The sequence below is a fragment of the Mesorhizobium sp. M0626 genome, assembly GCF_040320665.1.
Taxonomy (GTDB): Bacteria; Pseudomonadota; Alphaproteobacteria; order Rhizobiales; family Rhizobiaceae; genus Mesorhizobium.
On record NZ_JAMYQD010000004.1, the window covers coordinates 165651 to 220997 of the forward strand.

At 62.6% G+C, this 55347-nt stretch carries 59 protein-coding genes, 1 tRNA gene and 2 pseudogenes (2 of these 62 running past the window's edge); 20 read left to right on the plus strand and 42 right to left on the minus strand.

Annotated elements, in window-relative coordinates:
• The 9 genes from NKI37_RS06380 to cysS all read right to left on the minus strand — a co-directional run.
• Positions 1 to 428: the 5' portion of a glutathione S-transferase family protein gene (locus tag NKI37_RS06380; RefSeq protein WP_023673578.1), read on the minus strand. The gene continues 259 nt to the left of window position 1, outside the view; the window shows 428 of its 687 coding nt (coding positions 1-428); it begins with the start codon at positions 426 to 428; its stop codon lies beyond the left edge, outside the window.
• An 11-nt stretch (positions 429 to 439) separates the two neighbouring features.
• On the minus strand, positions 440 to 1369 hold the full coding sequence (gene rarD / locus NKI37_RS06385) for an EamA family transporter RarD (RefSeq protein WP_023824155.1): 930 nt from the start codon (positions 1367 to 1369) through the stop codon (positions 440 to 442).
• Positions 1370 to 1507: 138 nt separating this feature from the next.
• Positions 1508 to 3124, minus strand: a complete 1617-nt coding sequence (gene cimA, locus NKI37_RS06390) for a citramalate synthase (protein WP_023709768.1) — start codon at positions 3122 to 3124, stop codon at positions 1508 to 1510.
• Positions 3125 to 3311: 187 nt separating this feature from the next.
• Positions 3312 to 4268, minus strand: coding sequence for a prolyl aminopeptidase (pip, locus tag NKI37_RS06395; RefSeq protein WP_023824156.1), 957 nt, complete (start codon positions 4266 to 4268; stop codon positions 3312 to 3314).
• An 8-nt stretch (positions 4269 to 4276) separates the two neighbouring features.
• Positions 4277 to 4753 (minus strand): GFA family protein, encoded by a 477-nt coding sequence (locus tag NKI37_RS06400; protein WP_023684470.1) that lies wholly within the window; start codon positions 4751 to 4753, stop codon positions 4277 to 4279.
• A complete protein-coding gene (locus NKI37_RS06405; RefSeq protein ID WP_023705379.1) occupies positions 4750 to 5256 on the minus strand; it encodes a GFA family protein in 507 nt (168 codons plus the stop codon). The genes NKI37_RS06400 and NKI37_RS06405 overlap by 4 nt, the downstream gene beginning before the upstream one ends.
• Before the next feature lie 22 nt (positions 5257 to 5278).
• Positions 5279 to 5665 carry a VOC family protein gene (locus NKI37_RS06410; protein ID WP_023684472.1) on the minus strand — a complete coding sequence of 129 codons (387 nt, stop codon included), beginning with the start codon at positions 5663 to 5665 and terminating at the stop codon, positions 5279 to 5281.
• Positions 5662 to 6066 carry an endonuclease domain-containing protein gene (locus NKI37_RS06415; protein WP_352788173.1) on the minus strand — a complete coding sequence of 135 codons (405 nt, stop codon included), beginning with the start codon at positions 6064 to 6066 and terminating at the stop codon, positions 5662 to 5664. The genes NKI37_RS06410 and NKI37_RS06415 overlap by 4 nt, the downstream gene beginning before the upstream one ends.
• A gap of 283 nt (positions 6067 to 6349) precedes the next feature.
• Positions 6350 to 7783, minus strand: coding sequence for a cysteine--tRNA ligase (cysS, locus tag NKI37_RS06420; protein WP_352788170.1), 1434 nt, complete (start codon positions 7781 to 7783; stop codon positions 6350 to 6352).
• A gap of 390 nt (positions 7784 to 8173) precedes the next feature.
• Between cysS and NKI37_RS06425 the strand changes: the two genes are divergently transcribed.
• Complete coding sequence (locus NKI37_RS06425) at positions 8174 to 8329, plus strand: hypothetical protein (protein WP_023673568.1); 156 nt, start codon at positions 8174 to 8176, stop codon at positions 8327 to 8329.
• A gap of 134 nt (positions 8330 to 8463) precedes the next feature.
• Here the strand turns inward: NKI37_RS06425 and NKI37_RS06430 are convergent, their stop codons facing one another.
• Positions 8464 to 9222: an SOS response-associated peptidase gene (locus tag NKI37_RS06430; protein WP_023754766.1), complete on the minus strand. Its 759-nt coding sequence runs from the start codon at positions 9220 to 9222 to the stop codon at positions 8464 to 8466.
• Between the two features lie 124 nt (positions 9223 to 9346).
• Between NKI37_RS06430 and NKI37_RS06435 the strand changes: the two genes are divergently transcribed.
• From NKI37_RS06435 to NKI37_RS06450, 4 genes are all read left to right on the plus strand, one after another.
• Positions 9347 to 9754 (plus strand): NUDIX hydrolase, encoded by a 408-nt coding sequence (locus NKI37_RS06435; protein WP_023827490.1) that lies wholly within the window; start codon positions 9347 to 9349, stop codon positions 9752 to 9754.
• 67 nt (positions 9755 to 9821) lie between these two features.
• Positions 9822 to 10199 (plus strand): TIGR02301 family protein, encoded by a 378-nt coding sequence (locus tag NKI37_RS06440; RefSeq protein ID WP_023754767.1) that lies wholly within the window; start codon positions 9822 to 9824, stop codon positions 10197 to 10199.
• Positions 10200 to 10526: 327 nt separating this feature from the next.
• Complete coding sequence (locus NKI37_RS06445; RefSeq protein WP_023673564.1) at positions 10527 to 10784, plus strand: hypothetical protein; 258 nt, start codon at positions 10527 to 10529, stop codon at positions 10782 to 10784.
• A gap of 106 nt (positions 10785 to 10890) precedes the next feature.
• Entirely contained in the window at positions 10891 to 11694 is an 804-nt protein-coding gene (locus tag NKI37_RS06450; RefSeq protein WP_023705384.1) for a hypothetical protein, read from the plus strand.
• 21 nt (positions 11695 to 11715) lie between these two features.
• Here the strand turns inward: NKI37_RS06450 and NKI37_RS06455 are convergent, their stop codons facing one another.
• From NKI37_RS06455 to NKI37_RS06465, 3 genes are all read right to left on the minus strand, one after another.
• Entirely contained in the window at positions 11716 to 12444 is a 729-nt protein-coding gene (locus NKI37_RS06455) for a nucleotidyl transferase AbiEii/AbiGii toxin family protein (protein WP_023684480.1), read from the minus strand.
• 62 nt (positions 12445 to 12506) lie between these two features.
• On the minus strand, positions 12507 to 12734 hold the full coding sequence (locus NKI37_RS06460) for a hypothetical protein (protein WP_027049982.1): 228 nt from the start codon (positions 12732 to 12734) through the stop codon (positions 12507 to 12509).
• Between the two features lie 54 nt (positions 12735 to 12788).
• Positions 12789 to 14120: a dihydroorotase gene (locus tag NKI37_RS06465; protein WP_023698668.1), complete on the minus strand. Its 1332-nt coding sequence runs from the start codon at positions 14118 to 14120 to the stop codon at positions 12789 to 12791.
• 82 nt (positions 14121 to 14202) lie between these two features.
• Between NKI37_RS06465 and ygfZ the strand changes: the two genes are divergently transcribed.
• The 3 genes from ygfZ (at position 14203) to NKI37_RS06480 (ending at position 17901) form a co-directional block, all read left to right on the plus strand.
• A complete protein-coding gene (gene ygfZ, locus NKI37_RS06470; RefSeq protein WP_352788166.1) occupies positions 14203 to 15063 on the plus strand; it encodes a CAF17-like 4Fe-4S cluster assembly/insertion protein YgfZ in 861 nt (286 codons plus the stop codon).
• Entirely contained in the window at positions 15063 to 15701 is a 639-nt protein-coding gene (locus NKI37_RS06475; RefSeq protein WP_023670260.1) for an HD domain-containing protein, read from the plus strand. The genes ygfZ and NKI37_RS06475 overlap by 1 nt, the downstream gene beginning before the upstream one ends.
• A gap of 67 nt (positions 15702 to 15768) precedes the next feature.
• Positions 15769 to 17901, plus strand: coding sequence for a putative bifunctional diguanylate cyclase/phosphodiesterase (locus NKI37_RS06480; RefSeq protein WP_023735507.1), 2133 nt, complete (start codon positions 15769 to 15771; stop codon positions 17899 to 17901).
• Here NKI37_RS06480 and NKI37_RS06485 read toward each other — a convergent pair.
• The gene (locus NKI37_RS06485; protein ID WP_031194164.1) at positions 17870 to 18718 is read right to left on the minus strand and encodes an AraC family transcriptional regulator; all 849 of its coding nucleotides are present in this window, start codon (positions 18716 to 18718) and stop codon (positions 17870 to 17872) included. The genes NKI37_RS06480 and NKI37_RS06485 overlap by 32 nt on opposite strands.
• A 91-nt stretch (positions 18719 to 18809) precedes the next feature.
• Here NKI37_RS06485 and NKI37_RS06490 point away from each other — a divergent pair, with 91 nt between their 5' ends.
• Positions 18810 to 19976: an amidohydrolase gene (locus tag NKI37_RS06490; RefSeq protein WP_023687295.1), complete on the plus strand. Its 1167-nt coding sequence runs from the start codon at positions 18810 to 18812 to the stop codon at positions 19974 to 19976.
• Positions 19977 to 19988: 12 nt separating this feature from the next.
• On the opposite strand, the gene NKI37_RS06495 is transcribed toward NKI37_RS06490, so the two are convergent.
• Positions 19989 to 20906 (minus strand): fatty acid desaturase family protein, encoded by a 918-nt coding sequence (locus tag NKI37_RS06495; RefSeq protein ID WP_031195761.1) that lies wholly within the window; start codon positions 20904 to 20906, stop codon positions 19989 to 19991.
• An 87-nt stretch (positions 20907 to 20993) separates the two neighbouring features.
• Here NKI37_RS06495 and NKI37_RS06500 point away from each other — a divergent pair, with 87 nt between their 5' ends.
• Positions 20994 to 21893 (plus strand): LysR substrate-binding domain-containing protein, encoded by a 900-nt coding sequence (locus NKI37_RS06500; RefSeq protein ID WP_023749698.1) that lies wholly within the window; start codon positions 20994 to 20996, stop codon positions 21891 to 21893.
• Between the two features lie 13 nt (positions 21894 to 21906).
• Here the strand turns inward: NKI37_RS06500 and NKI37_RS06505 are convergent, their stop codons facing one another.
• The 8 genes from NKI37_RS06505 to NKI37_RS06540 form a co-directional block, all read right to left on the minus strand.
• On the minus strand, positions 21907 to 22179 hold the full coding sequence (locus NKI37_RS06505; protein ID WP_023670254.1) for a DUF3303 domain-containing protein: 273 nt from the start codon (positions 22177 to 22179) through the stop codon (positions 21907 to 21909).
• A gap of 38 nt (positions 22180 to 22217) precedes the next feature.
• Entirely contained in the window at positions 22218 to 23681 is a 1464-nt protein-coding gene (locus tag NKI37_RS06510) for a RimK family ATP-grasp domain-containing protein (RefSeq protein ID WP_023684488.1), read from the minus strand.
• A 5-nt stretch (positions 23682 to 23686) separates the two neighbouring features.
• Positions 23687 to 24784 carry a peptidase C39 family protein gene (locus NKI37_RS06515; protein ID WP_023670253.1) on the minus strand — a complete coding sequence of 366 codons (1098 nt, stop codon included), beginning with the start codon at positions 24782 to 24784 and terminating at the stop codon, positions 23687 to 23689.
• A 159-nt stretch (positions 24785 to 24943) separates the two neighbouring features.
• Complete coding sequence (locus tag NKI37_RS06520) at positions 24944 to 25735, minus strand: anti-sigma factor family protein (protein WP_023670251.1); 792 nt, start codon at positions 25733 to 25735, stop codon at positions 24944 to 24946.
• Entirely contained in the window at positions 25732 to 26250 is a 519-nt protein-coding gene (locus NKI37_RS06525; protein ID WP_023670250.1) for an RNA polymerase sigma factor, read from the minus strand. The genes NKI37_RS06520 and NKI37_RS06525 overlap by 4 nt, the downstream gene beginning before the upstream one ends.
• A 162-nt stretch (positions 26251 to 26412) precedes the next feature.
• A complete protein-coding gene (locus NKI37_RS06530; RefSeq protein WP_023670249.1) occupies positions 26413 to 26829 on the minus strand; it encodes a type II toxin-antitoxin system VapC family toxin in 417 nt (138 codons plus the stop codon).
• Positions 26829 to 27071, minus strand: a complete 243-nt coding sequence (locus tag NKI37_RS06535) for a type II toxin-antitoxin system VapB family antitoxin (protein WP_023670248.1) — start codon at positions 27069 to 27071, stop codon at positions 26829 to 26831. Before NKI37_RS06535 ends, NKI37_RS06530 begins: the two co-directional genes overlap by 1 nt.
• A gap of 47 nt (positions 27072 to 27118) precedes the next feature.
• Positions 27119 to 29917, minus strand: a complete 2799-nt coding sequence (locus NKI37_RS06540) for a DUF2339 domain-containing protein (protein WP_352788160.1) — start codon at positions 29915 to 29917, stop codon at positions 27119 to 27121.
• 247 nt (positions 29918 to 30164) lie between these two features.
• Between NKI37_RS06540 and NKI37_RS06545 the strand changes: the two genes are divergently transcribed.
• Positions 30165 to 30629 carry an NUDIX hydrolase gene (locus NKI37_RS06545; RefSeq protein ID WP_023670246.1) on the plus strand — a complete coding sequence of 155 codons (465 nt, stop codon included), beginning with the start codon at positions 30165 to 30167 and terminating at the stop codon, positions 30627 to 30629.
• A gap of 100 nt (positions 30630 to 30729) precedes the next feature.
• On the opposite strand, the gene recO is transcribed toward NKI37_RS06545, so the two are convergent.
• The 11 genes from recO to rpoZ form a co-directional block, all read right to left on the minus strand.
• Complete coding sequence (gene recO / locus NKI37_RS06550; protein WP_352788158.1) at positions 30730 to 31521, minus strand: DNA repair protein RecO; 792 nt, start codon at positions 31519 to 31521, stop codon at positions 30730 to 30732.
• 102 nt (positions 31522 to 31623) lie between these two features.
• Positions 31624 to 32517, minus strand: a complete 894-nt coding sequence (locus NKI37_RS06555) for an aminoglycoside phosphotransferase family protein (RefSeq protein WP_352597673.1) — start codon at positions 32515 to 32517, stop codon at positions 31624 to 31626.
• Between the two features lie 44 nt (positions 32518 to 32561).
• Complete coding sequence (era, locus tag NKI37_RS06560) at positions 32562 to 33488, minus strand: GTPase Era (protein ID WP_352597672.1); 927 nt, start codon at positions 33486 to 33488, stop codon at positions 32562 to 32564.
• Complete coding sequence (rnc, locus tag NKI37_RS06565; RefSeq protein ID WP_023692856.1) at positions 33485 to 34201, minus strand: ribonuclease III; 717 nt, start codon at positions 34199 to 34201, stop codon at positions 33485 to 33487. Before rnc ends, era begins: the two co-directional genes overlap by 4 nt.
• Positions 34201 to 34950, minus strand: coding sequence for a signal peptidase I (gene lepB, locus NKI37_RS06570; protein WP_023670241.1), 750 nt, complete (start codon positions 34948 to 34950; stop codon positions 34201 to 34203). Before lepB ends, rnc begins: the two co-directional genes overlap by 1 nt.
• Positions 34951 to 35040: 90 nt before the next feature.
• Entirely contained in the window at positions 35041 to 35454 is a 414-nt protein-coding gene (gene acpS, locus NKI37_RS06575) for a holo-ACP synthase (protein WP_023670240.1), read from the minus strand.
• Complete coding sequence (locus NKI37_RS06580; protein WP_023754777.1) at positions 35451 to 36035, minus strand: DUF2062 domain-containing protein; 585 nt, start codon at positions 36033 to 36035, stop codon at positions 35451 to 35453. Before NKI37_RS06580 ends, acpS begins: the two co-directional genes overlap by 4 nt.
• 274 nt (positions 36036 to 36309) lie before the next feature.
• A complete protein-coding gene (locus tag NKI37_RS06585) occupies positions 36310 to 36690 on the minus strand; it encodes a VOC family protein (RefSeq protein WP_023747464.1) in 381 nt (126 codons plus the stop codon).
• A gap of 11 nt (positions 36691 to 36701) precedes the next feature.
• Complete coding sequence (pyrE, locus tag NKI37_RS06590; protein WP_023754778.1) at positions 36702 to 37280, minus strand: orotate phosphoribosyltransferase; 579 nt, start codon at positions 37278 to 37280, stop codon at positions 36702 to 36704.
• A gap of 102 nt (positions 37281 to 37382) precedes the next feature.
• Positions 37383 to 39614 carry a RelA/SpoT family protein gene (locus NKI37_RS06595; RefSeq protein WP_352788154.1) on the minus strand — a complete coding sequence of 744 codons (2232 nt, stop codon included), beginning with the start codon at positions 39612 to 39614 and terminating at the stop codon, positions 37383 to 37385.
• A 127-nt stretch (positions 39615 to 39741) separates the two neighbouring features.
• Positions 39742 to 40143 carry a DNA-directed RNA polymerase subunit omega gene (gene rpoZ, locus NKI37_RS06600; protein WP_023670235.1) on the minus strand — a complete coding sequence of 134 codons (402 nt, stop codon included), beginning with the start codon at positions 40141 to 40143 and terminating at the stop codon, positions 39742 to 39744.
• Between the two features lie 330 nt (positions 40144 to 40473).
• On the opposite strand from rpoZ, the gene NKI37_RS06605 reads away from it, so the two are divergent.
• Together NKI37_RS06605 and NKI37_RS06610 are read left to right on the plus strand one after the other, a co-directional pair.
• The gene (locus NKI37_RS06605; RefSeq protein WP_023670234.1) at positions 40474 to 41055 is read left to right on the plus strand and encodes a LabA-like NYN domain-containing protein; all 582 of its coding nucleotides are present in this window, start codon (positions 40474 to 40476) and stop codon (positions 41053 to 41055) included.
• Complete coding sequence (locus NKI37_RS06610) at positions 41052 to 41717, plus strand: uracil-DNA glycosylase (RefSeq protein ID WP_023743762.1); 666 nt, start codon at positions 41052 to 41054, stop codon at positions 41715 to 41717. Before NKI37_RS06605 ends, NKI37_RS06610 begins: the two co-directional genes overlap by 4 nt.
• 12 nt (positions 41718 to 41729) lie before the next feature.
• Here the strand turns inward: NKI37_RS06610 and NKI37_RS06615 are convergent.
• Positions 41730 to 42190 (minus strand): annotated as a pseudogene (locus tag NKI37_RS06615) (zinc-binding dehydrogenase); the annotation flags it as partial.
• A gap of 8 nt (positions 42191 to 42198) precedes the next feature.
• Here NKI37_RS06615 and NKI37_RS06620 point away from each other — a divergent pair.
• Positions 42199 to 42354: pseudogene (locus NKI37_RS06620) on the plus strand (winged helix-turn-helix transcriptional regulator); the annotation flags it as partial.
• Between the two features lie 40 nt (positions 42355 to 42394).
• Here NKI37_RS06620 and NKI37_RS06625 read toward each other — a convergent pair.
• Positions 42395 to 42868, minus strand: coding sequence for an Lrp/AsnC family transcriptional regulator (locus NKI37_RS06625; protein ID WP_023705402.1), 474 nt, complete (start codon positions 42866 to 42868; stop codon positions 42395 to 42397).
• Positions 42869 to 43020: 152 nt separating this feature from the next.
• Between NKI37_RS06625 and NKI37_RS06630 the strand changes: the two genes are divergently transcribed.
• Positions 43021 to 43920, plus strand: coding sequence for a DMT family transporter (locus tag NKI37_RS06630; RefSeq protein WP_245274224.1), 900 nt, complete (start codon positions 43021 to 43023; stop codon positions 43918 to 43920).
• 36 nt (positions 43921 to 43956) lie between these two features.
• Here NKI37_RS06630 and NKI37_RS06635 read toward each other — a convergent pair whose 3' ends face one another.
• The 3 genes from NKI37_RS06635 to dapA form a co-directional block, all read right to left on the minus strand.
• Entirely contained in the window at positions 43957 to 44697 is a 741-nt protein-coding gene (locus NKI37_RS06635) for a glycoside hydrolase family 25 protein (protein ID WP_502896324.1), read from the minus strand.
• An 82-nt stretch (positions 44698 to 44779) separates the two neighbouring features.
• Positions 44780 to 45259, minus strand: coding sequence for an SsrA-binding protein SmpB (gene smpB / locus NKI37_RS06640; RefSeq protein WP_023687280.1), 480 nt, complete (start codon positions 45257 to 45259; stop codon positions 44780 to 44782).
• A 25-nt stretch (positions 45260 to 45284) separates the two neighbouring features.
• Complete coding sequence (dapA, locus tag NKI37_RS06645; RefSeq protein ID WP_023727558.1) at positions 45285 to 46166, minus strand: 4-hydroxy-tetrahydrodipicolinate synthase; 882 nt, start codon at positions 46164 to 46166, stop codon at positions 45285 to 45287.
• Between the two features lie 277 nt (positions 46167 to 46443).
• Between dapA and NKI37_RS06650 the strand changes: the two genes are divergently transcribed.
• The gene (locus NKI37_RS06650; protein WP_352788149.1) at positions 46444 to 48477 is read left to right on the plus strand and encodes a lytic transglycosylase domain-containing protein; all 2034 of its coding nucleotides are present in this window, start codon (positions 46444 to 46446) and stop codon (positions 48475 to 48477) included.
• Between the two features lie 276 nt (positions 48478 to 48753).
• A complete protein-coding gene (locus tag NKI37_RS06655; RefSeq protein WP_023747468.1) occupies positions 48754 to 49656 on the plus strand; it encodes an alpha/beta fold hydrolase in 903 nt (300 codons plus the stop codon).
• 59 nt (positions 49657 to 49715) lie between these two features.
• On the opposite strand, the gene NKI37_RS06660 is transcribed toward NKI37_RS06655, so the two are convergent.
• Together NKI37_RS06660 and NKI37_RS06665 are read right to left on the minus strand one after the other, a co-directional pair.
• On the minus strand, positions 49716 to 50792 hold the full coding sequence (locus NKI37_RS06660) for a tyrosine-type recombinase/integrase (protein WP_352788146.1): 1077 nt from the start codon (positions 50790 to 50792) through the stop codon (positions 49716 to 49718).
• Between the two features lie 240 nt (positions 50793 to 51032).
• Positions 51033 to 52196, minus strand: a complete 1164-nt coding sequence (locus NKI37_RS06665) for a porin (RefSeq protein ID WP_027050001.1) — start codon at positions 52194 to 52196, stop codon at positions 51033 to 51035.
• A 463-nt stretch (positions 52197 to 52659) separates the two neighbouring features.
• Here NKI37_RS06665 and NKI37_RS06670 point away from each other — a divergent pair.
• The 3 genes from NKI37_RS06670 (at position 52660) to NKI37_RS06680 (ending at position 54561) form a co-directional block, all read left to right on the plus strand.
• Positions 52660 to 52750 (plus strand) — tRNA-Ser (locus NKI37_RS06670).
• A gap of 266 nt (positions 52751 to 53016) precedes the next feature.
• Positions 53017 to 53259, plus strand: coding sequence for a GIY-YIG nuclease family protein (locus NKI37_RS06675; protein WP_023670218.1), 243 nt, complete (start codon positions 53017 to 53019; stop codon positions 53257 to 53259).
• 123 nt (positions 53260 to 53382) lie between these two features.
• Positions 53383 to 54561 (plus strand): porin, encoded by a 1179-nt coding sequence (locus NKI37_RS06680; RefSeq protein ID WP_027050004.1) that lies wholly within the window; start codon positions 53383 to 53385, stop codon positions 54559 to 54561.
• Positions 54562 to 54721: 160 nt separating this feature from the next.
• Here NKI37_RS06680 and NKI37_RS06685 read toward each other — a convergent pair whose 3' ends face one another.
• Positions 54722 to 55347: the final stretch of a tetratricopeptide repeat-containing sulfotransferase family protein gene (locus tag NKI37_RS06685; protein WP_027050005.1), read on the minus strand. Its footprint extends 1030 nt past the window's final position; the window shows 626 of its 1656 coding nt (coding positions 1031-1656); the start codon falls outside the window, past its right edge; it ends in the stop codon at positions 54722 to 54724.

Consider the following 55347-nt stretch of genomic DNA (forward strand, 5'->3'; position numbering starts at 1 on the left):
GCAAGGCCATCGTTCCAGAGATCGCCCAAACGGAACAGATCCTGCTTCAGCGCGTCCGACATCGGCAACGGTTTCACCCGCAAGCCGCAATTCATCGGGCATGCGCCGCGCAAGGCCGTGAAACCAGAATGCATTTCGGCGGCGGCCGAGCGCGCCCAGGCTCGCGCCTTGGCCTCGGCAGGCCACACACCATGGTGGCGCTCGGCGAGATACTCGGCAATAGCCAGCGAATCCCAGACAGCCCAGCCGTCATCCACCAGGCAAGGCACGCGCCCGCTGGGCGAGAACGCCCGGTAAAGATCGAAACTGGGCCCGGTCGGAAACGGCGTCAATTGCTCCTCGAACGGAATGTCGAGGGTGCGCATCAGCACCCATGGCCGCAGCGACCATGACGAATAGTTCTTGTTGGCGATATGCAGCACGTACATCGAAAGGCTCCCTACTTCGGGGCCAACGCCACCGGGCTGATTTCACGGCCACGAAACATCGACCAGGAATACATCGCCAATGCCGCCCAGATCAGCGCGAAGGCAATTGCTTGCGTGGTGCCGAACGGCTCGTCGAAAATCAGCACGGCGATCAGGAACACCATGGTCGGTGCGATGTACTGCATGATGCCGATGGTGGAGAGGCGCAGAAGCTTGGCGCCGAAGGCGAACAGAAGCAGCGGCACCGAGGTGACTGGGCCGCAGCCGATGAGCAAAGCCATATCGGTGCCGTTGCTGGAGATGAAATGGTCCTGGCCGTTGACGACCAGGAAGACGATGTAGGCAAGCGCCGGCACCGACAGCAAAAGCACTTCGAGCAGAAAGCCCTGGCTCGGGCCGATCGGCAGCGTCTTGCGGAAGAACCCATAGGCAGCGAAGGAAAACGCCAGCGCCAACGACACCCAAGGCAATTTGCCGGCATCGACGGTCAGAACGGCAACTGCGACCGCCGCCAGCAACACGGCCGCGATCTGCAGCCGGTCGAGCTTCTCGCCGAGCAACAACGCGCCGACGACGATGCTAACTAATGGGTTGATGTAGTATCCGAGCGCGGTCTCGACGGTGCGGTCGACCGAGATCGCCCAGACATAGATGGCCCAGTTGACGGAGATCAGGGTCGCCGTCAGCGCCGCCATGGCGATGCTGCGCGGCGAGCGGATCGCCGCCTTGAAATCGGCTGTGCGGCCGGCCCAGACCAGCACTGCAGCAGCAATCGGCACCGACCAGACGATGCGGTGGGCGATCACCTCGATCAGCGGCAGATGCGCAACCGCCTTCATGTAGAAGGGCAACAGCCCCCATAGCAGATAAGCGCCGAGCGCGAGGAGAAAGCCGCTACGGGCTTTGGAGTCGGCGTCGGGCTGGATCGTGTTGCTGGCCATGGCAAACGCTATGGCCCAGTGGGCCATCCAAAACCATCGCAAAATTATGATGGATCAATGGACTTCCGCTGATGGTTCAAGGGGCGCCGCCAGTTCCTCGCCCCACTTCGAGGGGCGAGGAACCCAAGTCCTGCAAGCTTACTCCGCCGCCACCAATCCCGCCATGTCGCGGTTCTTCATCAGCTTGTAGACGATCGAATCCATCAGCGCCTGGAAGGAGGCGTCGATGATGTTTTCCGAGACGCCGACCGTCCACCAGCGGGCGCCGGTGCCGTCATGCGATTCGATCAGGACGCGGGTGATCGCCTCGGTGCCGCCATTGAGGATACGCACCTTGAAATCGGCGAGCTCCATGTCGGCGATCTCGCTCTGGAATTTGCCGAGGTCCTTGCGCAACGCGATGTCGAGCGCGTTGACCGGGCCGTGGCCTTCGGCCACCGACATCTTCTCCTCGCCCTCGACCATCACCTTGACGATGGCTTCGGAGACCGTCTTCAACTGGCCGTTGGCATCGAAGCGGCGCTCGACCATGCAGCGGAACGAAGTGACGTTGAAGAACTCCGGCAGGCCGTGCAGCATTTTGCGCGCCAACAGCTCGAAGGAGGCATCGGCGCCCTCATAGGCGTAGCCCTCGGCCTCGCGCTCCTTGACCACCGAGATCAGCGCATCGAGACGATGGTCGTCTCTGGGCACATCGATGCCGCGCCGCTTCAGCTCGGCGAGGAAATTGGCCTTGCCGCCCTGGTCCGAAACCATAACGCGGCGGCGGTTGCCTACCGCCTCGGGCGGCACATGTTCATAGGTCGCCGGCTCCTTGGCCAGTGCGGAGGCATGGATGCCGGCCTTGGTGGCGAAGGCCGAGGCGCCGACATAGGGCGCCTGCGCTTCCGGAGCGCGGTTCAGCAATTCGTCGAAGGCGCGGGAAAGCCGGGATATCCCGGTCAGCGCCTCGGCCGAGATGCCGGTTTCAAACCGATCGGCGAAGGCCGGCTTCAGCGCCAGCGTCGGTACGATCGAGACCAGATTGGCGTTGCCGCAGCGCTCGCCGATGCCGTTCAGCGTGCCTTGGATCTGGCGCACGCCGGCCTCGACGGCGGCGAGCGAATTGGCCACCGCCTGGCCGGTGTCGTCATGGGCATGGATGCCGAGATGGCCGCCCGGAATACCTGAAACAATGACCTTGTCGACGATGGCGCGCACTTCCGAGGGCTGCGTGCCGCCATTGGTGTCGCACAACACCACCCAGCGCGCGCCGGCTTCATAGGCAGTCCTGGCGCAGGCCAGTGCGTAGTCCGGATTGGCCTTGAAGCCGTCGAAGAAATGCTCGCAATCGACCATCGCTTCCTTGCCCGCGGCGATTGCTGCTTCGACCGAAGCCTTGATGGAGTCGAGGTTTTCCTCATTGGTGCAGCCGAGCGCGACGCGGACATGATAGTCCCAGCTCTTGGCGACGAAGCAGATGGCGTCGGACTTGGACTGCACGAGCGCTGCCAGGCCCGGGTCGTTGGATGCCGACACGCCTGCCCGCTTGGTCATGCCGAAGGCGACGAACTTTGCCTTCGCCGTGCGCTTCTGCTGGAAGAAGGCGGTGTCGGTCGGATTGGCGCCGGGATAGCCGCCTTCGACATAGTCCATGCCGAACTCATCGAGCAGCTTGGCAATCGCGATCTTGTCCTCGACGGAAAAGTCGATGCCCGGCGTCTGCTGGCCATCGCGGAGGGTTGTGTCGAAGAGATAGAGGCGTTGTTTGGTCATTGTTCTGTTGGCGCGCGAGCACCCCCCTCTGGCCTGCCGGCCATCTCCCCCTCAAGGGGGAAGATCGGCAGCTTTAGCGTCGGATCGTTTCCTGCAGCGATGAAGATTTGCGAAAGCGCCGATGACAGCCAATCTCCCCCCTTGAGGGGGAGATGTCCGGCAGGACAGAGGGGGGTGCCACGCGCTGTCATTTCCTCGCAAACCCATCCGTCGCGCGTATCAGCCGATCCAGAATCCCCGGCTCCGAATAGGAATGGCCGGCGCCTTCAATGAGGTGGAAATCCGCCTTCGGCCAGGCCTTGTGCAGGGCCCAGGCATAGCGCGCCGGGCACGGCATGTCGTAGCGGCCGTGGACGATTGTGCCGGGAATATCCGCGAGCTTATGGGCATCGCGCAGAAGCTGCCCCTCCTCCAGCCAGCCGGCGTGGACGAAATAGTGGTTCTCGATGCGGGCAAAGGCGATGGCGAAGTGGTCCTCGCCGAACTTGTCGCTGGTCTCCGGCTCCGGTAGCAGCGTGATCGTCTCACCTTCCCACAGGCTCCAGGCAAGGGCGGCTTCCAGCTGCGCCTTGCCATCGGCGCCGACCAACCGCCTGCGGTAAGCGGCCATCATGTCGCCGCGCTCGGCTTCAGGAATTGGCGCCAGGAAACGCTCCCATTTGTCGGGGAACATCTCGGAGACGCCGAACTGATAGTACCATTCGAGCTCGGCGCGGGTCAGCGTGTAGATGCCGCGCACGACAAGCTCGCTGACGCGATTAGGATGCGTCTCGGCATAGGCCAGCGCCAGCGTCGAGCCCCACGAGCCGCCGAACACCAGCCATTTTTCGAAGCCGCACATCTCACGCAGCCGCTCGATGTCGGCAACCAGGTGCCAGGTGGTGTTGGCCTCGAGCGAGGCGTTGGGTGTCGATTTCCCGCAGCCGCGCTGGTCGAACAGGATGACGTCGTAAAGCTTCGGGTCGAACAATTGCCGATGTTTTGGCGAGAAGCCGCCGCCAGGACCGCCATGCAGGAACACGGCCGGCTTGGCGCCCCTGGTGCCGGAGCGCTCCCAATAGATATGATGGCCGTCGCCGACATCGAGCATGCCGGACTCGAAGGCCTCGATCTCGGGATAAAGAGTACGAAGTTCACTGTTCATTTCATTGCTCATATCTTCAGGCCGTGCGCGGGCCAGTCCGTGGTTTCGTGGTCGGGATGCTGGAACGAGATGATCTGCTCCTGGCGGGAGTAGAAATCCGGATCCTGATGCACGGGCTGGTCAAAGATCGTTTCCACCCAAGGCAATCGGACCGCGTAGTTGACCTGGATTTGCGGCGCCAGATCGGAGCGGTCGTCGAAGGCGCCGATGGCGATCTCCAGTGCGCCAGGTTGGCGATAGGTCAGCGGTGTACCGCAGCGGGCACAGAAGCCGCGATCGATGTTGACCGACGACTGGAAGTAGGTCGGCTCCTCGCGCACCCATTCGACGCCATCCTTGGGCACTGTCACCAGGGCGCCGAAAAACGACCCGAACTGTTTCTGGCACATGCGGCAATGGCAGATGGACGCCCGGCCGAGCTTGCCCTTGATGCGGAAACGCACGGCGCCGCACTGGCAGCCGCCGGTTCGAACTTCATCCGTCATGATTTTCCCTCTGGCGGCCGGTGTTCGGTGTCCCATTGGTCGGTGTCATGGTCGGGATGCTGGTAGGAGACGAGCTCGGCGAGATAAGGCGCCGACGACATGTCGGCCATAGTGTCCTCGGCCGGCAATTGCGGGATGGTATCGACATAGGGAAGTTTTGCCTCCGTGCCCCACTGGATCAGCGGCACGATATCAGCCGGATTGTCGAAGGCGCCAATGGCGAGGCCGATGCCGTCGGGCGCGGTAAAGGTCAGCGGCGTGCCGCAATTGGCGCAAAAGCCACGATCGACATGGCTGGACGAGGCGAAATATTTCGGTTCGCCGCGCGTCCAGTCGAGTTTGGCGCCACGCACCGAGACCAGGGGCGCGTAAAATGAGCCGAACGCCTTCTGGCACATGCGGCAATGGCAGATCGAGGCGTCACCCAGCGCACCCTCGACGCGAAAGCGCACCGCGCCGCACTGGCAGCCGCCGGTGTAGATCGGCCGGTTGTCGAGGCTCATGGCGTTTCACTCCGTTTCATAGTCATTCGGGCGCATGGCAGACGGCCTCGACATTGTTGCCGTCGGGATCCAAGACGAAGGCGCCGTAATAGTCCGGGTGATAATGCGGGCGCAGCCCCGGCCCGCCATTGTCCTTGCCGCCGGCGGCGAGCGCCGCGGCATGGAAGGCGTCGACCTCGGCGCGGCTGCGCGCGGTGAAGGCGACGTGCTGATGGGTCCTCGGCTTGTCATCGCTGGCCTGCAGCCAGAACACCGGCCGGTCGCGGCCATAACCGCCGACCTTGGCGCCGCCGGTATATTCCAGTGGCACCATGTAGATCAGCGAGGCGCCAAGCGGCGCCATCGCCTGGTCATAAAAGGCTTTCGACGCGCCGAAATCGGCGACATTGATGCCGAGATGGTCGATCATGAAACAAGTTCCTCCCTTGCTGGCGCCGGCACGTCGGCGCCGGCCAAGCCACTCTCGATCACGATGTGCTGGCAGACATTGTCGATATCGCGGATGACGTCGTCGTTCCAGAAGCGCAGGATGGTCCAGCCACTGGCACTCAATTGAGCGCTGCGTGCCTTGTCGCGTTCTGCATCTTCTACGTCGGCATGCTGACTGCCATCAACCTCGACTACGAGGTGGTGGGCCGAACAGGCGAAGTCGACAATGTAGGGCCTAATCGGTACCTGTCGGCGAAAGCTCATCCCCATCAGCCGGTGAGCCCGCAACTCATTCCACAGTTTCAGCTCGGCATCGGTCATGACGCGACGCATGGACTTTGCATTCTTGCGCTGACGCGATGGAACGAGGTCGTGACCCATGCTCAGGCCACTCCGCGCTGGCGATTAGCGAAAACCGAGGCGAGGGCTGATCTCCCCCCTTGCGGGGGAGATGTCCGGCAGGACAGAGGGGAGTGCTGTCCCGCCAGCGTCTCAACCGGCAGCCATTGCGTTCTCAGAAAGTGACCGAAATGAAAGTGGGCAAGAAGGAACGCTGGCGTTCCTTCACACCCCCCTCTGTCCTGCCGGACATCTCCCCCGCAAGGGGGGAGATTGGCTGTCGCTCCGGCCTTCGCCAATCTTACAACGGTGTCTCGCGCCACCCTCACCGCTTTACCTCCCACGTCGTCACGCGTTCGCCAGTGATAGGATCCTTGCCGTCTTTCAGCTGCACGCCCTGCGCCAGAAGCTCATCGCGGATGCGATCGGCTTCGGCCCAGTTTTTCGCTGCGATCAGTTCCAAGCGCTTGGCGATCGCCTTGGCGACCGCAACCTCGTCGACCTTGGCCGCGCCGATATCGAAGCCGAGGAACAACAGCGATGCCTTCAGCGATGCGGCCGCTTCGTTGCCCTCCGCGGCCTCACCGGCAAGCTGCGTGAGTTGCTGGAAGGCGGCGTAGGTGGCGAGGTCGTCCGACAGTGCAGCCACAATCTCCGCCGGGACTTGCCCTGCCGACGGCGCCAGGTCAGCCGCGCGTTTCCATTTGCGCAGCGTGTTCTCGGCTTCCTCCAGCTTGCGCACGGAGAAATCGATCGGCTCGCGGTAATGCGTCATCAGCATCGCCAGACGCAGCACCTCGCCCGGCCATTTGCGGCCGCCGAAGGTCTCGGTCTCCAGCAGTTCGGCGATCGCGTAGAAATTGCCGACGCTCTTCGACATTTTCTGGCCCTCGACCTGCAGGAAGCCGTTGTGCATCCAGACATTGGCCATGACGTCGGTGCCGTGGGCGCAACGCGACTGGGCGATCTCGTTCTCATGGTGCGGGAAGATCAAATCGAGGCCGCCGCCATGGATGTCGAAGACATCGCCGAGATAGGCGGCCGACATGGCCGAGCATTCGATGTGCCAGCCCGGCCGGCCCCTGCCCCATGGGCTGGCCCAGCCCGGCTCTTCCGGTGACGACAATTTCCACAGCACGAAATCGCCCGGGTTCTTCTTGTGAGCGTCGACGGCAATTCGCGCACCGGCCTGCTGTTCGTCGAGATTGCGCTTCGACAGCTCGCCATAATCCGGCATCGAGGCGGTGTCGAACAGCACTTCGCCGGCGGCGACATAGGCGTGGCCGCGTTCGATCAAACGTTCGATGAGGGTGATCATGTCAACCTTGCCGTCGGCGCGGCGCGCGACGAACTCGGTGGCGCGCGGCTCGACCGTCGGCGGCAAGCAGCCGAGTGCGGCGACATCCTTGTGGTACTGGTCGGCGGTTTTTTCGGTAACGCGGCGGATCGCCTCGTTGAGCGTCAGGCTTCCCGACGCGATCTCGGCGCCGAAATCGCGCAGCGCACGGGCGTTTATCTTGTCGTCGACATCTGTGATGTTGCGCACATACGTGACACCAGCCTCGCCGTAGAGGTGACGCAGCAAACGGAACAGCACGTCGAAGACGATCGCCGGACGCGCATTGCCGATATGGGCAAAGTCGTAGACGGTTGGGCCGCAGACATACATGCGCACATTCGACGGGTCGATCGGGACGAACACGTCCTTCGTCCGCGTTAGCGTGTTGTAGAGGCTGAGACCCTTCGATGCGTCAGACATGCGTGCCCTTCCGGTCCGTTAAGTTCTGGAGAGAGCCTTACCTGTGCCAAGGCACAAATCGGGCTCCAGCCTGCTGGCCGGGGCGTTTGTCCACTCTGGGGAAAGATGAGGCGAAAACGTCCGGACCAGCGCGAAGCTAGCCAATAATGCAAATGCCACAAATGGCGAAAAACGTTTTCATCGGCGGCTTTATCGCCTTGGCCGGTGTTGCCGTCAAGTCGCAACTTCCGGCAAAAGCATCGCTGGTTCATAGGTCAGGAGCCGCTGAAACATTTTATTAAACATGTCGGCACAGTCATGAAACATTCGCCGGCTAGTTCACCATAGGTCACGATTCGGTCAGATTCGGCCGGCAAACGCAGACACGGAAATGTTACAGGGAAGAGATCGATGTCACGAACCAAGCAGGAATCGAGCCGCGCCAAGCAACCGGCCCTCGCCAACCACTACCGTGCGATCGGCCCGGCCGCGATCGTCGCCGCCCTTCTCCATACCGCGAAGAATAAAAAGCCGGCGCCGAAAATCACTTCGCCCCGCGCTGCCTGAACAGGCATCGTGCCGCCGCCGACAAGGCGTGCGCCGGAACGGAAGGCTGAGGCCCCATAGCGCGCCTGAAACAACAGCTCTTCCTATTGAGCAGGTTCTTCCCGAAGGCCGGACTGGCTTCTTGGGAACGCGCTCTAAAACAGCGTCATCTGACTGCCGTCCGCGCCGGGCTTCTGGCGCCTGACCTTGTCGGGCTCGACGATGCCCATGTCCTGTATCTCCGGCCCGGTGTTGGCGACCTTGCTGACGAGGTCGGAGACCGGAATTGCCTCGAAGAAATCGGGCAGCGCGGGTTTGAGCAGGTCGGCCACGTCGCGCGGTTCGAGCGTGCGGCAGTCCAGCCAGCGGTCAAAATCTTCAGGCGCGATCACCACCGGCATCCGGTCATGGATATGGGCGATGCTGGCATTGGCGTTGACGGTAAGAATGGCGCCGGTGTCCATTTCCGAACCGCCCGGCTCGGAATAGGTTTCAATCAGCCCGGCAAAGGCGATCAACCCGCCACGCCTCGGCCGTATCCAGTAGGGCTGGCCCTTCTTGCCGCTGCCGGATTGCTGCCACTCATAGAAGCCGGAGGCCGGCACCAAGGCACGGCGATGGCGCATGGCGGCTTTGAACGAGGCTTTTTCAATAGCGCCTTCCGAACGCGCGTTGATGAGCAGCGGAAATTTCCTGGTGTCCTTGACCCAGGTGGGGACCAGCCCCCAGCGCACCAGCATCGCCTGGCGATCCGGGAAATTCGAGCCCGGCATGCGCGGCGGCCCCGACAGCGCCATCAGCACCGGCTGCGTCGGCGCGATGTTGTAGCGGGCCGGAAAATCGTCCAGCTCCGCCACGCCGAGCAAGGCGGCGGTCTGGTCCGGCGTGGCCGTCAGGGCAAAGCGTCCGCACATTGGCAAGCTCGATGAATTGATCCGATCGCGAACGTGGCGATGGAACCGGCGCTGCGCAACCGCTAAAGCTGCTCGCTGCCAGCCGGTCCACAGGGTGTGGCCTCACATAAGCGAATCGATATCGATGAACGAGCAGCGCAAGACACTTCCCGCAGTCTCGGTCGCCGTCGTGCGCGGCAGGACGGTGCTGCTGGTCAAGCGGGCGCGGCCGCCGTCGCAGGGGCTTTATGCCTTTCCCGGCGGCAAGGTCGAGCCCGGCGAGACGCTGCAAGAAGCAGCGTCGCGCGAATTGCTGGAGGAAACCGGGCTGCGTGCGCAGGACTATCGTCCGCTTCGCGACATCCGCATCGACGGCAGCGGCGAGAATCACCCGGTCGACTATCTGCTGACCGTGTTCGGCGCCGTTTATGCCGGCGGCGAAGCGACGGCCAGCGACGATGCCGAGACCGCTGCCTTCTATAGTCTTGATGAAATGGCGACGCTGCCGCTCGCGGGTGACGTCATGGAGGTGGCTGAAGAGCTTTTGGCCTGAAGCAGGCCCATATCTGCCGCTCCGAGAATCGCCTTGCAGGCGACAAAATGTTTCGTCAGATAGACTTATGACCCGCACCTCGCTGTTCCTTGCCGCATGCATCGCCACCGCCACGGCTGTTGGCGTGCAGCCGGCGCTGGCCGCCGAGTCGCCGTTCGAGCCCGGGCTGATGCGACTGGCCGAGGTGCTGGGGTCGCTGCATTTCCTGCGCAATCTGTGCGGCGAAAAGGGCGACCAGTGGCGCACCGAGATGGAAAAGCTGATCGATTCGGAAAATCCCGATCCGGAGCGGCGTGCCCGCTTCATCGCCAGCTTCAACCGCGGTTACCGTTCCTTCGGCGGCACCTATACCCAATGCACGCCGTCAGCGACCGAAGCCATCAGCCGCTACATGAAGGAAGGCGAGACGCTGTCGCGCGACATCGCCTCGCGTTACGGCAACTGACGAGCGCCAGACGGCGTTTAGCCAACGCCTTTTCGAGCACCCGCCTTGTATCCACGGCACGTTGATGCAATCTTGGTGTTGCACTTGCGCAACAGTATTAACGAAACGTTAGCGCGCGAATGCGGAATTAACTCAAACTGAAGGTTTTCATCCCGCTCACCGGTCTAATCGGCTAAGTTTGAATCGGACCGAACGCAGGCGACGAAGTTGTAAAGACGATCAAAAAAATGTCGTATTTACAGATACTTACTTAGCCTGCCTGAGATAGGGGCAGCCCAAGCCGGATCCGACCCGTCGGACCGCCGCTTGAAAAGGTGGACATCGCAAATGGAACATGGCGTCAACGACATCGACGCGCTGGTCAGGGAAGAAAAGCGCCTGACCGCGGTGGAAAGCCATAGCGAGGCCTGGGCGGAAGGTCTGTCGGCCGGCATAGAACCTGAGATCATCGCCGAGGCAGCGCTTGAAACCGCGTTCGGCGAGATGCTGCGAGCCAATGGCGAAACCTCGGCCCTTGCCCTGCTCGATCGCATGCGTGAAAAGGTGATCGCCGGCGCCTTCGAGCCGGAGCGGTTTCGGCACTAGGCGTCGCGCGTCTCAGAGGGTGCACTGCCAGCTTACCGGTTCTTTGACGACGGCGAGTCGTTTGGGCATCATGCCTGAAGAGCCTAGGCCCGAGGAGAGGCAAGCGGTGAATTTTTCGATGTCAGGCCGGCCTCGCGGCGTGGTCCTCAGCATCTGGCTTGCCGCTTCCTGCGCCGCGGTTCCGCTGGCGCTTGTCCTGACCAGCAACCCTGCCTATGCGCTGAGCGAGATCAAGCGCGAGGAGCTTCCAGCTCCTGCCGGGCCACCAGCCAATGGTGAGACGGCGCCGTCTGAAAATTCAGTGCCAATGCCCGATCTGCCCGGCACGGCGCCACCGGCCGCCAGCCAGCCGAAATCGCCCACGGAGCCCGAACAAAGCCAACCGGAAGCCCCCGCCAACGATGGCGGCGTGGCCAACCCAAGTGCCGATCCCGAAGGGCCGGTGCCTGAAGTCGTCTACGACCTTTCCAAATTGCCGGAGCCCGTCAGGCGCATGCGCGATCTGATGGTCGAGGCCTGCGTCAGCGGCGACATCGAGAAGCTGCGGCCGCTGATCGGCAAGGGCGACACCATGACCCAATTGTCGCTGGGCGAAATCGAGGGCGACCCGATCGCGTTCCTGAAAGGGCTATCGGGCGACAAGGAAGGTCAGGAAATCCTCGCTATCCTGGAAGAGGTGCTCAATGCCGGCTATGTCCATGTAGACGTCGGCACACCGCAGGAACTCTATGTCTGGCCGTATTTCTTCGCCCTGCCGCTGGACAAGCTCAACGCCAGACAGCGGGTCGAACTGTTCAAGATCGTCACCGCCGGCGACTATGACGACATGAAGCAGTTCGGCGCCTACATCTTCTACCGCGTCGGCATCACGCCGGCCGGGCAGTGGACATTCTTCGTCGCCGGGGATTGAACGGCGATTCCCCTGGGATGGCTACTGGCTAGGGCTAGAAAGCTCGAGGCCTGTGTCAGGCCATATGCGGATACCTTCATTTCGAAGGGCCGAAATCGCTTCGACCGCCGCGTTGGGATCCATTTGCAGCACCTCGGCGGCATGCCGCAATTCTTCCTTGTCCCGCAGCCTGTTTACCACCCAAGCCACCTTGCGCTCGATATCCACGCCATAGGCCGCCTTCGCCTTGCCAACAGCGTCGCTCGGGATTTCCTTATAGATGCCAACCAGCACTCCAAGATCGATGGCATCGCGATATGCAATTGCACGGTCCTGACATCGATCCGCGTTCGCCAGCAACTTCTCGGCAAACATATCCGCCGGGACCAGGGCGGATACATTCAGATCGTCGTCGAAATGGCCTCGCAGTTTTATGCGGCCTTCGCGGATGACTTCAAACTTGATCGTTTGGCCTTTCAACCGCACGATCGTCCGCAAGCCATATTGATCGATCTGGAAGTCCCGAACAGCCTCGACCGGCTCAGGAAAGAATGCTCTGACGCCACGTTCGGCTGCGGAGGTCCGCAATTCGCGATAGCCATCACTGTCGGCACACAGGAAGTCCACATCCAGTGAGCGGCGATATTCCCCGAATTTCATAACGATCGCAGTGCCACCGCCGAACCAGCACTGGTTTGCGGTCAGGAAATGGCGATCCATCAACCCGAGCGCTTCGGCAATGATCTGGTGCTCGGGCCTCTTGAATTCCATCATGACGCTCGCGGTGTGTCCTGTTGATATTCCGGCTGCGAGGAACGATCAGGTGAGGGAAATCAGCCGGCGGTCAAGAGCACGCCGTGACCGAATTTGTCTGCCAAACTTTGGATAAGCATCTTCTCACGCACAGTAAGACGCTTTTGATCGACAAACCGCCAATTACGCTCATACAGCGCAAATGCCTCTTCGGCCGGAATCGGGCGTGCCGCATCGCGGTTCCAGGCGAGCGCCTGGAGCTCCGGAAACTCCGCAGGGACAATCATGGGCGCGATATCTGCGTTCATAATGCCCTTAACGTAGTGGATAGCGCTTAAAAAATCCAACGCAGCAAGAAACCGCTAAGCCGGCAGCGCCTCGGAAAACTCTACCGGCCTGCCCTGCCCGGGCGTGACGATCTCGCCTTCCCACATCACGCGACGACCGCGCACGATGGTGCCGATCGGCCAGCCGGTGACTTCCTTGCCGTCATAGGGCGTCCAGCCGGCCCTGGAGCCGGCTTGCGCATTGGTGATGGTCTCGCGCCGCTGGAGGTCGACAATGGTGAAATCGGCATCGTAGCCGGCGGCGATGCGGCCTTTCCTGGCCATGCCGAAGATGCGCTGCGGGCCGTGGCTGGAGAGGTCGACGAAGCGCTGCAGGGTCAGCAGGCCTGAATTGACATGGTCGAGCATGATCGGCACCAGCGTCTGCACCCCGGTCATGCCGGACGGCGAGGCCGGATAGGGCTTTGCCTTCTCGGCCGGCGTGTGCGGGGCGTGATCGGAGCCGAGCACGTCAATGATGCCTTGCGCAATGCCGTGCCAGACGCCGTCGCGATGGCGGGCCGCGCGAACCGGGGGATTCATCTGGATCAGCGTGCCCAGCCGCGCATAGTCGTCGGCGGCGAGTGTCAAATGGTGCGGCGTCGCCTCGCAGGTGGCGACATCCTTGTGCTGTTGGAGGAAGATGATTTCCTCGGCAGTGGAGATATGCAGCACATGGATGCGGGCGCGGGTGTTTCGCGCGATGCGCACCAGCCGCTCGGTACAGCGAAGCGCCGCGATCTCATCGCGCCAGACGGGATGCGATGACGGGTCGCCCTCGACGCGCAGGCCCAGGCGCTCGCGCAGCCGGAACTCGTCCTCCGAGTGAAAGGCGGCACGGCGGCGGGTGTTGCGCAGGATCGATGCGACACCCTCGTCGTCCTCGACTAGCAGGTCGCCGGTGGACGAGCCCATGAACACCTTTATCCCGGCAGCACCCGGCAGCCGCTCGAGCTCACCGACATCATCGGCATTCTCGCGCGTGCCGCCAACCCAGAAGGCGAAGTCGCAATGCATCCGGCTGGTGGCGCGGCGCACCTTGTCGGCAAGCGCCGCCTCGCTGGTGGTCAGCGGATTGGTGTTGGGCATTTCGAAGACGGCGGTGACCCCGCCCAGCACAGCCGCGCGCGAGCCCGTCTCCAGATCTTCCTTGTGCTCCAGCCCCGGCTCGCGAAAATGCACCTGACTGTCGACGACGCCTGGCAGGACGTGCAGCCCGCGACAGTCGATCGCTTCGCCGGCCGAAGCTTGGCGAAGATCGCCTACTGCGACGATGCGACCACCCCTAACGCCGACATCGCGCGCGGCTTCGCCATCATGGTTGACCACAGTGCCGCCTGTCAGGATGAGGTCGTAGGTGGTGGCCATGGGCGTTCGGTCTCTTGCGGGGGGAGTATCGTCGGCTTACGTAAAGGCCGACTGTTTTGCAAGATCAGGTTCTTTGCCGCCCATGCCTTTTGCCCTGTTCAAAGACCGCGCCCTCATTTCCGTGTCAGGCCCGGATGCCGAGCATTTTTTGCAGAATATCCTCACCACCGACCTCGACACGCTGGCCGTCGACGCGGCAAAGCCAGGTGCGCTGCTTTCGCCGCAAGGCAAGATCCTGTTTGATTTCCTGATCTCGCGTAGCGGCGAGAACGCATTCCGGCTGGATTGCCGTGCCGACGTCGCAGACGATTTCCTGCGCCGGCTGATGCTTTACAAGCTGCGCGCCAAGGCCGAGATCGCGAAGCAGGATCAAGTGCTTGTGACGGTTGCGTGGGGCGATGATTCAAGCGCTTCACAGTCTGATTCAACGGTACTTGCCGATGCCCGCTTCCGCGAGGTGGCTGTGAGCCGCTCCTATGGCGGCGCATCCGTAGGTGGCGACCCGGCTGCGTGGCAGGCGCTCCGCATCGCCAACGGCATTGCCGAAAGCGGTTCCGATTATCAGCTCGGCGATGCCTTCCCTCAAGACGTGCTGCTCGACGAGACCGGCGGCGTCGGCTTCAAGAAAGGCTGCTATGTCGGCCAGGAAGTGGTCTCGCGCATGCAGCATCGCGGCACCGCCAGGCGCCGCGTGCTGATCGTTTCGGCCGACCGCGCCTTACCCGCGCCCGGCACGGAGCTGACGGTTGCGGGGCGGCCGGTCGGCACGCTCGGTTCCAGCGCGGGCACGGCCGGACTCGCCATTGCCCGCATCGACCGGGTCAAGGCGGCGCTCGACGCTGGCCAGCCGGTACTGGCCGGTGATGTCACCGTCTCGCTCGCCATCCCGGCCTGGGCGCAGTTCAGCTTTCCCAGGGAAGCCATCGGCGCGGAGGATGCCTGATGGCTGCCGATCGCGTCGGAGCGCCACCGCGCGCGTGGCAGCGCATGCTGTCGGGACGGCGGCTCGACCTGCTCGACCCCTCGCCGCTCGACATCGAAATCTCCGACATCGCCCACGGGCTTGCCCGCGTCGCCCGCTGGAACGGCCAGACCCGCGGCGATCACGCCTTTTCGGTTGCCCAGCATTCCCTGCTGGTCGAGGCGCTGTTCAGCGAGTTGCAGCCGGACGCCTCGGCCAACGCTCAGTTGGCAGCACTGCTGCATGACGCGCCGGAATATGTCATCGGCGACATGATCTCGCCGTTCAAATCGGTAATGGGCGGCTCCTACAAGGAGTGTGAGCTGCGTCTCCAGCGCGCCATCCATCAGCGCTTTTCGCTGCCGCCCGAACTCGGCGTCGGCTTGCGCAAGGAGATCAAGCGCGCCGACCAGATCGCCGCCTATTACGAGGCGACGCTGCTTGCCGGTTTCTCGACCGCAGAAGCAACCGAGTTCTTCGGCCGGCCGCGCGGCTTCAATGCCGACCGCTTCGACTTTAAGCCGCACTCGGTGACCTCGGCGCAAGCTGCCTTCCTCAAACGCTACGCAACGCTTGAAAAGCAACGCCAGGCAACGGTTGCCGTGCATTCGGCGCAGTGAACATACGCTAAATTAACCAGCGGTAACCACAGTACCGGGTTTCGATCACGGTCAGCAGGCACGCCTCATGTCCGTTGCGCACGTCAAGGGTGGTTCGCCCGTCCGCAGACGGGGAGCCGGAGGCGTCGCCGCGCCACGGCAGATCGCCGACGAACTGCGCCACCAGAACGAGCGCTTTTCCGCGGCCGTCGAGAATATGTCGCATGGGCTGTGCATGTTCGACGCCGACGAGCGGATGATCATCTGCAACGGCAACTATATCAGCATCTTCTCCCTCGACGCGAAGATCGTGCGGCCCGGCATCGCGTTCCTGGACATTCTAAAGCACAGCGTCGACATCGGTGTCGCCTCACAGAGCGCCGAAGACCTGTATGCCATCCGCAAGCCCTATATCGAGCGCGCGCAAGCCTCGACCTACGAGGAAATACTGTCGGACGGACGCATCGTTTCCATCACGCACCGGCCGCTGGCCTCAGGCGGCTGGGTGTCGATCTATGAGGACATTACGGAGCAAAGGCGGGCCGAGCAGGAACTGAAGGAGCAGCACCGCCGCTTCGATGCGGCGCTCGCCAACATGTCGCAAGGCCTGTTGATGTACGACGCCGAAGGCACGCTGATCGTGCGCAACCAGCGCTTCCTCGACCTCTACAAGGTCACGCCTGACGACTTCCCGCTCGGCATGAGCCAGCGCGCCCTGCTCGAACAGATGGTGCGACTGCGCATCTATCCGTCGATGGACATCGACGGCGAGATCGCCAACACCAGAGCCAGCCTGCAGGCCGGTGAGGAGCGTTCGACAGACCGCAGCCTTGCCGATGGCCGAACGCTGCTGGTTGCGCGCCGGCCGCTTGCCGGTGGCGGCTGGGTGGCGACCTTCGAAGACATCACCGAGCGCCGGCGCGCCGAAGAGCGCATGAGCCACCTTGCCCATTACGACACGCTGACCGACCTGCCCAACCGATCGATGTTTCGCGAACGGCTCGACCAGGCGATGGCCGGCGATACACCGTTGGCGATCTTCTCGCTCGACCTCGATCGCTTCAAGGCCGTCAACGACACCTGGGGACACCCGGCCGGTGACTGGCTGCTGAAATGCGTGGCGGAGCGGTTGCGGCACAGCCTGCGCAGCGACACCGATGTGGTCGCCCGCCTCGGTGGCGACGAGTTCGCCATCCTGCAGTTCAATCCCAAAGGCGCCACCGATGCGGAACAACTGGCAAAACGCATCGTCGCTGTCGTCAGCCAGCCGTTTCGCGACAAGGGCCGCGACATGCATGTCGGCATCAGCCTTGGCATCGCGCTGTATCCCGGTGACGGCAAGGACGCCGACACGCTTTTGAAGAACGCCGACATGGCGCTTTACAGCGGTAAGAGCGAAGGCCGCAACGTCTACCGCTTTTTCGAGCCCGGCATGGATGCCTTGGTGCGGGCGCGCCTGGCGCTCGAAACCGATCTCGAGACGGCACTGAAGCGGCGGGAGTTCGTGCTGGAGTTCCAGCCGATCACCAACATCGCGTCGGGCAAGATCGTCGGCGCCGAAGCGTTGATGCGGTGGAATTCACCGACGCGCGGCCTGGTGGCGCCCGACGATTTCATCGCAGCCGCCGAAGACAGCGGGCTGATCGTTCCGCTGGGCGAATGGGCGCTGAAACAGGCCTGCAGCGTGGCCGCCGGCTGGCCGCCTGGAATGCGCATCGCCGTCAATGTCTCGGCAGTGCAGATCAGAAGCGCCGACTTTGCCCGCAGCGTGATTTCGGCGCTGGCCGTTTCCGGCGTGCCGGCCAGCCGGCTCGAACTGGAAATCACCGAGACCGTGCTGATGGATGAGAGCGAGACGGTGCTGAAGACGCTGAGGCAGCTGCGCGAACTCGGTATCCGCATCGCGCTCGACGATTTCGGCACCGGCTATTCGTCGCTCGGCTATCTCAGGCGTTTTCCCGTCGACAAGATCAAGATCGACCGCTCCTTCATCCACGATATCGACAACAAGGACACGGCGGCGATCGTGCGCACGATCATCGGGCTTGGTGCCGAACTTGGCATCACCGTCACCGCCGAAGGCGTCGAGACCGAAGCGCAGCTCGACGTATTGCGCAAGGCTGGCTGCGTCGAGGTGCAGGGCTTTCTGATCGGCATGCCGTCAAAGGCCGCCGACATGGCTCGACTTCTCAAGACGAGGGCAGCGTCCCGGCGCGCCTGAACATCCCCGGCGTCATTCCATGCGCGGCGCGGAAGGTGCGCGAGAGATGGCTTTGGTCGGAGAAGCCGGCCGCAAAGGCGGCACCGGCGAGATCTGAACCTTGCCGGATCAGCAGATCGGCACGGCGCAGCCTGCGGTCACGGATGAAGGCAGCAGGGGTGAGACCCAGCACTTTCCTGAAATCGCGGATAACTTGAAAGCGCGTCACGCCTGCGGCTTCAGCGAGCCGCTGCAAATCGAGGTCCGAGTTCAGATGGTCTTCGATGACCTGTTCATAGACCCGGAGCCGGCTTTTCGATCCGAAGCTTTCGACCGCCTCGCGCCGCCGGCCGCCCCAATCGCCATGGCGCAGGATGAGCTTGCGCAAGGCGATCAGCATGGATGTTTCGGCGCTCGTGGCATCACCCGATGTCGAAGCCAAGTGCGCGACGCCTACTGCCTGGACGAGATCGGCATCATCGACGATCGCTTGCGAAAACAACGGCGGGCGATCCTGCCCGAGTTCGTCCGCGATCGCACCCATGAGCGAGGCCGACGGATAGAAGGTGCGGTAAGCCCAACCCTGGTCGGCACCCGCCTCGCCGTCATGCCATATCTCCGGATTGACGAGCAGAACCGTGCCCGACCGCGCGAGGACAGTCTCGTTGCCGATGCGGACCCGCTCGCACCCTTGCGTGATCAGGGCGACGACATAGGTCGGGTGCGTGTGCAGCTGGTAGCGATGCCGCGTGAAGCGCGCCTTGAGCATGCCAAGATCGCGAAAGCGCGGATGACGCCAGAACTGCGTCGTCTCCTGAGGCTGTTGAATTCCAGACACGGTCAATCCTGTTCAAGACGCTGCCGGCGCAAATCCTTTACGTGCTGGCATCGACAAGGCCGAATTTACGATAGCCGGCAAGGAGAGCGCAATGCTGCACAACGACCCCATCGCCGCCCTCACCCCGCAGGTGGTGGAATGGCGGCATCACATCCACGCCAACCCCGAACTCGGTTTCCAAGAGTATGAGACCGCGCGCTTCGTCGCCGACAAGCTGCGCACCTTCGGGCTCGACGAGGTTCATGAAGGCAAAGGCGGCACCGGCGTGGTTGGCGTCCTCAGAGGACGACCAGGCGTGCGCGCCATCGGGCTTCGCGCCGAACTCGATGCCTTGCCCGTGCTGGAGAAGACAGGATTGCCATATGCGTCGAAGAAAGACGGCGTGATGCATGCCTGCGGCCACGACGGGCACATCGCGATGCTGCTCGGCGCCGCCAAGCTGCTCGCCGACAACAGAGCCTTCGACGGCACCGTCTGTTTCATCTTCCAGCCGGCGGAAGAAAATGAAGGCGGCGCCATGCGGATGATAGAGGACGGACTGTTCGAGCGCTTCCCCGTGGAAGCCATCTACGCCGTCCACAACTGGCCGGGGCTGCCGCTCGGAAAGATCGCGGCCCGTGCCGGGTCGATGATGGCGGCCGTCGACACTTTCGAACTGAACTTTGAGGGGACCGGCGCGCATGCCGCCATGCCGCAGCTAGGCGACGATCCCGTGCTCGCGGCCGGCGCCTTCGTTCAAGCCGTGCAGCGCATCGTCAGCCGTTCGGTCGACCCGCAAATGGCGCTGGTCGTTTCGATCACCCAGATCCATGGCGGCAATGTCGGCAACATCGTGCCGGGCAAGGTCTGGCTGCAGGGAACCTGCCGCTTCTTCGAGCCCACTTTGTCGGGCCATTGCGAAAGGCTGATCGGCGACATCGCGCAAGGCATTGCCTCGGCGCATGCACTCACCGCCAAGCTCGCCTACAAGAAAGGCTACCCGCCGCTGGTCAACACGTCGGCTGCCACTGACCGGGCCGTCCAGGCGGCAACCGCGGTTGTCGGCCGCGAGCAGGTCGAGACCGCATTCAACCCGAGCCTCGGCTGCGAGGATTTTGCCTACATGGTCCGCGAAGCCGGCGGCTGCTATGCCTGGGTCGGCGCAGGAGCTGTCAGACCGGGCGAAGGGCTGCACGGCGATCGCTATGTCTTCAACGACGCCATCGTCCCCACCGTGCTCCGCTATTTCGTCACGCTCGTTGAGCAGACGCTACGCTGACGGCCGAGCGCCTCAGCGCAAGGTCTCGACGTATTTCTCGTGGAAGCTGACATAGCCGGGTTCGACGACTTTGAGATGGCGCTCGATCAGCTGGTGGAAGGCCGGCAGCTGATGGAAGGGCACGCCGGGATAGGCGTGGTGCTCGGCGTGATACGGCATGTTCCAGGCGACTTTGCGCACCAGCCAGTTGGTCAGCGTGGTGCGGGTGTTTTCTAGCATGTTGGCGACAAGCGGGCAGCGGCCATGCTCGGCCAGCAGATAGAGCCTGAGGAAGGGCTGGCCGAGCAGCGCCGGCACGATCCAGACATAGAGCAGTACACTTGCCTCGAACCACAGGGCTAGCGCGGCGACCACGACATAGAAAGCGATCATGGCGCGGGCTTCAGTGCGCACCTTGGGCAGGCCTTTCGGCGGCACGTAGCTGTCGTGGCAGCCGCCAATCGCGTTGGTGTAGAGTGTCTGCAAATGCCCCCACCACACCGGCAGGCCCGAGACGTGGACGATGTATTGCCGCATCGTCTCCGGTTTCGGGAAGGCGAGTTCCGGATCGGTCTCTGGATCCTGGGTGAAACGGTGATGGGCGAAGTGGAAATAGCGAAACCAGTCGGCGGGCAGCGCGATCGCCAGGCTGCAGACCCTTGCGGCGGCATCGTTGAGCCACTGCGTCTCGAACGCCGTCCTGTGCACCGTCTCATGCAGCAGCGTGAACAGGAAGACGATAAGAATGCCTTGCGGCAACATCAACAGCGGCCAGTACGACACCTTGGCCGCAATCAGCCCGCCGATAGCCACAATCGCGCCGAGATGGAAGGCGAGTTGGACCAGACCCGGCCCGTCCGACTTGCCGGTCAGGCGGCTGCGCTGCTCATTGGTCAGGAACGCGATGACGTCGAGATGGTCTCTGGGTTCAAACTGGGCCGATACGGTCATGGCGCCAAGCTACTCGAATAAGAAAGCTTTCGAAAGACGAGGATTTCTGCGACACAGATAAGCTGACCTTACCTATCGGATCACCCAATGACCGCGCTTCCTTCCCTGAGAGGACTTCAAGCCTTCGAGGCGGCGGCGCGCTCGGGGAGTTTCGCCGCAGCGGCGGATGAGCTCTCGATCTCGGCGGCTGCGGTCAGCCAGCTCATTCGCACCGTCGAGGAGCAGATGGGTCGAAAACTGTTCCATCGCGTCAACCGCCGCGTGGTGCTGACGGAAGCCGGCGTCGAGATGCTGCCCCGGCTGACCCTGGCTTTTCGGGAGATCGGCAGCATCGCGCGTGGCAGCGATGCCTTCCGCCCGCGGCTTGTCGTATCGGTGCCGCCGTCCATGGCGATGGGCTGGCTTTCCGAACGCCTCGCCGGCTTTGTCGCCAGCCACGGCGCCGTCGACATATCCCTGCGCGGCGATGACGATCCGGTGCCGTTCGACCGCGAACTGATCGACATCCGGCTGTCCTTCGGCCCGCACTATCGTGAACACCCGAGCGAGGAGATCGTCAGGGACGCCGTCTACCCCGTCTGCGCGCCAGAACTCACCGCCAAAACCGACAGCCTCGCCGGCCTGCCACTGATTCACACCGACTGGGGACCGACCGGCGCGTCGTTTCCGTCTTGGCGCACCTGGTTCGAGGCGGCGGGCATAGAGCCCGGCCGCGCAGTGCAGCGCGGACTGTCGGCGAACTCGTCGCGGGCAGCGCTCGACCTTGCCATTTCAGGGCTGGGCGCGGCGCTGGCGCAAGGCATTTATTGCGCCGGGGCGCTGGAAGAGGGCCGTTTGGTCCGGGCTAATGCCCTATCGATCGCGCTGCGTCAGCCATATTGCCTGACGATCCCCGAACGCAGTGCAAGGCGCGACCTGGTGGCGGCGTTTCGCAATTGGCTGATTGAGGAATGCCGGCGGTCGGTGGGTTCGCCGGTGCTCGGCTGATGGCCCGAGCTGCTCAGAGATGGCCGGCCAGTGCGGCGACCATGTCCTTGTTCGTCGCCACGGGAATGATCTCGAACTCCACCAGGTCAGACCATTCGATGACCCAGCGCTGCAGCAGCGTGACGTCATCGGCCTCGACCAGCAGGAAGCAGCGGCTCATATCAGCCGCGATCCAGGAGTGGTGCACGACAAGCGCGTCCGGCTTCAATCTGCCGCGCTCGCCGAAACGGCGGTAGATCTCCTTGCGGTCGCAGCCGGTGAAATCCTCGATGACGATGAACTGCATTTTTCCCCCTCGGTTGAATTGCCGCCCGGGACGGCAAACTAACGCCCGGGACGGTCCAGCCGCTCCAGGAACCATTGCGTCAGCCGCACCCAGACTTCGTCCTTTTCGCCGGAATCCTCCCAGCCATGGTCGAGGTTCGGGTTGTCGTTGACCTCGATGACGAAGACGCCATCCTTGGTTTCCTTGAGATCGACGCCGTAAAGCCCGTCGCCGATGCAGCGCGCCGCCTTCACCGCGGTGTCGACGACATGCGGCGGCGTCTCTTTCAGCGTGAAGGTCTTGATGCCGCCCTGGTCGGGCTTGCCGCTGGCCTTGTGGTTGACGATCTGCCAGTGTTTTTTCGCCATCAGATAATGCACGGCAAACAGCGGCTGCCCGCCGAGCACGCCGACGCGCCAGTCATATTCGGTCGGGATGAATTTCTGCGCGATCAGGAGATCGGAATCCTCCAGCCACTCGGTGGCGAGCGTCTTCAGTTCTTCGAAGTTGCCGCATTTCTTGACGCCGCGCGAGAACGATGAATCCGGGATCTTCAGCACCAGCGGAAAGCCCAGCGTCTGCGCCGCCAGTTCGAGGTCCGAGGTGCCGGCTATCATCACCGTCGGCGGCACCGGCACCTTGTTGTAGGCCATCAGTTCGTTGAGATAGACCTTGTTGGTGCAGCGGATCATCGACAGCGGGTCGTCTATCACCGGCATGCCTTCCTGCTGGGCGCGGCGCGCGAAGCGGTAGGTGTGGTTTGAGATCGAGGTGGTCTCGCGGATGAACAGCGCGTCGTAATTGGCGAGCTTGGCCAGGTCCCTCCTGGTGATCGGCTCGATTTCGACGCCCATCTTTTCGGCGATCTTGGCCCAGTAACGCAGCGAGGAAATCTCCGACGGCGGCAGTTCTTCATGCGGATCGACCAGCGTGGCGAAGGTGTAGCGTGCCGGCGTGCGGCCCTTGGTGTCGCGCCACTCGCGGTTGGTGTACGTCTCGAGCGCCTGCACGAATAAGGCTTCTTCCTCCTCGGCCATCCTGGCCAGCGGCAGGAAGCCGATCTTGCGGATCGAAGCCCATTCGGCGCTGTCCTTGATGTGAACCTCAAGCGCCGGAGCGCGGAACCAGTCGAACAACAGCTTGGCGAAGCGGTCCCAGACCTTCGACGGTCCGATGCCGAAGAAGATGCAGATTTTTTGCGGGAAAACGCCTCCGAGATCCTTGCGGCACTTGTTGAGCGCCAGCTCCAGTTCCGGCAGCGCGTGCTCGTAGAGCTTGCGCTCGGACAGGTCGATCATCGTCTCGACCGTCGGGATGACCTTGTGGCCGCGCGAACCGGCGAGCAGAGAGGCATAATAGCCGCGGCTCTGGTAGGCGTAATTGTTCGACAGGTTGATGACCTTCGGCTGCTGGCCCCGAAACAGCGCCGGATGCGCAAGATAGTCACGGTTGGTGATGATCTTGTGCGGCGTCGCCGCCGGGTCGAGATCGTTCTGACGGCCGGTGAGGATGACCCAGGTCATTGTTATCAGCGTTTCCCAAGAGTGATGGCAGCACGCAGTCCGTCGCGGCCGAATTGCGCCATGTTCATGAAGATGCCGTGCGGCACGGGAATGTTGGCGGCATCGAGGATGGTCTCCTGTCTTTCGTCCTCGACCCAGGGATCGTGGATCAGGATGTGGTCGCCATCGTCGCCGATAGCCAGCACCCAATGCGGCACCTTCTTGCCGAACATCAGGAAGCCGCTGATCAGCACCAGCACCAGTTTTCCCTGAGCCAGGGCGCCGCGTATATCGTCGATGGTGAACGGACGGTAATTCACCGGGATGCCGTATAGTTCCGCGCGGCGGCGAAAGTCCACCTGGGCAAGTTCCATCACCCGGCGCTTGTCGTCGCTGCGCACCGATTGCAAGAACAGCGCGCCATAGAAGGACACGAAGATTTCCGCCGCAAGCCCGCTTTCGTAGCCGGAAACCGCAAGGCCGAAGGGCTCGCAGCCGCCTGGGCCGGACATCATGAACACGGTCGTTGCCTCGCGCCATAGGCGGATTTCCATGACCGGATCGGGCACGAAGCCCGAATCGAAATTGGCCATCGCCATCATCAGGCAGCATGGACCGCAGGTGAACTCGCAGGTCTGCTGGTAGAACGGGACTTTGGTGGCGACCGGAATATCGCCGCGCAAGGTCTTTTCGTAGCGCAGCGCGGTGGCGCCATCCTCGTAATAGTGAGGCTCGCGACCGATCTTGCGGTAGCCGCTCTGCTCATAGATGCCGATGGCGCGAAGATTGTCCTCGCGCACTTCGAGACGCAACATCATGCGGTCGTGCTCGAAGGCAGCTTCTTCGGCCGCTGCAAGCAGCATGCGGCCAATGCCGCGGCCCCTGAAAAACGGGCTGGTGGCAAGCGAATAGAGCCGGGCGACGCCGCTGCCCTTGCGAAACAGCACGATGGCGTAGCCGGCGACACGACCATCGCTTTCGGCGACCAGCATCTCGGCTGTCTCGCGTTCGATCAACAGGCGGAAGGAGCGCCGGGAAATGCGGTCACTGGAAAAGACCGCCTTCTCGATGGCGGCGAGGTCATCGACGTCGGACGCGCGGGCCTTGCGAATCTCGGCAGGCATGCGGGTTTGGAAAACCTCGATTGGGTGGAGGAAAAGGCCGCGGTCAAAAACGTCGCAAACATCAGCCGAAACGCCGATATCCATCAAGCGCTATCGCACTTCGAATAGGGCCGAATTGTGACACTTTCTACCCCGGCGCATTCCCGAAACGGAATGCGCTTAACTGGCGATACCAGCCAGAAGCTGACCGTAGGCCCGCTTGGCGACCGCAGCCAGTTGCTCGCGCGGCAGCGAGCCGACGACGGCGCAGGCATAGCCCTTGTCCAGCCAGTAGACCGCCTCGGGGCCGTCGGCCTCGGCCATGTAGGTGCCCTTGGACTTGGCTGAGGAATCAGCGGTAACGAACAAGGAGATGCGCTGACCCTTGGCGTCCTCGTAAAGCAGCATCGCTGCCTTGCCCTGGCCGGCCGGCAGCAGCCGGCCGCCAACCAGCTGGAAGCCTTCCGCCACCAGATCCGGCGCCACCAGTTTCAGGCCGACGCGGTTGGACAGCCAGGTCTGCAGGTGATCCTTGTCGCTTGCCGGCACTTCCACCGCATGGCGCTGTTCGGCGGCATAGATGACATGGGCGGCGATCGCCTCTTCGGCCAGTTGGTCATCGGCGCCATCTTCCCTGCCGATGCCGTCGATGCCGGCAAAATAGCCGCCAAGACCGCCGATGACGAGCACTGCGGCCGCCGCGGCCGCAAGCCACCAGCGCGACTGCCGCGCCGCCGCCTTGGTCGCGCCTTCACCGCTAACGATCTGCTTGAACAGCACCGGCACGGGCTCGTCGAGCACACCGGCAAAGGCGGCGCGCAACGCGGCGCGGTCGGCGGTGTAGCGGGCGCTTTTCGCCTTCATTTCGGGATTGGCGTCGATCCAGGCGTCGTAGGCGGCGCGCTCGTCGCCCGGCAGCTCGCCGTCGAGAGCCATGTGGATATCGCGTTCGGAAAAATCGCGGCGGGTCATTTCTCGACGATCCTTATCGAGCGGCGGCGCGCCGTGTCATCGAGCAGGCTGCGCAGCTCCTCGCGTCCGCGCGCTATGCGCGACATCAGCGTGCCGGCGGGCACGCCGAGAATGTTGGCGGCTTCGGCATAGGAGAATCCTTCGATGGCGACCATGACTAGAGCGGCGCGGCGGTCGGGGCTGATCGCCTGCAATGCGTCGATGATCTCGCGCGAGGCGGCGTTCTCGGCCTGCTCGGCGGGGACTGCCTGCGCCTCGTTTGCGTCAAGCGGCAGGATCGCCGCCTCACCGCGCCGGTTCACCTTGCGCATCTGATCGATGAACAAATGATGCATGATCGTAAACAGCCACCTCCGGGGGCTTTCTCCCGTCTGCCAGCTTTCAAGCCGCAAGAGCGCTCGTTCGAGGCAATCCTGGACGAGATCGTCAGCGGATTCGCGGTCGCGCAGAAGCGAGCGTGCGTAGCGGCGCAGGCGCGGTATTTCGCCAAGGATTGCTGCCTTCTTTTCGTCCATGACCGCTGGTTCTGAGGTCGCCCTTGTTTAACCCGATTGAACGCGCCTTCCCGGCGCGGCGCAAGCGGCCAGCGCGAAGCGGTCTGCCGCCCCGGTCACCCAAGCAGTGAGATAACGAGTTGATCGGCTAAATTATTCCCCGCAATCAACAAAAGGGCCGAATTATCCTAAATCGGTCTGTGCAAAATCATGGCCTTTGTATAGCAGTGGAAGATCGCGGCTTTTCGCGCAGGCGTAAGCAAAACAGTCCCCGAGATTCAGATCCGCCTTGTGGCCAACGGCTTTGCCGTAACGGGCACTCGCGTCAATGGCCCGAGAGCCGATGTTGTCGTCAATGGCCAGACTCTCTCCCATGATCTCCACAATGAACTCATCGATCAGATCGCGGGCATGGAGAAGGGCTTCAGCGCTGGGTCTGCGCGGGCCGGCGCCGGCCCTTGCCAATGCCTGTGTTGCTTCGAAGTGAACCAACGGAGAAACCCAGACCTGCCCGGAAAAACCGGATAGCTGCTTCAGCAATTCCTCCCACCCAGGTTCCTGGTTGAGAATGGCGACGATCACCGACGCGTCGACAAACATCAGTCTTCCCACATCTCGTCGGTGAACTTCTTCATATCGAAATCGGGATTGGGCAGGCCAAGCTTCCTGGCCCTGTCCTGAAGACTGGCGATCCGATCGCGCAGCGGCACCTTCGCCCGATTGCGCTCAAGTTCGTGCACGAGCGCGACCCGCACCGCCTCCGTTTTGCTCGGAGCGTTCGTCTCGCGTTGCAATCTGCTGGCCAGCGCATCCACTTCGTCGTCGCGGATATAGAGCGGCATCGAATATCCTCCGTTGGATATTGATATATTCCATCTCGTATATCACTTCAAGTTGCAGCGTTGGCCTCCCTCGCCGCCCGCGTCAGCAGCCGCTGGTAGAACAGGCCGATGCCGATCAGCACGGCGCCAAGACCGATGAAGGACAGCGCCCTGAGCACGCCTTCCAGTTCCGACATGTCGAACAGGAAGACTTTTACCACGGCAATCGCGATCAGCGCCGCCGAGGCGATGCGCAGCACCTGCGACTTCAGCCAGACGCCGGCGGTGAGCAGCACGACGCCAATGACCAGCCAGAGCGCCGAATAGGTGTAGGTCTCGAGCTGGCCGAGGCCGCTCCACAGGCCGATGAACTCGCCCTTGAACACGCGCCTGACCGACAGTGTGGCGTAGGCGAAGACAAGCAATGCCGCCACCACCGCCAGCATCTGCGCATACCATGGCGGCCGCTTGTCCCTGGCATAGAGCGCCAGCCCGCCGACAGCGATGGCCGGCAGGAGATAAGCCAGGAACAAGAGGTTGAACACCGGGATCTGGCCGGTCGATTCGTCGGTGAACAGCGGATTGAGCACCAGGAAATGCTGGAGGACGATGAAGGCGACCGAGAGCACGCCGGCAGCCATCGAGCCGTAGCGCAGCACAGAGCTTGGCGAGCGCATGTCGATGGCCACCAGTATCGCGCCGGCGCCGATGGCGATCAGCGTATAGATCGCCTGTTCGGCGAGCGTCACCGGACCGGTGTCGATGACGCCGCCATGCATGGCGTGGCGCACCAGCATGGCGACGGTGAGCAGCGCAAACAGGGCTGCACCCGCCTCCATCGCTAGGCGCGGCCGGCCATTACCAGCTGTTGGTAGTGCGGGGGTGGTACGCGCGAGTTGCCAGGCGGCAAAGCCGAAGGCTAGCGCCGGTACGCCGTATCCCGGCAGCAGCCAGTTGAACACCCGCGTCGTCGTCAGGAACTCGGCGCCGACGATGGTCGGATCGAAGGCGACGCGGCCCAGCACGGCAACGACCGCGCCGACCGAAATCCAGCCAAGCACCGGATAGCTGCGCCACCGCGTCGCCAGCGCCGGCACGATGGCGGCAACGCCGGCAAGAATGGTCGTCCAGCCGGATCCGAAGGCCATGTGCAGCATCAGCAGGCCGGCCAGAGCCGAGCCGCAAAGCGCGAAGGAGACGGCGATGTCGCCCTTGAGCGGCGGCTGTTCGGCGCGCGCGATCCATTCGCCACCGGCAGCGAAGACAACAACCAGAAGGGCAGCTATCTCTGCGTAGACAAGGTCGCGGTCGAGATTGCCGTAGGCAAGCCACAGCGTCAGCAGAATAAGCAGCGGCGCAGCGACGCCCCATGCCGCCCAGCATGCCGCGCGGACCCGTGCTGAGGCGGCGAAGCGGCGTGCGGCCCAGAAGCCGGCGCCGATGAAGACCAGGCCGAGGCCAATGCCGATGCGCAGCGTCAACGGATTTCCGGCCGCCACCGGCATGCCGTCAAAGCCGATATTCCCCTGGGTTATGTCGGAGCCGATGGTGGTGGGCGGAATGATGCCGAGATGGATCATCACGCTCACCACGCCGGCGGCATGCAGCAGCGGCAGCGCGCGCGGCCGGTAGAGTGCGGTGGCGACAAGGGCGACGAGGACGAAGGCGCCCGGCAAGGCGCCACCGGCGGCGACCAGCGTCGTGTCGACGGACAGGCCTAGCGCTGAAAACGCAACGAAAACGCCAGGCACGATCGAGGGCCAGTCGAAGCCCGCCTTTGCAGGTTCCGCTTCGCCGCCACGACTGCCCAGCCAAACAAAGGCAAGCACCGCCAGCGTCACCGCGTCGATGAACAGGACGACGGCAAGGTCGGCGAACCGGATGACGGCAAGGTCGGCGACGAGCGTACTCATCATGTAGGCGATGGTCCAGGCGCCGGTGCCGAAGAAGGCGGCCGCAATCAGGAATTTCCAGTCGCGAATGCGGGCGATCACGGCTGTGGCGGCAAGCACGATCGCCAGGTAGACGAACAGCGCCCATGGGTTGGGCGCCTGCGAGGACACAAGCGCCGGCGTCGCCATCGAGCCGACAAGGCCGATGCCGGCCAGGGCCTGGCCGTGGACGAGGGCGGCGACAATGGTCGCCACGCCGATGGCGCCGAGCACGGTGAAGGCGAAGGCCGGCCCGACGAAACCGTAAATGGCATGCGCGGCATAGACCGTACCGAACAGGATGAAGGCGCCGGCAGCCGTCAGGATCGCCGGAATATAGGCGCCTGCAGCCCCTTGCACCGGCACCTTGAAGCCGGTGCGGCGGATGAACTCGCCGCCGCCGATCAGCACCAGGCCGAGCAGCGCCGCCAGGGACAGCCGCACTTCAGGGCCGAAAATGCCGGCCTCGATGGTGTAGCGGATCAGGAACAGGCCGCCCAGGGCCAGCGCGACGCCGCCGACCCAGACCGCCCAACGGGTGCCGAGCGCCGTTTCGACCTCTGACTGGCGGGCTGCCTTCGACGTGGCGGCAGGCGCGGATCCGGTGAATGCCGCCTTGGCCGCGGCCGACAGTTCTGGCACGGCCTCGCTGGTGGCCGCATCGGCTTCGGCGGCCGGTGCCTGGGCATGTGCCGCGTCTGCTGTTGTTGGCGAAGCTATGTCGGCAACTGGTGCGCTAGCGTGAGCGGCATCCGCCGGTGCGCTTGCAGCCTGCTCGGCCGGTTTGGCAACGGGCGGTGTCGCATGCACTCCGGACAGAACCAGGCTGCGCAGCGCTCCGAGCTCGCGCTCGATCAGACTGACGCGGCCCTGCTGGCGCAAGACGAGGACAAAAAGCACGATAACGACGACGGCGCCAATCAGGCTTTCAAACATGGCGGTTCCCCCAAACCAGGCCAGTTTTCACTGACAATTGCGGCGGCCACACGGCCACCCCAGACGGCTATTCAAGTCACGCCACCGCAATGGTGGCCGAAAAGAAGTTATCGAGCATGTTTCGTCGGCAAATTCCAGCGGCCTACGGTCTTTATCCTCACCCATCATCTGAGATAGCCAGGAATGGCATGCCGCCGCCACTTGCCCAGGAGCCATGCTATCCTCCGATGAACTACGAGGAAATCGAATGCCGAAACGAAGTGCAGGGCTGCTGATCCACCGGACAAGGGCCGGCATTCTCGAATTTCTGCTCGTCCATCCCGGCGGCCCGTTCTGGGCAAGGAAGGATGAAGGCGCTTGGTCGATCCCCAAGGGCCTCGTCGAGGACAATGAAGATGAGTTGGCCGCCGCCCGGCGCGAGGCTGGGGAAGAACTCGGAGTCAGCATCGATGGCGATTTCGAACCTGTCGGCAGCTATCGGCAAGCCGGCGGCAAGATCGTCATCGCCTGGAGTGTCGAAGCCGATTTCGATCCCGATGCCGTTAAAAGCAACATGTTCACGATGGAATGGCCGCCCAGGTCAGGCGTGACGAGGGAATTTCCCGAAATCGACAGGGCCGGCTGGTTTTCCTTCGCCGAGGCAAGCCTCAAGATCCTCGGCGGTCAGCGCGCCATCCTCGACGATTTCATGGAGCATCGCAAAGCCGGCTGAGGCTCTTGCCCTACGAGTACCCCCACCCTACCCTCCCCACAAGGGGGAGGGAATGCTGCCGCATGCAGCTTTTGGTGTGAACCTGGACGTTTTGCGGAGGTCAGCACCCACCGAGTCTCCCTCCCCCTTCTGGCGCAGCGTCTGCCGTAAGGTCGGCCTTGCCGCCCGAATGATGCTTGCGCAAGGCGGCGAGAAAGCCGGCGCGGGCGTCTGGCTGTTCGATGCCGCGCGGCTCGTAGACATGGCGGGTGAAAAAGAAACCGGTCAAATGGAAGGCGTCCTCGAGTGCCGCGTGGTCCGCCCGCAAGCCGGAGCCGCGCTGCAGGAAGGCCGGCAGCGCCAGCATCTTGTCGCGCCATGGCGCGCCGGCCTGGCGCGAAACCGCGCGGCCGGATTTCGGCGAGACATAGGCCAGATCCTGTCTGGCGCCGGTCGCCGCGCACTGGCTGAGATCGAGGCCGAAGCCGAGTTCGTCGAGGATGAGCAGTTCGAAGCGCGCCACCAGTTCCCCGGCGGCATCCGAATCGTCCAGATGGGCGATCATCACGGCAAGCGTCTCATACAGGCCGCCATGGGCGTCGCGCTCCGGCAGGAGCCTGAGATGCGCGGCCATGGTCTGCAGGCCGTAGACGGCGACTGCGCTGTCCATCAACCGGGCGGCATTCATCTCGATCGCCTCGGCCTGGAAGGTGCCGAGATGCTCGTCGAGGCGTGCCCGCCACAAAAGGTCGACGCGGTTGCCGGCCTGCAGCACCGGCTGCTGCTTGCGCGAGCGCCCGCCGCGCACCAGGCCGAGATGGCGGCCATGCGCACGCGTCATTACCTCGAGAATGGCGCTGGTTTCGCCATGCTTGCGGGTGCCGAGTATGATTCCCTCGTCGCGCCATTCCATGGCAGGAGCTTGTCACCGGTTGCGTGGCGAAATCAAGATTTTGGCGCGCCGCGTGCGATCTGTGCTGACATTGGATCCCCACACATCGTCGAAAGGCTCTGATCATGCGAATTTCCGGTGATCGGCCAGAACGTCGTCGATGACGCGGCGAGATCGTTCCGCCTCGGCCTGGTTGGCGTCGTGTCCGGCAACGGTGATCAGCGCTTTCCACAGCGTCCAGCCGCGGCCGCGCGCCCAGGTCGCTTCATCGACGTCGATGGCAGCCCGGAATGCCTCCCGGCTCTCGCCCTGGAAGAATGTCCAGGCGATCGCCAGGTCGCAAGAGGGATCGCCGATCCCGGAGGTGCCGAAGTCGATGACGGCGCTCAAACGGCCGTTTTGGACCAGAAGGTTGCCCCAAGCGACGTCTCCGTGGAACCAGACGGGCGACCCTTGCCAGGTGGCGGCAAGGGCCGCATCCCAGACAGCGGTGGCCGCCTGGGTGTCGATCTGCCCCTCCAGCGCCTGGAGTGCTTCCCTTGTCTGGTTGTCATACACGCTCGGCGATCCGCCGCGGAAGAAATTGTGCTGGCCCGCGGGCGGCCCGCCCGCCGGATCGATCCGCCGGAGCGCAATGAGGAACTTGGCCAGATCGACCGCGAACTGTGGGCGATCGGCGATTTCGGCGGTCTTGGCTGTTTCGCCGTCGATCCAGCGGTAGACGGACCATTGCCAGGGGTAGTCCTCCCCAGGCTCGCCCATCGCCAGTGGAACCGGGATCGGCAGCGGCAGAAGCGGCGCCAGCCTGGGCAGCCAGCGGTGCTCTTTTTCGACCTGCAAGGCATATGGTGCGGCACTCGGCAGCCGCACAGTCATATCATTGCCGAGGTGGAAGGTTCGGTTGTCCCAGCCGCCAAACGCCACCGGCCTCACCGGCAGATGCCGCCATTGCGGAAATTGCGCGGCGATCAACCGGCGCACGAGATCGGTATCGATGGTCGGTTTTGGATCAGGCATGTCATCGTCTCAAACTGCCGGGCGGCATTTCTAGACGATGAAGCTCAATGGGGAAACTCAAGCCCCATCTCGCGGTAGCGCTCGGGGTCGTCGCCCCAGTTTTCACGCACCTTGACGAACAAGAACAGGTGCACTTTCTGCTCGAGAATGCCGGCTATTTCCATGCGCGCCGACTGGCCGATGGCGCGGATGGTCTCGCCCTTGTGGCCGAGCACGATCTTCTTCTGGCTGTCGCGCTCGACATAGATGGTCTGGTCGATGCGCACCGAGCCGTCCGGTTTCTCTTCCCATTTCTCGGTCTCGATATGCGAGGAATAGGGCAACTCCTGATGCAGCCGCAGATACAGCTTCTCGCGGGTGATCTCGGCGGCCAGTTGGCGCATCGGCAGGTCCGAGATCTGGTCTTCCGGATAGTACCAGGGGCCGACCGGCAGCGCTTGCGCGAGATAGTCGAGCAAATCCTTGCAGCCGGAGCCGGTCAGCGCCGAGACCATGAAGGTGCGCTTGAACGGCACCTTTTCGTTTGCTGCCGCAGCCAGGGCCAGCAGCGCCTCGTGCTTGACCCGGTCGACCTTGTTGAGGATCAGCACCATCGGCTGGCGGACGTCCTTCAGCCGCTCGAGGATGGCGTCGGCGTCACCCCTGATGCGGCGCTCGGCATCGATCAGCAGAAGCACGATATCGGCGTCCTTGGCGCCACCCCAGGCGGTGGTCACCATCGCGGTGTCGAGCCGGCGCTTCGGCTTGAAGATGCCGGGCGTATCGACAAAGACTATCTGCGCGTTGTCATGCGTGGCGATGCCGCGCACGATGGCGCGGGTGGTCTGCACCTTGTGGGTGACGATCGACACCTTGGCGCCGACCAGTTGGTTGACCAGCGTCGACTTGCCGGCATTGGGCGCCCCAATCAGGGCAACGAAGCCGGAATGCGTGGCCTCCGCTGCCGGAGGGAGATCTTCGCTGCCGGTCACGCCGCACTCCCTTGGTTGGCCCAGATGCCCTCGCGCATAAGAAACGCCGATGCCGCCGCTTCTTCGGCTGCGCGGCGAGAGCCGCCCGTGCCGCTTGCCGGCGCAAAACCGCCGACCTTCACGGACACCGTGAAAACCGGTTGATGTTCAGGTCCCTCGCGTTTCTCGATCGCGTATTCGGGCCTGACATCGCTGGTCTTGGCGATCCATTCCTGCAGGTCGGATTTCGGATTGGGCGGCTTGGCCACCACCTTTTGCGAGCGCGGCTCCCAGTAACGCAGGACGAATTGCCTTGCGGCATCGAGGCCGCCGTCGATATAGACCGCCGCGATCAGCGCTTCGACTGCATCCGCCAGATAGTTTCCGCCCGAGCCACGCGAGCGCGCCTTCAAGGCAGCGTCGGCCCGAACCAGATCTTCGAGCTGCATTTCAATGCCGATCTCGGAGCATGTCCGCGCATCGACCAGGGCATTGAAGCGCGGGGCGATTTCACCTTCCGGCGCCTCAGGAAACTTTTCAAAAAGCAGGTCGGCAACGATCAGGCCGAGCACGCGGTCGCCAAGGAATTCGAGGCGCTGGTTGTTGCTGCTTGCCTTGACCGCGCTGGAATGGGTCAGCGCGGTCTCGAGCAAACGGACGTCCCGGAAGGAATGGCCGGTTTTGGCTGTCACCAAATCGGCCAGAGTTTCACCCGTCGGGCGCTTCAAAGCCATCAATTTACGAAATGGAACAGGCGCGACAGGCGCACCAGGGACGGCCATTTCCAGATCTCGAGCGGGCTCGCCTTCCCGGCGATCGAGAAGAAGACGATGTTGGCGCGGCCGACAAGGTTCTCCGCCGGCACGTAGCCGACGCTGAGGCGGCTGTCGGAGGAATTGTCGCGGTTGTCGCCCATCATGAAATAGTTGCCGGGGGGCACGACGAACTCGCGGGTGTTGTCGGTGATCGAATTCGGTGTCAGGTCGAGCGTGTCGTAGCTGACACCGTTGGGCAGGGTCTCGCGATAGACGTCGACCGGCTCAGGCACTTCCGTGATATCAGGATTTTGGATCTGGCCGGTTTTCACACGAGGCACGCCCTGGCCGTTGATGAATAATTGGCCGTCCTTCATCTGGATCTTGTCGCCGGGCAGGCCGACGACGCGCTTGATGTAGTCGAGCGACGGATCCGGCGGGAACTTGAAGACCACCACGTCGCCGCGCTTCGGATCGGAACCCCAGATGCGGCCGGAAAAGATGTCGGGTCCGAATGGCAGCGAATAACGCGAGAAACCATAGGACCATTTGGTGACGAACAGATAGTCGCCTTCGAGCAAGGTCGGCCGCATAGAGCCGGACGGAATCGAGAAGGGCTGGAACAACAAGGTGCGGATGACCATGGCCAGCAGCAAAGCCTGGATGATGACGCTGACGATTTCGCCAAGCCCGCCGGATTTCTTCTCGGATTTTTCAGCCACGCTCATGTCGTCCTCGATTGTGCGTTGGATGGTATAGAGTCTCGGCGCGCGCTGGGCAACGTCAAGTCGGCGTTAGATAGCGGTCGTCTGATGCAATCAATGTGGCGCTTGTTCGGCGGGCAACGCCTCGATGATCACAAAGGCTTGAGCAAGCGGGAAATCATCGGTGATTGTGAGGTGGATCGCCGCTCTGTGCCCCTGTGGCAGGATTTTGGCCAGCCGTGCCGCCGCTCCCCCGGTCAGCGCCATGGTCGGCGCGCCGCTGGGCAGGTTGGCGACCCCCATGTCGCGCCAGAACACGCCCTGCGCCAGGCCGGTGCCAAGCGCCTTGGCGCAGGCCTCCTTGGCGGCGAAGCGCTTGGCATAGGAGGCTGCGCGGCCCTTGCGGCCTTCCGAGCGGACCTGTTCGACCTCGGTGTAGATGCGCTGGATGAAGCGCTGACCATGCCGTTCCAGCGACTTTTCGATGCGTCTGATGTCGATCAGGTCGCTGCCGATGCCGATGATCATTCCGCCGGAACTTCCCGTCCGCCGTGCCCGGCCTTATGCGCCCGCTCTGCCATGCGCTTCCTGCGCTGCTCGCGAAAGGCTGTCATCCCCCAGCGGGTGATACCGTAGAAGATCAGCCCGAAGATCAGGCCGAGCGGCACCGCGCCGATCAGCATCGGCTCGAGCACCGGATGCCACAGTTTTGCAAACGACAGCGTGTGCATCATCTCACCAAGATGCGCAGGCGGTCCGTTCTTGGGCAGGCGTTCATGCAGGATCAGCTTGCCGACTTCCCAGGACGCTCCCCACAGCAGCGGGAAAGTCAGCGGATTGCCGAAGAATACCGCGCCGAGGGCGGCGGCCACCAGATTGCCGGCGACCACCCAGCAGAGCACGGCGGCGACGGCGAAATGGAAGCCGAGCGGAAAGAAGGAGGCGAAAACGCCGGCCGCGACGCCGGCCGCCACCGCATGCGGTGTCGCCTTCAGCCGCAGGATGCGCTTGGAGAAATATTGCAACGAGCGCGAAAACGAGCGGCGCGGCCACAGATAGGTACGCACCCGCTCCAGAATGCCATCAGGCTTTCGGCGTCGAAAAAGCACTCTGTTCCAGTTCCCGGTTCATCACGCCCAAATTGCAACCATCCCTGGCCGGGCGCGGTCGCTCCATCTTGCGCTTCGAGGGCGCAGAAAGGCAACAACGACTTTGATATAGCGACTGCCTTGCGGCGGAACAATGAAACGCCGCCGCGATGGTCTGCCGCAGGCGGGTAACAAGAGCGCCATTGGGGCGAAACTGAGGACAACACAACATCCAAGCGAGACTTTCATGACGACGATCAGGCCTGCCCGGGAAGACGACGCCGAGGCGGATAGACTATTCCCGATATTCGCTGACTTCGACCAAATTGCTGTCCGGATCGCGGAAATAGACCGAGATCATCTTACCGCGGGCGCCGGTGCGCTCGACCGGACCGACTTCGATGGCAACGCCATTGGCTTCCAGACGGGCGCAAATCTCGGCAAGCGGCCTTGCGGCGACCAGGCAGAAATCGCCGGACCCAGGCATCGGCACCTTGGCCTTGGGCTCAAAGGTGCGGCCCACCTGATGCAGATTGATCTTCTGCGATCCGAACAGCAACGCCGTCGGCCGGTTCGGCTCGTCGAGGCGCTTGAGGCCAAGCACCCGCTGGTAGAAGGCGCAGCTGTCCTCCACAGAGCGGACCGTCAGCACGAAATGATCGATGCCGGCGATCATGGTGATGTCCCCTAGATGTTGCGGCTTCCCGGCTTAACGGCGGGAATGGCGGCAAGTTCCGGCGGCAGGCGGTCGGCGGGATAGGCCGGGACCTCGTATTCGGCAAGCGCGATCAGCGGCACGCCGACATTGGTCTTGCCGGCCGAGCGGTCGATGATGCAGGCCGCCGCCACGACCTCGGCGCCAATCGCGCGCAGGCAGTCGATGGTTTCGCGGATCGAAAGACCAGTGGTGACGATGTCCTCGACGATGACGACGCGCGAGCCGGCAGCGATCTCAAAGCGGCGCAGCCTGAACTCGCCGCCTTCGCGCTCCACCCAGATTGCAGGCACACCGAGATGGCGCGACGTCTCATAGGCCGGGATCAGGCCGCCGATCGCCGGGCCGACGACGTAGTCGATCTTGCCCGGCACCGCCTTTTGAATCTTCTCGGCCAGCGCCTTGCAAAGCCGCTCGGTCTTGTCGGCATGCATGAAGACGCGCGCCTTCTGCAAGAAGACCGGGCTGCGCAGGCCGGACGTCAGGATGAAATGCCCCTCCAGAACAGCGCCCGCCTCGCGGAAAATGCCCAGCACCTCGTCGGTATTCATAACTCGCCCCATGTCCATGGTGAATGGTGAAATGGTGAATGGTGAATGGTGAATGGTAGTGAGAGCGCCTTCTTTCACTATTCACTATTCACTATTCACTATTCACCCATCCACACGCCGCGCATCGCTGACGCTCGAATTATCCTTGAGCTGCGACAGCAGCCGGTTGAGGTGCTTCAGATCCCAGACTTCGAGATCGATCAGCATTTCGGTGAAGTCGGGCGCGGTGCGCACCATCGACAGCGTATGAATGTTGGCGTCGTTGGAGGCAACGACCTGGGCGATATCGGCGAGCGAGCCCGGCGCGTTGATGGCGGTGACCGAGACGCGCGCCGGAAAGCGCTCCTTGGTCTGCTCGTCAATGTCCCAGCGCACGTCGATCCAGCGCTCCGGCTGGTCGTCGAAGGCCTGCAGCGCCGGCGACTGGATGGGATAGATGGTGATGCCGGTGCCCGGCTGGACAATGCCGACGATGCGGTCGCCTGGCACGGCCCCTTCCGGCGCGAAACGCACCGGCAGGTCGCCGCGCACGCCGCGGATCGGCACCGCGCCATCGCGCGGCTGGTCCTTGTCCTTGCGCGCGGCTCGTGTGCCGGGCATCTGGAACAGCATGCCGGCGGCGTTGCGGATCTTCGACCAGCCCTCCTCGCGCTGCTTGGGGGCGCTGACGGTGACGCGCTCGTCCTTGTAGTCTGGGAAGACGGCCTTCATGACGTCGGTCGAGGCAAGTTCGCCGCGCCCGACCGAGGCCAGCACATCCTCGATGTCCTTGCGCGCCAGCCGGTGCAGCACCGGCTTCAGGCTTTCCTTGGTGAAGGTCTTGCCGGCGCGTTCGAAGGCGCGCTCGAGAATGCGGGCACCAAGACCTGAATATTGCTTGCGAATGGCGTTCTTGGTGGCGCGGCGGATGGCTGAGCGCGCCTTGCCGGTGACCACCACCGACTCCCACGCCGCCGGCGGCACTTGCGCCTTGGAGCGGATGATCTCGACCTCGTCGCCGTTCTTCAGTTCCGTCATTAGCGGCATGATGCGGCCGTTGACCTTGGCACCGACGCAGGTGTCGCCGACATCGGTGTGCACGGCATAGGCGAAGTCGATGGGCGTGGCGCCGCGCGGCAGCGCAATCAGCATGCCTTTCGGCGTGAAGCAGAATACCTGGTCCTGGAACAGCTCCAGCTTGGTATTTTCGAGGAAGTCTTCCGGGTTGTCGCCTTCTGCCAGTTGCTCGATGGTGCGCCGCAGCCAGGCATAGGCGTTGGTCTCCTTCGAGATCGCATGGGCGGCGCCGTTCGTCTTGCCGCCGGTGTCCTTGTAGATCGAATGGGCGGCGACGCCATATTCGGCGATCTTGTTCATCTCGCGGGTGCGGATCTGCAGTTCGACGCGCTGGCGCGACGGGCCGACAATGGTGGTGTGGATCGAACGGTAGTCGTTCTGCTTGGGCGTAGAAATGTAATCCTTGAAGCGGCCAGGCACCATCGACCATGTGGTGTGGATGGCGCCGAGCGCGCGGTAGCAGTCTTCGACGCTGTCGACGACGACGCGGAAGCCGAAAATGTCCGAGAGCTGCTCGAAGGACAGCGCCTTGGCCTCCATCTTGCGGAACACCGACCACGGCTTCTTCTGCCGGCTCTTCACGCCGGCGTTGATGGCATGCTTTTCGAACAGCGCCGACAGCGCCTTTTCGATGTCGGTCAGCACGCCCTTGTTGCGCTCGAATATCTCGGCAAGCCGCGCGGTGACGGCGCGATAGGCTTCCGGATTGATGAAGCGGAAGGCGATCTCTTCCAGTTCCTCGCGCATGCCTTGCATGCCCATGCGCCCGGCGAGCGGCGCATAGATGTCCATCGTCTCCTCGGCGATGCGCAGGCGCTTGGCCTCGGGCATGTGGTCGAGGGTGCGCATGTTGTGCAGACGGTCGGCGAGCTTGACCAGCAGAACGCGGACATCCTCCGAGATGGCCAGCAACAGCTTGCGCAGGTTTTCCGCCTGCTCGGCCTTCTTGGAGACGAGATCGAGCTTCTTCAGCTTGGTCAGGCCTTCGACCAGCTTGCCCATTTCGGGGCCGAACAGATCGTCGATCTCGGCCCGCGTCGCGGTGGTGTCCTCGATCGTGTCATGCAGCAAGGCGACGGCGATCGTCGCCTCGTCCATGTGCATTTCGGTGAGGATGGCGGCGACTTCGAGCGGATGCGAGAAATAGGGATCGCCGGAAGCGCGCTTCTGGTGGCCATGCTTCTGCATGGCGTAGACATAGGCCTTGTTGAGCAACGCCTCGTTGACGTCAGGCTTGTAGCGCGCAACGCGCTCGACAAGCTCATACTGACGCATCATGGGCGGGTTCTCACGGTGCTGAAATGATTGATGCGCCGCACTGATGTACGGCGCATCTCATAGATAGCCACGAAACTCACGGGACGGAAGTGCCGGAACCATATTCCCGGCAGGTCCAGGGCAGCGATTAGTAGTCGTCGCTCTTTTCCGGGGGAACCAGGCCCTCGATGCCGGCCAAAAGGTCTTCCTCGGTCATGCGATCGAAGGTGACGTTTTCTTCGGCGTCGTCGGCATCGGTAGCTGCAACTGCGTTGCCGGTCTGGTCGGCGATCGCCTCGCCGTCGGCCTCGGGCTCGTCGACCTCGACATGCTTCTGCAGCGAGTGGATCAGATCTTCCTTGAGGTCGTCGGGCGACAGCGTCTCGTCGGCGATCTCGCGCAGCGCTACGACCGGGTTCTTGTCGTTGTCGCGGGGCACGGTGATCGGCGCGCCCTGGCTGATCTGGCGGGCACGGTGGCCGGCGAGCAGCACGAGCTCGAAGCGGTTGTCGACCTTGTCGATGCAGTCTTCAACGGTTACGCGGGCCATTGATTGCCCCTTTCATGCCTGGATTTGATGGAAAACAGGCGCGGTCCATAACCCGAACGCCGCCAAAATACAAGCATTATGGCGCCGTGGCCCCATCGGCTGGCGAATGCCAGTCTCTGGCGCCGGTGAATGCCTTGCCGGCAAAGCCCGCCTACCGGCGACGACACGGCTCCGATCACAATTGCTTGCAGTGCGCCCCGGCACCCTTGGATTGCCGTAAAACTGGCGCTATCTCGGTTGACGAAAGGTCAGCCGGTTTATTTACGAGCCGACCGATATAACGACCCATTTCGATTAGTCCGCCACCTATTTCGAAAAAGGAATATTGCCATGTTCGACCCCCGTGAAAAAATCGCTCTTTTCATAGACGGCGCCAATCTCTACGCCACCTCGCGCGCACTCGGCTTCGACATAGACTACCGCAAACTGCTGTCCAGCTTCCAGAAGCGCGGCTATTTGCTGCGGGCCTATTACTACACCGCTCTGGTCGAGGATCAGGAATACTCTTCGATCCGTCCCCTGATCGACTGGCTCGACTATAATGGCTTCAAGGTGGTGACCAAGCCGGCCAAGGAGTTCACCGACTCGACCGGCCGCCGCAAGATCAAGGGCAATATGGACATCGAACTGACCGTCGATGCGCTCGAACTTGCCGATGTCGTCGACCACTATGTCATCTTCTCCGGCGACGGCGATTTCCGCACACTGGTCGAAGCGCTACAGCGGCGCGGCCGCAAGGTCTCGATCGTCTCGACCATGGCCTCGCAACCGCCGATGATCTCGGACGATCTGCGCCGCCAGGCCGACCATTTCATCGATTTGACCTCGCTGAAGAACGAGGTCGGCCGCGATCCCTCCGAACGGCCGGTGCGCAGGCCCGAGCCGGCCGAAGTCGAAGAGGAAGACTATTGACGGCGGCGGCCTTGGAGGCCGCTCCCGAACCCGACCGCGACTGCCCCCTCTGCCCACGCCTGCATGATTTCATCTCAGACTGGCGACGGCGCGAGCCGTCGTGGTTCAACGCGCCGGTGCCGACCTTCCTGCCGCCTGATGGCGAGGACGCCGTCGAGCTGCTGATCGTCGGGCTGGCGCCCGGCCTGCGCGGCGCCAACCGCACCGGGCGACCGTTCACCGGCGACTATGCCGGCGACCTGCTCTACTCAACGATGATCGCTCACGGTTTTGCCCGCGGCGAGTTCAAGGCGCGGCCGGATGACGGGCTCGAACTGATCGGCACCGCGATCACCAATGCGGTGCGCTGCGTGCCGCCGGAGAACAAGCCGGTCGGCGCCGAGATCTCCACTTGCCGCAGCTTTCTGGTGCCGACGATCGCGCGCTTTCCAAAATTGCGCGCCGTGCTGGCGCTGGGCTCGATCGCCCACCAGTCGACCGTCAGGGCGCTCGGTCAGCGCGTCGCTGCCTATCCGTTCAAGCACGGCGGTCGGTTGCCGGCCGGCGGCGTCACGCTGTTTTCCAGCTATCATTGCTCGCGCTACAACACCAACACTGGGGTGCTGACCGAAGCGATGTTCGTCAAGGTATTCAGCGAGATCGCGTCGTTCCTGCGGAACTAGACGCTGCCTCTCAAATCCCTCGAGCACGATCTTGCCCTTGGCCTTGCCGGTCTCGATCAGCGCATGGGCGCGCTTCAGATTGGCGGCATTGATTGGGCCGAACGTCTCGCCCAGCCTGGTGCGGATGGTGCCGGCGTCGACAAGGCGCGCCAGTTCGTTGAGATGTTCGCCCTGCGCGGCCATATCGGGCGTTTCATACAGCGAGCGGGTGAACATCGGCTCCCAGTGGACCGAAACGCTCTTGCGACCCAGTCGCGGGTTTCGGGCCGCGATGCGGTGGCGATCACCGTCAGATCGGTCAGCTGGCGCGCGAGCTGGACCGCGATCGACCCGACGCCGCCGGCGCCGCCGACGATCAGGATGGTGTTCGCGGCGCCGATGACTAGCTTCTTCACATCGAGGCGGTCGAACAGCGCCTCAAAGGCGGTGATCGCCGTCGTCGGCAGTGCTGCCGCCTGCGCATAGCCGAGCGAGCCAGACTGGGCTCATCGCCCGCAAGGTCTATGCGCAGATGCCGCCGAAGGTCGAGTACAGCCCGACGCCTCGTGGCCGAAGCCTGGAGCCCGTGATCACCGCGCTGAAGGTCTGGGGCGATGCGAATGTGACGCTGGCGCCGGAGGTTTCCCAGGCCGCTTGAAGCGGAGGCGTGGCAACGGCTTGCGTTGGTCCGGCCCGTCTCACACCGGCAGCAGCGCGTCCGGCTTCACGTCCGATATCGACGCATAGGTGTGCGTTTCCCTGACACCCGGCAGCGGCAGGATCACGCGCTTCAAAAAATCCTGATAGGCGGCCATTTCCGAAATGCGCGCTTTCACCAGATAGTCGAAGCCGCCCACGACCATATGGCACTCCAGCACTTCGGGGGCCTTTGCTACCGCTTCGGCGAAACGGTCGAACACATGCGGCGCCGCCTGGTCGAGCCTGACTTCGATGAAGACAAGCGTGCCACGGCCGATCTTTTGCGGATTGAGCACGGCCCGGACCGCGGTGATGAAACCCTCACGGAAAAGGCGCTTCACGCGCTGGCTGGTGCCGGTCGGCGACAGGCCGACACGGGCGGCGAGATCGAGTGTGGTGCGACGCCCATCCTCCTGCAACAACCGCAGCAGGCTGCGGTCGATGGCATCAAGTTGGTCGGATTCATGATTCACGTTCATGGCTCCTCTATTGTGTGAGATTCACGCCCAGCTCGCAAAAGCAGCCTATTTTGTCGCACCATTCTCAACAATAGGCTGCGCTTTCAACGAGAGCCGTCTGGAGGAAGAATCCTCCGCTGGCAGAATCGAGCGGGACAAGAATGCGCGTGACAGAGGACCGAAACACAAAGCCGGCAATTCTTGCGGGCCTCGCCATGATCGGCATTTACGCCGTGCAGTTCGTCGCAGCCCGCTTTAGCCTGCGGGAGCATCTTACGGCGACGGATGTCGCGACCTTGCGCTTTGTCGGTGCCGGACTGGTCATGCTGCCGGTTGTCTGGCGCGGCGGCCTGTCAGCCAGCAAAGCGTTGGGCTGGAGGCGTGCCTTGACGCTGGCGGCACTGGCCGGACTGCCCTACCCTATCATCATCAATTGGGGACTGACCTATGCGCCGGCAGCGCATGGTGCCGCACTTTGCCCTGCCTCGATCGTGTTCTTCTCATTCGTGCTGTCGCGCATCGCCACGAGGGAGAAAACCTCGCACCAGCGAACCATCGGCGTCGCAGCCATCATCGCCGGGCTGATCCTGTTCATTGCACCCGTGCGCACTGGCGGCGGCATGAAGGATGTCCTCTTCGGCGATCTTCTGTTCGTCGGATCCGGCGCGATGTTTGCCGCCTATGCCGTTCTCGTGCGGCGCTGGCGCGTCGATCCGGTTGCGGCGACCGCAACGGTGGTGCTGCTGTCATGCGTGCCGCTGCCGTTGCTCTATTTCTTTGCCCCAAGCGGCCTCCGCGCGGCATCAGTGGCCGAGATTGCCAGCCAGATCGTCATTCAAGGGTTTTTGGCGGGTGCGGCCGCCATGTTCCTGTACACCTATATCGTCCGGCAGCTGGGGTCGCAGGCGGCATCGCTGTTCATGCCATGCGTGCCGATCGCAACCGTGCTGATCGCGATGACGGTGCTCGGCGAGACGCCGACCGGCGCCCAGTTCGCCGCCGTACTGATCATGGCCGCGGGGATGGCTTTTTCGGCTCTTTCCAGGCCTGTTCCCAAGCCTGCGTAAGACTGCGGATGCCAAACTCAAGGCCAGCTGATTCGTTCAAGGCGATGGAGGCTTTTGCGAAGAGAGCGATGCGGGTGCAGCAAATAGCTCGGCCAGCGTTTGCTGCCCACCCTGCAGGACGTTGAGATCGACATCGCCCTCGATCCCGTCGACGCGGCCCATATTGTGGTACTGCCAGTAGATCCAGTCGTTGCGACCTGGCTCCAGGAGCAACGAGCGACGCCAGAGCGGGCGAACGTCGATTTTCCCGGCATAGGCGTCCTCGGCCTCGTCGGTCAGGTAGATGATCGCCGGCTTGCCGAACGCAGCTTCAACCGGTCCGAGGAAGGCCTGGAGTTCCGCGCTCAGCTGCTCCGGCGACGGGCGTTGCGGGCAGTTGCCGCCGAATTCGATGTCGACGACCGGTGGCAGCAGCGGCTGGTCGTGCGGCACCACCGCGATGAAATTTTTCGCCTGGTCGGCGCCCGGCCGGCAGAAGGTGAAGAAGTGATAGGCGCCGACCGCAAGCCCGGCCGCGCGCGCCTCGCGCAGGTTTTTGGCGAAGGCATCGTCGACATGGTCGCCGCCCTCGGTCGCCTTGATGACAGCGAAGGCGACATCGTCGGCGGCAACGCGGCGCCAGTCGATTTCACCCTGATGATGGGAAACGTCGATACCCCTGACCGGATAGCTGTCACGATCGGGCGAGAAGGTCCGGAAATAGAAGAAGCCGCCTGCTGCGACGAGGCCGGCAAAGACCAGACTGGCCGCACCCCAGAGGATGATCCGGTTCTTCAAACCTTTCCCCATCGTGTTTTGCTGTTGCAGCTGTTCGAAACTTGAAAGCCGATGTCTGGCTTTTCTGGGGCTGCCTGAGATTCTAGCCGCGTTCCTTCATGAGCCGGCCCTTTTCGCGCGACCAGTCGCGCTGCTTTTCGCTCTCGCGCTTGTCGTGCAGTTTCTTGCCGCGGCCGACGGCGAGCAGCAGCTTGGCACGGCCCTGGTCGTTGAAGTAGATTTTCAGCGGCACCAGCGTCATGCCTTCGCGGTCGATGCTCTGCGCCAGTTTTGCCATCTCGCGCTTGTTGAGCAGCAGCTTGCGACGCCGCCTGGGCTCGTGGTTGAAGCGGTTGGCCTGCAGGTATTCCGGCAGATAGGAATTGATCAGCCAGATCTCGCCACCCTCGACCGAGGCGTAGCTGTCCTGGATGTTGGCCTGGCCCTGGCGCAGCGACTTGACCTCGGTGCCGGTCAGCACCAGGCCGGCCTCGACGGTGTCGAGCACCTCATAGGAAAACCGCGCCTTGCGGTTTTCCGCAACGGTTTTGTTGTTTGGATCGGCTTTTCTGACCTGGTTCATGATGCGGAGAGGTGGCGCCTCATCCTCAATTTATCAAGCCGGCGTGCTTCATCGCCGCATCGATCTTCTCGGCGGTCGACGCCTCGATGGTCACCAGCGGCGAGCGCACCACGTTCTCGACCTTGCCAATCTTCGACAGCGCGTATTTGACGCCGCACAGGCCGGGCTCAAGGAAGATGGCCTTGTGCAGCGGCAGCAGACGGTCCTGCAATTCCAGCGCCTTGGCGCTGTCACCGGACAGTGTGGCTTCCTGGAATTCGGCGCACAGCCGCGGCGCGACATTCGACGTCACCGAGATGCAGCCGACACCGCCATGAGCGTTGAAGCCGAGGGCAGAGGCATCCTCACCTGAAAGCTGGATGAACTCCTTGCCGCAGGTGGCGCGCTGTTCGGACACGCGCTCGACCTTGCCGGTGGCATCCTTGACGCCGACGATGTTCTTGAAGTCGTGCGCCAGCCTGCCCATCGTCTCCGGCATCATGTCGATCACCGAGCGCGGCGGGATGTTGTAGATGATGATCGGCAGCTTGGTCGCCCTGGCGACGGCGGCGAAATGCTCGTACAAGCCGCGCTGTGTTGGCTTGTTGTAATAAGGCGTGACGACCAGAGCGGCATCGGCGCCCGCCTGCTCGGCATATTGCACCAGACCGACCGCTTCCGCGGTGTTGTTGGAGCCGGCGCCGGCGACGACCGGAGCGCGGCCCTTGGCCACATCGATGCAGACCTTGACGACATGGCGATGCTCGTCATGCGACAGCGTCGGCGACTCACCGGTGGTGCCGACCGGGACGAGGCCCGTCGTGCCCTCGCCAAGTTGCCATTCGACGAAAGCGCGAAAGGCTTTCTCGTCGAAACGTCCGCTCTTTTCGAACGGCGTCACGAGCGCAGTAAGCGAGCCTCTCAGCATGTCGTCCAACTCCTTGGGACTTGTTTGTTTATGCATGTCGTCGTCCCAAAACCGGTTCCCACTTTTGGGCGACTGCATCGGGCGCCTTCTAGCCGAAAGCGAAGCCGCGCACCATAGTCTCGACACTGTTGCGCGGCAAGCATGCCGATGGTGCCAGCAAGCGCAATTCGAACGGCCTGGATAACCCTTTGTTTACGGGCTCTTCACGACCTAAGTCTAGGCTCTCGGGCACCTGGGCTTGCCATCTAAAGTGCCGCAACAGGGAAAGATCAGGATCATGCCGGCCAGTCGGCCACTCCGCTTCATATTGCTTGGCGCCGTTGCCCTGCTGATAGTGGGGACGGCGGCAAACGAGAGCGTCGACGAGCAGACGACCTCATCGATCCCGATGCCTGACATGCAAGACAGAGCGCAGACCGATGCGCCCTCCGCCAGTATCGTCGTGCTGAAAAGCGGTCTCGACGCATTGGCCACCGGCGATATCGCCGCGGCACGAGCGGTGCGCGAAACATTGCCGGCCAATTCGCTGGACCGTCATATCCTGGCCTGGGCGATCGCGCTCTATGGCGGCGACCGTGTGCCGAGCAGCGAGATTGCCGATACCGCAAAGATGCTGCCGAACTGGCCGGGCACCATGGCCTTGCGCAAGAACAGCGAGCGCGCGCTTTATCGCGAAAACCCCTCGTCGCAGACCGTGGTGAAAGCCTTTGACGGCAGCCAGCCGCTGACCTTTCAAGGCGTGGTCATCCTTGCCCGTTCTTATGTAGCTCTTGGCAACACCAAGGCTGCGCTTTCCGTGCTGTCGCCATTCTGGCGCACCGAGAAGCTGGAAGCCAGGGACGAGGCGGCCGTCAGCAAGGAGTTTGGCGCCATCATTCCGGCTGCCGACCATCGTTTCCGCATGGAACGGATGTTTTATGCCGACCGGGAGAATTCGGCACTGCGGGTCGCAGCACTTGCCGGCGCGCAACCGCTGGCCGATGCCTGGGCCGCCGCCTCGCGTGGCGACAAGAACGCGGCCAAGCTGTTGAAAGCGGTGCCTGCCGCGCAGCAATCGGCCGGCTATTTCTTCGCGCAAGCCGAATATCTGCGCAAGCAGCGGAAGTTTGCGGACGCCGCCGCGGTGATGATGAAAGCGCCAACGAGCCGCGACGCGCTGGTCGATCCCGATGCCTGGTGGGTCGAGCGCCGCGTGCTGTCGCGCGCACTGGTCGACCAGGGCGACTGGAAGACCGCCTACAAGATCGTTGCCGCGCATGCCGCCGAAAGCCCCGCCAGCGCCGCCGAGGCCGAATTCCACGCCGGCTGGTATGCGTTGCGCGGCCTTAACGATCCTGCGACGGCCTCGACCCATTTTGCCCGCATCGCCGATCTCGCGCAGGGACCGATGTCGCTGTCACGCGCCTATTACTGGCTTGGCCGCGCGGCGGAAGTCGGCGGTCCCGGCAATGCGAAGGATTATTTCACCAAGGCGGCAGCCTATGGCACCACTTTCTACGGGCAGTTGGCGGCGGAACGGGTTGGCTTGCGCACGCTGAACATCGTCTATCCCGAGCCAAGCACTGCCGACCGCCAAAGCTTTGACGGCCGCGAAGCCGTCAGCGCCATCAAGCGGCTGCAGGAGGCGGGCTACGACCGCTATGCCGAGACGCTTTACCGCGACCTCGCCGGGCAGTTGACCAGCCCCGGCGAGCTGGCGCTGCTTGCGGTGCTGGCGGAAAAGCAGGGCAATCATTTCATGGCGCTGAAGATCGGCAAGATCGCCGGCGCGCGCGGCATCGATGTCGGCGCGCTGTCGCATCCGCTGGGCGTCATTCCCGACACCGCCGACATATCCGGCTCGGGCAAGGCGCTGGCCTATGCGATCGCCCGCCAGGAAAGCGAATTCAATGTCGGCGCCGTCTCCAGCGCCGGCGCGCGCGGCCTGCTGCAGCTGATGCCGGGCACCGCCAAGCAATTGGCGAAGAAGGCAGGACTGAGCTTTTCCCAGGATCGGCTGACCAGCGATGCCGGTTACAATGCGACGCTGGGGGCTGCCTTCCTTGGCGAGCAGCTCGACCGCTTCGGCGGCTCCTATGTGCTGACCTTCGCCGGCTACAATGCCGGCCCTAACCGCGCCAGCCAATGGGTAGCCAAGTACGGCGACCCGCGCGGCAAGGGCATCGACGCCGTCGTCGACTGGATCGAGCGAATTCCCTACACCGAAACAAGAAGTTACGTGCAGCGCGTGATGGAGAATTACGAGGTCTACAAGATGCGCATTTCGGGGAAGTACGATATCGTTGGGGATTTGGTGAACGGAAGAGGCTGAGGCCGCAGAGCTGTCGCCACGGGCAGACGTTGGCGATCCTTCGCGCCCCCCTTGCCGGCCATCTCCCCCACGAGTGGGGAGATCAGCTGTCATTGCCGATTCCGCCGATCTCCAACGTCGAAGGAAGGGCGTAGCGCCTGAACCGCCAATCTCCCCCCTCGTGGGGGAGATGTCTGGCATTTCCAAGAGTGTCAGCTTGCCGACAACCCTCGATTTGACCGCTCCCACCCTCGCCTGTAGCAGACGGAGACAATCCGGACAGGGAGTCCTTTTAATATGTCGAGCACCGACGGCTTCTCCGACTTTTTCTACACCGCGCCGGACGGGCTCAAGCTTCACGCCCGCGTCTATGGCGAGACCAATTCGGCAGACTGGCAGGTCGTTTGCCTGCCCGGCCTGACCCGCAACGCGCGCGATTTCCATGAGCTGGCGCTTTATCTGTCGCAGCGAACCGACAATCCGCGCAAGGTCATCGCCTTCGACTACCGTGGCCGCGGCCAGTCCGCTTACGATCCTGATATCTGCCACTACAATGTCGGCATCGAAGCCGGCGATGTCCTCGCCGGACTGGCCGCTCTGAACGTCGAGGAAGCGGCCTTTATCGGCACCTCGCGCGGCGGGCTGATCATCCACGTGCTCGGCGCGCTGCGGCCGGCCGCGCTGAAAGCCATCGTGCTGAACGACATCGGACCGGTGATCGAGGCCGCGGGGCTCGCCTATATCCAAACCTATCTCGACCCGGCACCGAAACCGAAGAGCCGCGCTGAGGCGATCGATGCCCAACGCGTCGCTCACGGCGCGGATTTTCCCGCTCTGACCGCAGCGGATTGGGAGCGGATGGTGTCGGCCCTCTACCGCGAGACGGACGAAGGCCTCCTGCTGCCGGATTTCGACACGCAGCTGGTCGAGACGGTGGCGGGCCTCGACCTCAGCAAGCCGTTGCCGGATCTGTGGCCGCAGTTCGAGGCGCTGGCGGCCATACCTTTGCTTGCCATTCGCGGCGCCAACTCGAAACTCCTGTCGGCCGACACACTCGACGAGATGCAAAAGCGTCATTCCGGCATGGAAGCGATCACCGTCGAGGGCCAGGGCCATGCGCCCTTCCTGGAGACAGGCAATCTGCCGGGCGCTATCGCGGCTTTCCTGGATGGAGTACCAAATGCGGCCCAGAAAAAGTAAACCCCAAGATCAAAGATGATCCTGGGGTTGCCGAGGCAGTATATGAAAGCCTTGGGTAACTATTTGGCTTTCGAGCTTTTCCGGGGCGCCTTGGGTGCCTTCGCCGCTGCCGCTTTACTTTTTTGAGCAGGCGCTGGCACTGAGGCCGTGGTCAGCGGCGATGCGAAGGCCGAGCTTTTTCCATCGCCGGATAACCCCTCGCCGCGGGGCGTTTCCAGCACGACAACGCAGCCGTCGAGATCGTTGGTGGCCAGATGCGCGTAACGCATGGTCATCGAAAGCGTCTGGTGGCCGAGCCACATCTGCACGCGGCGAATGTCGATGCCGCCCTGGACCAGACGCGAGGCACAGGTGTGACGCAAGATGTGCGGCACCACCTGGTCGTCGGCGCCGAGACCGACTTCGGCCTTCGCATCGTTCCAGATGGCGCGAAATTGTGCCTGGCTGAGTTTTGTGAACGGACCCTTGGGCCGGCGGCCCTCTGAGGGCGGCAGTTTGATCACCTCCTTGACCCGCTCGGTCATCGGGATGGTGCGGCTGCGGCCGGATTTGGTGATCCAGAACGAGACGCGATGTTCCTGGATGTCGTTCCAGATCAGTCCGAGCGCCTCGCCGAGGCGGCAACCGCTATCGACGAGAAAGACCGAAAGACGGTAGGCATCTTCGCTGCGGATCCTGATGGCGGCGAACAGCCTTGCTTCTTCGTCCCTTTCGAGGAAACGAATCCGTCCCGCCAGCTCCTTCTGGCGGCGGAACTCGGGCAGGCTGTGGATATCCCCCATCTTGTAAGCCTTGCGCAGCAGTTTGCTGAGGGCAGCCATCTTTCGATTGATGGTTGCGTTGCTGTTGCCGCGCTGGCGCAAGGTGCCGATAAGGTTGTCCAGGGTGCTCTGGTCAAAGGCGCTAAAACGATCGCCGAGCAGGATCTCGTCTATTTCGCCGATGAAGGAGCTGACATTGTATTTATGCCGCCCGTCATCCCAAAGTATGTCTCGGTATGCTGAAAAAAGCTCTCCGACCCGGTGCGACTTTACTTCTCTGATCTTGTTGTAGCTGTATTTTATCTTCGCATTTTGAGAAGAGAACATTGAGAAATGTTCGGAGGGATCCCCCTCTTGTATCGCGTCGATGGTCATAAAGTGCCACACCCCCGAGTGGATAGAGTCAGACCTACCCGCTTGGAAGCGTCCTTTCAAGAGATTTAATCACGCAGTTGTGAATTCATCGCCCATCAGCGGATCCCACGAACTCACCCTACGGACTGTTCAGCTGCCGATTCCCCCTGTTCCTTTTGCTTGTCTTGACCCCAGTCACGAAACAAAACAGCCCGGGCGTTGAAGCGCCCGGGCTGGTATTCACCTGTTTAAAGCCAGCCCTTAGAACGAGCGCTGGAAGCGGAGCATGCCGCCAACAGAGTCCTTCTTAGGATCCGCGCTCCGGTCGGTCCAGTTGTTGCCATCTTCGCCCCAGTGAGCATAGTCCACTTCGGCGGTGACCGTCAGGCCGGGGACGACGTCGTAGGCGACGTTCGCCGCGACGGCATAGTTCTTCTCATCGTCGCCCGACCCCTGGATGTTGAACGAGGTCTTCTCGTTGATCTGGTAGGTACCACCACCCCAGACTGCCCAGTTGCCGCCCCACTGCTTGTAGAAGCCGCGACCGCCAGCATCGAAGGTATAGCTCGAATCCGACAGGTTGTCGTCGGTGCCATAGCCGGCCATGATGAAGAGGGACAGGGCCTGCGACACGGTGACGTCCAAACGAACCTTGCCGGCGACTTCTTCGTAGTTGCTGTCATAGGCGACGACGCCGGTGATGGCGCCCCAGCCTTGCGTCCATTTCACGCCGCCGACGACATGCGGAACGTAGCTGTCGATCGTGCCCGCGCCGTAGAAACCAGTGGTGCCGGCGCCCGAGCCTTCTTCGAGCGAGAGAACGGCGGAGAAGCCGTTGCCAGCATCGAAGTAGTACTGGATGACGTTGGTGTCGAAATCGCCGTAAGGAACCAGCGTATCCTGGATGACGTTGCCGGCGTAGCCGATGAACGTATTGAAGGCCGATTCATCCTTACCGACGCGCAGGCCACCGAGCTGGATCCAGGCGAAGTTAAGCGAGGCGCCAGTGTTGCCAGCAGGATTTCCAGAGATGGTGGCATAGCGGTTGCCATTCTGGAAGTTGAAACGGGTCTCGGTGTAGGTCTTCAACGTGCCGAGCTCAGTTTCCTGGCCGGTCCAGGTCTTCAGCGCGAAGCGGGCCTTCTTGCGCCAGGTCTCCTGCTCGTCGCCATCCTTCACGTCACGGCTCTTGGCGCCGTCGAACGAACCGACGTCACCGCCGCTGATGTCGTAACGGACATAGCCACCGATGCGCAGGCAGGTTTCGGTGCCGGGGATGTAGAAGTAGCCCGAGCCGTAAACGTCGCAAATCTTGACGTATTCAGCCGGTTCCGGCTCGGCGACGACGACGGCGTCGGCGGCGCGCGCACCGGAAACTGCGATCAGGGCCGCAGCGGAGCCGAGAAGAAGGCTCTTAATGTTCATTTTCTGACCTCCAGTCAAAAGTTAAAAAACGGGTCTGGGTATTCTTTGCTGAAGGACAGCGTTCCCTGCCCCATCCCCACTACCGAAAAAGATGCGCACCGCGCCGCTCCTTCGAATTCGACATTACCCATGAGGCGGCGGCGTTCAACCACGATCGTACCGGCAAAAGGGCTATCCGGGCGCTATCCCCTGGCGTTGTTGCACAAATGACACGATTTGGCCTCAGTCAGAAAGCTCTCGTTAACCATCGAAGAGCCTGGAAGCCTTGGCCAGGGCTTCGAAATGCGGCCGAATCCGGCGATGGCCGGCCGAAATTACGGCTCCGTCGCCGACTCGCCGGCCAGGGAGCTGCCGCAGAATCGCCGCATGCGAAGGGGCTGAGGCGGCCGAATCCGGATTTTTCACCGATAATGGCGCCGGCTTGTTGATTGTGCCGGCGCTTTTCTTTATCCACCGGCGCAACGGAGAGGTGGCCGAGTGGTCGAAGGCGCTCCCCTGCTAAGGGAGTAGAGGTCAAAAGCTTCTCGTGGGTTCGAATCCCATCCTCTCCGCCATCCTGCTTCGCTCTTCGAGCTTCGCAGGACAAGCCCAACCCTCAGCGCGAAGCAATGGCGGAGAGGATGCCCTCCGAAGCCTTGGCGTAGGAGGGCCGGACCGTGTGGTGTGCTACGTGCCGCACAGCGTAAGCCCAGAAAATCCCTTGCAAATTCGATTGGCAGTCCTGCTTCGCTCTTCGAGCTTCGCGGGACAAGCCCACCTCAGCGCGAAGCAGGATGGCGGAGAGGATGCCCTCCGAAGCCCCGGCAAAGGAGAGCAGCTCATGTGGTATGTGTATCTTCTGGAGAGTACGGCTGCGGAAGGCGAACGCTATATCGGCATAACGACGGACCTGAAACGGCGGCTTGTCGAGCACAATGCGGGGAAATCCAGCCATACATCCAAGTTTCTGCCGTGGCGGATCGTCACCTATATGGCCTTTTCGAACCAGGCCAAGGCAGCTTCATTCGAGCGCTATCTCAAATCCGGTTCAGGGCATGCTTTCGCCAACAAGCGCCTGTGGTGATGGCCGCATCACCTGCCGCAGAGGTCCATCTTTTCAATAAACTTCAACAATAACAATTGATTACAGCGAAAACGCTTGTCGCCGGTTTCACTATCTTGTTCGATTCTGACTGGAGGTCAGAAAATGAACATTAAGAGCCTTCTTCTCGGCTCCGCTGCGGCCTTGATCGCAGTTTCCGGTGCGCGCGCCGCCGACGCCGTTGTCGTCGCCGAGCCGGAACCGGCTGAATACGTCAAGATCTGCGACGTCTACGGCGCCGGCTACTTCTACATTCCCGGCACCGAAACCTGCCTGCGCATCGGCGGCTATGCCCGCTATGACATCGGCGCCGGCGACGTCGGTTCGTTCGACGGCGCGAAGTCGTTCGACCATAAGGACGGCGACGAGCAGGATACCTTCTTCAAGAATACCCGCTTCACGCTGAAGACCTGGACCGGCCAGGAAACCGAACTCGGCACGTTGAAGACCTACACCGAGACCCGCTTCAACTTCGGCAACCGCAACAACTACGGCGGCTTCAGCACCTCCGGCGACCCGATCGGCAACCCGGCCGGCAACAAGAATGTCTCGCTCAACTTCGCCTGGATCCAGCTCGGTGGCCTGCGCGTCGGTAAGGATGAATCGGCCTTCGATACCTTCATCGGCTACGCCGGCAGCGTCATCAACGATACGATCGTTCCTTACGGCGACTTCGACACCAACGTCGTCCAGTACTACTTCGACGCCGGCAACGGCTTCTCGGCCGTGGTCTCGCTCGAAGAAGGCTCGGGCACCGTCGGCACGATCGACAGCTACGTTCCGCATGTCGTCGGCGGCGTGAAGTATACGCAGGGCTGGGGCGCCATCACCGGCGTCGTCGCTTATGACAGCAACTACGAAGAAGTCGCAGGCAAGGTCCGCGTCGACTGGAACGTGACCAACGAACTGTCACTGTTCGGTATGGCCGGCTATGGCAGCGACGACAATCTCAATGACTCGAGCAACTTCATCGACGCCCACGACCGCGGCTTCTACAAGATCTGGGGTGGCAACTGGGCGTTCTGGGCCGGCGGCACCTACAAGTTCAATGAGAAGACCTCGTTCAACGTCCAGGTGTCGGGTGATGAGGACAAGAACTATGGCGTGGCGGCGAACGTCGCTTACGACGTTGTTCCCGGCTTCACGATCACGGCCGAAGTCGACTACGATCACTTCGGCAAGTTCGACCAATGGAATGCGGACCATTCCTCGACCGTCAACTTCACCAATGCAGACGGCAAGAACAGCGTCGGCGGTCTCCTCCGCTTCCAGCGCTCGTTCTAAGACGCACAGCCTGGCTCAAAATCGAACCCGGCGGGCAACCGCCGGGTTTTCATCGACCAACGGCATCAGCCGCGCCACCCAACGATTTGATCGACCTGCAACGATTTGAGGCACGTCGCAATGCGGCCGCGGCGAAACTTGCTGCCCGTAGTCTCTGGTCTCAAATCTCAGCAAGATCACCCAAGGCATCGATCAGCGGCTGGATACTGCCTTCATAATTTTTCCAGCGCTTGATTGACGACGTATAGATCGGTTGCCGAACCTGCCACCGGCTTATCGTTTCGACAGACCTGCCCTCGTCGAAGAAACGAAGGCAAGCGTCATCCCAAGTCAAGCCAAGGTGTTCTATTAGACGGCGCGATTGACCTTCCTGATCCGCGACGAGGTGTTCGTAACGATTTTCAAAAATTCTTCCCGGAAGAACGGTCTGCCAATGACGCATAAGACGATCATACTCACGATAAAACAGACCAAGGTTCTCGAGATCGTAGGTATAACGATGATTGTTGTTCAGATTTGAAATGAAGCATGACAAGCAGTTGTCTATTGCGTCACGTCTGCAATGAATAATGCGGGCGTTTGGAAAAAGAATTGCGATGAGACCAATAATCTCGAAGTTATAAGGCATCTTGTCGACTATTCGATGAGCGGCAGGCGCCCGCTCTCGCAGGTATGACAAGTGTTCTTCCGCGAGCGTCTTGGACACGTCGACCGTCATTGACGCGAGCGATCCTTGTAGAGTTCCCGTCAAGCGGCTTCCGAAGCCCATTTTATTGGCGACCCGTC

Bases quoted from the DNA above. Each gene is read 5' to 3' on its own strand.
- NKI37_RS06495 (WP_031195761.1), bottom strand. From the start codon at position 20,906: ATGACCGTATCGGCCCAGTTTGAACCCAGAGACCATCTCGACGTCATC.
- NKI37_RS06490 (WP_023687295.1), top strand. From the start codon at position 18,810: ATGCTGCACAACGACCCCATCGCCGCCCTCACCCCGCAGGTGGTGGAA.
- NKI37_RS06500 (WP_023749698.1), top strand. From the start codon at position 20,994: ATGACCGCGCTTCCTTCCCTGAGAGGACTTCAAGCCTTCGAGGCGGCG.
- NKI37_RS06555 (WP_352597673.1), bottom strand. From the start codon at position 32,517: ATGCCTGATCCAAAACCGACCATCGATACCGATCTCGTGCGCCGGTTG.
- acpS (WP_023670240.1), bottom strand. From the start codon at position 35,454: ATGATCATCGGCATCGGCAGCGACCTGATCGACATCAGACGCATCGAA.
- recO (WP_352788158.1), bottom strand. From the start codon at position 31,521: ATGGAATGGCGCGACGAGGGAATCATACTCGGCACCCGCAAGCATGGC.
- rpoZ (WP_023670235.1), bottom strand. From the start codon at position 40,143: ATGGCCCGCGTAACCGTTGAAGACTGCATCGACAAGGTCGACAACCGC.
- NKI37_RS06465 (WP_023698668.1), bottom strand. From the start codon at position 14,120: ATGGCCACCACCTACGACCTCATCCTGACAGGCGGCACTGTGGTCAAC.
- lepB (WP_023670241.1), bottom strand. From the start codon at position 34,950: ATGAGCGTGGCTGAAAAATCCGAGAAGAAATCCGGCGGGCTTGGCGAA.
- NKI37_RS06405 (WP_023705379.1), bottom strand. From the start codon at position 5,256: ATGAGCCTCGACAACCGGCCGATCTACACCGGCGGCTGCCAGTGCGGC.
- NKI37_RS06660 (WP_352788146.1), bottom strand. From the start codon at position 50,792: ATGACCATCGACGCGATACAAGAGGGGGATCCCTCCGAACATTTCTCA.
- NKI37_RS06595 (WP_352788154.1), bottom strand. From the start codon at position 39,614: ATGATGCGTCAGTATGAGCTTGTCGAGCGCGTTGCGCGCTACAAGCCT.
- NKI37_RS06650 (WP_352788149.1), top strand. From the start codon at position 46,444: ATGCCGGCCAGTCGGCCACTCCGCTTCATATTGCTTGGCGCCGTTGCC.
- NKI37_RS06680 (WP_027050004.1), top strand. From the start codon at position 53,383: ATGAACATTAAGAGCCTTCTTCTCGGCTCCGCTGCGGCCTTGATCGCA.
- NKI37_RS06435 (WP_023827490.1), top strand. From the start codon at position 9,347: ATGAACGAGCAGCGCAAGACACTTCCCGCAGTCTCGGTCGCCGTCGTG.
- NKI37_RS06535 (WP_023670248.1), bottom strand. From the start codon at position 27,071: ATGCCGCTCTATATCCGCGACGACGAAGTGGATGCGCTGGCCAGCAGA.
- NKI37_RS06410 (WP_023684472.1), bottom strand. From the start codon at position 5,665: ATGATCGACCATCTCGGCATCAATGTCGCCGATTTCGGCGCGTCGAAA.
- NKI37_RS06605 (WP_023670234.1), top strand. From the start codon at position 40,474: ATGTTCGACCCCCGTGAAAAAATCGCTCTTTTCATAGACGGCGCCAAT.
- NKI37_RS06540 (WP_352788160.1), bottom strand. From the start codon at position 29,917: ATGTTTGAAAGCCTGATTGGCGCCGTCGTCGTTATCGTGCTTTTTGTC.
- NKI37_RS06525 (WP_023670250.1), bottom strand. From the start codon at position 26,250: ATGGACGAAAAGAAGGCAGCAATCCTTGGCGAAATACCGCGCCTGCGC.
- rarD (WP_023824155.1), bottom strand. From the start codon at position 1,369: ATGGCCAGCAACACGATCCAGCCCGACGCCGACTCCAAAGCCCGTAGC.
- NKI37_RS06480 (WP_023735507.1), top strand. From the start codon at position 15,769: ATGTCCGTTGCGCACGTCAAGGGTGGTTCGCCCGTCCGCAGACGGGGA.
- cimA (WP_023709768.1), bottom strand. From the start codon at position 3,124: ATGACCAAACAACGCCTCTATCTCTTCGACACAACCCTCCGCGATGGC.
- dapA (WP_023727558.1), bottom strand. From the start codon at position 46,166: ATGCTGAGAGGCTCGCTTACTGCGCTCGTGACGCCGTTCGAAAAGAGC.
- NKI37_RS06655 (WP_023747468.1), top strand. From the start codon at position 48,754: ATGTCGAGCACCGACGGCTTCTCCGACTTTTTCTACACCGCGCCGGAC.
- NKI37_RS06425 (WP_023673568.1), top strand. From the start codon at position 8,174: ATGTCACGAACCAAGCAGGAATCGAGCCGCGCCAAGCAACCGGCCCTC.
- cysS (WP_352788170.1), bottom strand. From the start codon at position 7,783: ATGTCTGACGCATCGAAGGGTCTCAGCCTCTACAACACGCTAACGCGG.
- NKI37_RS06455 (WP_023684480.1), bottom strand. From the start codon at position 12,444: ATGGAATTCAAGAGGCCCGAGCACCAGATCATTGCCGAAGCGCTCGGG.
- smpB (WP_023687280.1), bottom strand. From the start codon at position 45,259: ATGAACCAGGTCAGAAAAGCCGATCCAAACAACAAAACCGTTGCGGAA.
- NKI37_RS06675 (WP_023670218.1), top strand. From the start codon at position 53,017: ATGTGGTATGTGTATCTTCTGGAGAGTACGGCTGCGGAAGGCGAACGC.
- pip (WP_023824156.1), bottom strand. From the start codon at position 4,268: ATGAACAGTGAACTTCGTACTCTTTATCCCGAGATCGAGGCCTTCGAG.
- NKI37_RS06530 (WP_023670249.1), bottom strand. From the start codon at position 26,829: ATGTTTGTCGACGCGTCGGTGATCGTCGCCATTCTCAACCAGGAACCT.
- NKI37_RS06460 (WP_027049982.1), bottom strand. From the start codon at position 12,734: ATGAACGCAGATATCGCGCCCATGATTGTCCCTGCGGAGTTTCCGGAG.
- rnc (WP_023692856.1), bottom strand. From the start codon at position 34,201: ATGGCTTTGAAGCGCCCGACGGGTGAAACTCTGGCCGATTTGGTGACA.
- NKI37_RS06585 (WP_023747464.1), bottom strand. From the start codon at position 36,690: ATGATCGCCGGCATCGATCATTTCGTGCTGACGGTCCGCTCTGTGGAG.
- pyrE (WP_023754778.1), bottom strand. From the start codon at position 37,280: ATGAATACCGACGAGGTGCTGGGCATTTTCCGCGAGGCGGGCGCTGTT.
- NKI37_RS06515 (WP_023670253.1), bottom strand. From the start codon at position 24,784: ATGCCTGCCGAGATTCGCAAGGCCCGCGCGTCCGACGTCGATGACCTC.
- NKI37_RS06665 (WP_027050001.1), bottom strand. From the start codon at position 52,196: ATGAACATTAAGAGCCTTCTTCTCGGCTCCGCTGCGGCCCTGATCGCA.
- NKI37_RS06440 (WP_023754767.1), top strand. From the start codon at position 9,822: ATGACCCGCACCTCGCTGTTCCTTGCCGCATGCATCGCCACCGCCACG.
- NKI37_RS06545 (WP_023670246.1), top strand. From the start codon at position 30,165: ATGCCGAAACGAAGTGCAGGGCTGCTGATCCACCGGACAAGGGCCGGC.
- NKI37_RS06430 (WP_023754766.1), bottom strand. From the start codon at position 9,222: ATGTGCGGACGCTTTGCCCTGACGGCCACGCCGGACCAGACCGCCGCC.
- NKI37_RS06445 (WP_023673564.1), top strand. From the start codon at position 10,527: ATGGAACATGGCGTCAACGACATCGACGCGCTGGTCAGGGAAGAAAAG.
- NKI37_RS06415 (WP_352788173.1), bottom strand. From the start codon at position 6,066: ATGGGTCACGACCTCGTTCCATCGCGTCAGCGCAAGAATGCAAAGTCC.
- NKI37_RS06510 (WP_023684488.1), bottom strand. From the start codon at position 23,681: ATGACCTGGGTCATCCTCACCGGCCGTCAGAACGATCTCGACCCGGCG.
- NKI37_RS06400 (WP_023684470.1), bottom strand. From the start codon at position 4,753: ATGACGGATGAAGTTCGAACCGGCGGCTGCCAGTGCGGCGCCGTGCGT.
- NKI37_RS06505 (WP_023670254.1), bottom strand. From the start codon at position 22,179: ATGCAGTTCATCGTCATCGAGGATTTCACCGGCTGCGACCGCAAGGAG.
- NKI37_RS06520 (WP_023670251.1), bottom strand. From the start codon at position 25,735: ATGACCCGCCGCGATTTTTCCGAACGCGATATCCACATGGCTCTCGAC.
- NKI37_RS06475 (WP_023670260.1), top strand. From the start codon at position 15,063: ATGGCTGCCGATCGCGTCGGAGCGCCACCGCGCGCGTGGCAGCGCATG.
- ygfZ (WP_352788166.1), top strand. From the start codon at position 14,203: ATGCCTTTTGCCCTGTTCAAAGACCGCGCCCTCATTTCCGTGTCAGGC.